A 56247-nucleotide genomic window follows, 5' to 3' on the forward strand; every position below is an offset into this window, starting at 1 on the left:
GAAAGCCTCGACACCGTGTATTGGGTCGATGGCAAGTACGTCCGCGAAGCCCTGAACGAGATCAACATCTTCATGCGCGACTGGCGCACGGGCGAGGTGATCGGGATCGACCCGCGCACCGTCGATGTCGCCGCCGCCTCGCACCGGCTGCTGCAGACGAACGAACCCTACATGATGCTGTCGGGCTACCGCTCGCCGCGCACGAACGCGATGCTGCGCCGGTCGTCCTCGGGCGTGGCGCGCAACTCGCTGCACATGGTGGGCAAGGCGGCCGACCTGCGGCTGAAGTCGCGCTCGGTCGGGCAGATGTACAATGCCGCCATGTCCTGCCGCGCCGGGGGCGTGGGCAAGTATTCGCGGTCGAACTTCGTCCACATGGACTGCGGTCCGGTTCGTACCTGGGGCGGCTGAACAGCCCCGGACACGGTTCGCTTGACCCTGCGCCGCTCGCCCTCTTGCGCGCGGCGCCTTTTGCGTGGATGACGTTGGATCCGCAAGGCGGGGTGCGTCTTGACGAACCGGGGGCGATGCGAAACCCTTTGGCGACCAGACACAAGGCAAAAGGCCGCATGATGCCGCACACGACGCGCCGTTACCGAACCGCCAAGAAGATCCAGGCGACGGCGGTCCAGCTGGCAGTGCGCGACGGCCTGGCAAACGTCACGACCGAGGCGATCGCCCGGGAAGCGGGCATCAGCACCCGGACCTTCTTCAACTATTACCCCTACAAGGAAGCGGCGATGATGGGTCCGCCGCCCGATTATCCCGCCGAGGCGTCCGAGCAGTTCGTCGCGGGCACCGGCACCCTGATCGCCGATCTGGACCGCCTGATCACCGCGCACCTGTCCCGCTTCCTGGACGAACGCGAGTTGCTGGTCCACATCCTGGCGCTGTCGGACACCGATCCCAAGCTGGACGCGCTGCGCAATTCCACCATGCTGTCGCGCCGCGCCCAGATGCGAGAGCTGCTGCGCCGCCGCTGTCCCGCGACCCCGCCCGCCCAGATCGAGATCCTGGCCGCCGCCATCGTCGCCGCGACCAATGCCGCCACCAAGGCCTGGGCGGGCGGAGAGGTCGATGACTTCATCGCCGCCGCGCGCGAGAACCTGTCGCTGATCCAGCCCGCGGCCGACATGCTGAACCAGCGGCCCGCCTAGACGGCCAGCATCCTGCGGTAAAGGTTCTCGATGAAGGGGTCGGCCTCGATGAAGGGATCGTGACCGGGGCCAAGCACCGCGCGGACCTGCACGTCGAAATCGGCGTAATGCTGCGTCAGCGCCCAGATCGAGAAGATCAGGTGATGGGGATCCACCCGCGCCAGTCGCCCCTGGTCCATCCAGCCCTGCAGGATGGCGGCGGCGGTATCGACGATCTGGCGCAGGCTGCCGCCCAGGATTTCCGTCAGGTGCGGCGCGCCTTGCAGGATCTCATAGGCGAACAGGCGGCTTTCGCGGGGAAAGCGGCGCGACATGTCAAGCTTGGCGCGGACATAGCCCATGACCTCGGCCAGCGGCTCGCCCTGGGGGTCGATGCGGATCATCGGCGCCAGCCACATGTCCAGCAGCGTGGTCAGCAGCGTCTTGTGGATGTCGTCCTTGGACGCGAAGTAGTAAAGCACGTTCGGCTTGGACAGGCCCGCGGCCCGGGCGATCTGGTCCAGCGTCGCGCCGCGAAAGCCGTTGATCGAAAAGGCGGTCAGCGCGCCTTCCAGGATCAGGTCGCGATTCTTCTGCTGGATGCGGGTCAGGGGGGCGTCGGGCTGGTCTGCCATGTCTCGGCTCCGTCTCTGCAGATGGCGCAATTTTGGGCATCGGGTGGCGCAGCGCCCTTCTGGATGCTTGACTGGACCCTGCCCCGTGCTAGCGTGTTCCTGACCATTTGGTCAATAAAGGAAGGGGCTTAGGGGCGCATCGCCATCCTGCCCCGATCAAGCCGACCCTGCGGCAGAACGGGGCGGCCAGACAGGAAGGACACACGGATGACCGACGCCAGCGGGCCGGTTCCGGCTGCAAACATGCGGGTCGATGGCGAACGGCTGTGGGACAGCCTGATGCAGATGGCCCGGATCGGTCCCGGCGTGGCGGGCGGCAACAACCGCCAGACCCTGACCGATGCCGATGCCGAGGGCCGCGCCCTGTTCCGCCGGTGGTGCGAGGATGCGGGCATGACCATGGGCCTGGACCGCATGGGCAACATGTTCATGCGGCATGAGGGGGCCGAGCCGGATCTGGATCCGGTCTATATCGGCAGCCACCTGGACACCCAGCCGACGGGTGGCAAGTACGACGGCGTGCTGGGCGTGCTGTCGGGGCTGGAGGTGATCCGGTCGATCCGCGACATGGGGATCACCACGCGCCGCCCCATCGTGGTCGTGAACTGGACGAACGAGGAAGGCACGCGCTTTGCCCCCGCCATGCTGGCCTCGGGCGTCTTCGCGGGCGTCCTGACCGAAGATTACGCCAACAGCCGCACCGATGCGGATGGCAAGCGCTTCGGCGACGAGCTGGACCGCATCGGCTGGCGCGGGGACGAGGCGCCCGGCGCGCGCCCGATCCACGCGATGTTCGAATACCATATCGAGCAAGGCCCTATCCTGGAGGCCGAAAACAAGCAGATCGGCGTCGTGACTCACGGCCAGGGCCTGTGGTGGCTGCAGGTGACGCTGACCGGCAAGGACGCGCATACCGGATCGACGCCCATGTCCATGCGCGTGAACGCGGGGCTTGGCATGGCGCGCATCATCGAGGCCGTGCACCGCATCGCCATGGAGCACCAGCCCGATGCCGTGGGCGCCGTGGGTCAGGCGAATGTCTGGCCGAACAGCCGCAACGTGATCCCCGGCCGCGCGGTCTTCACCGTCGATTTCCGCTCGCCCGATCTGGCCAAGCTGACCGCCATGCGGGCGCGGCTGGAGGACGAGGCGCCGAAGATCGCCGCCGACCTAGGCCTGGGCATCACCATCGAGCCGGTCGGCCATTTCGACCCGGTGGCCTTCGATCCGGGTCTTGTCGAGACGGTCCGGGCGGCAGCGGAACGGCTGGGATACAGCCACAGGGACATCGTCTCGGGTGCAGGGCACGATGCCTGCTGGATCGCCAAGGTCGCGCCCACCGTGATGATCATGTGTCCCTGCGTGGACGGGCTGTCTCACAACGAGGCCGAGGAGATCAGCCCCGAATGGGCCAGCGCCGGGGCGGACGTGCTGCTGCACGCGGTGCTGGATGCGGCCGAGGTGGTGAGGTGAAATCGAAGGCCAGGGGCTTCGCGCCCCCGGACCCCCGCGGGATATTTGAACGAAGATGAAAGGGACGGCGATGAGCACGGTAATTCGCGGCGGAACGGTGGTGACGGCGGATCTGACCTACAAGGCCGACGTTCTGGTCGAACATGGCCGCATTGCGGCCATCGGCCAAGGCCTGACCGGCGACCGGGTGCTGGACGCCACCGGCTGCTTCATCATGCCCGGCGGGATCGACCCGCATACGCATCTGGAGATGCCCTTCATGGGCACCTATTCCGCCGACGACTTCGACAGCGGCACGCGCGCGGCGCTGGCGGGCGGGACGACGATGGTGGTGGACTTCGCCCTGCCCTCGCCCGGCCAGGGGCTGCTGGACGCCTTGCGGATGTGGGACAACAAGTCGGGGCGGGCGCATTGCGACTACAGCTTCCACATGGCCGTGACCTGGTGGGGCGAGCAGGTGTTCGACGAGATGCAGGCGGTGGTGGATCGCGGCATCACCAGCTTCAAGCACTTCATGGCCTACAAGGGCGCGCTGATGGTGAACGACGACGAGTTGTTCAGCAGCTTCCGTCGGGTGGGCGACCTGGGCGGCGTGGCCCTGGTCCATGCCGAGAATGGCGATGTGGTGGCCGAACTGTCCGCCCGCCTGCTGGCCGAGGGCAACACCGGCCCCGAGGCCCATGCCTATTCTCGCCCCCCGCAGGTCGAGGGCGAGGCCACCAACCGCGCCATCATGATCGCCGACATGGCGGGCGTGCCGCTGTATGTGGTCCACGTGTCCTGCGAGGACAGCCACGAGGCGATCCGCCGGGCGCGCGCGCAAGGCAAGCGGGTCTGGGGGGAACCGCTGATCCAGCACCTGACGCTGGACGAGAGCGAGTACTTCAATGCCGATTGGGACCATGCCGCGCGGCGGGTGATGTCGCCCCCCTTCCGCAACAAGCTGCATCAGGACAGCCTGTGGGCGGGGCTGCAATCGGGGTCTCTGTCGGTGGTGGCGACGGATCATTGCGCCTTCACCACGGCGCAAAAGCGCACGGGGATGGGCGATTTCACCAAGATCCCGAATGGCACCGGCGGGTTAGAGGATCGGATGCCGATGCTGTGGACCCATGGCGTGGCGACCGGGCGACTGACGCCGAACGAGTTCGTGGCCGTCACCTCGACCAACATCGCGAAGATTTTGGGGATGTATCCCCGGAAGGGTGCGGTGCTGGTGGGGTCGGACGCCGATCTGGTCGTCTGGGATCCCGAGGCGGAGAAGGTGATCACCGCGGGCAGCCAGCAATCGGCCATCGACTACAACGTGTTCGAGGGGCAGCGGGTAAAAGGTCTGCCGCGTTACGTCCTGACGCGCGGGCATGTGGCGGTGAACGGCGGGACATTGGACTCACGCGAGGGTCATGGAGAATTCGTCGCCCGGGAACCGCGCGGCACCGTGAACCGCGCTCTGTCGGCTTGGAAGGAACTGACCGCGCCAAGGCCGGTAGAGCGGTCGGGCATTCCGGTGAGCGGGGTATGATAACTTCGGCGATGGAACGCTATGGGCTGGACAAGCGATTCAGCCGCTTTGTTGTCTGGACGATGTTCTGGACGGTAATTTGTGGTCTTTTCCTGATCGCCTTGCACGCGGTGTTCGCAGATCACCCCGACTCCGGCATCGGTTTGGCGATCATTTACTTGGTGTTCGGCGGCATTTATGCGGCCTCCTGCGCCCTGATCGCATTTGGAACGTGGTTCCTGCCATCGGTCATCGTCTTCGGCCGGGTCTTTCGTCGGCTGCGGCGCAGGTTCCGCGACAGAACGGCAGCGATGATCGCAGGCATCGTTACAGCCCTTGTCGGCAGCATCGCCTTTTACGTGATCGGAACCTTGATCGGGCGAGACTTCGACGGCATCCATGCCCTGATCATCCTGTTCGGGCCGGTTTCGCTTTTCGTCGCGCCTGTGGTGGCGTGGTGGGTTTATCGCCGCAATGCATCCCAACCTTTTCAAGAAACCGCATGACGCCCGTCATCACCGCCCGCGACATCTCCCTCACCTTCACCACCGCCGACGGCCCGGTCCACGCGCTCAAGGACGTGAGCCTCACCATCAACCCCGGCGATTTCGTCAGCTTCATCGGCCCCTCGGGCTGCGGCAAGACCACCTTCCTGCGCACCATCGCCGCTTTGGAGACCCCCACCGGCGGGACGCTGTCCGTCAACGGCATGACCCCCGACGCGGCGCGCAAGGCGCGGGCTTACGGCTATGTCTTCCAGGCGCCGGGCCTCTATCCCTGGCGGACGATTGCCGGGAACATCAGCCTGCCGTTGGAGATCATGGGCTTTTCCCGCGCCGACCGCGCGCAGCGGATCCGGCGGGTGCTGGACCTCGTGGACCTGACCGGCTTCGGGAGCAAGTATCCCTGGCAGCTGTCGGGCGGGATGCAGCAGCGCGCCTCCATCGCGCGCGCGCTGGCCTTTGACGCCGACATCCTGCTGATGGACGAACCCTTTGGCGCGCTGGACGAGATCGTGCGCGACCGGCTGAACGAGGCGCTGCTGGATCTGTGGAAGAAGACCGGCAAGACCATCGGTTTCGTCACGCATTCCATCCCCGAGGCGGTGTATCTGTCCACCCGGATCGTCGTCATGTCGCCGCGTCCGGGGCGGATCACGCGGGTGATCGACAGCCCCCTGCCCCGCGACCGCCCGCTAGAAATCCGCGACACGCCCGAATTCATCGCGCTGGCCCAGCAGGTGCGCGAAGGGCTGCGCGAGGGGCACGGCTATGACTGATGCGGCGGCAAATGGTGGGGTGAACCCGGCCCTGCGGGGCGGCTTGCCGATCCTGACCGTGCTGCTGGCGATTGTCGCGGTCTGGTATGGGGCGGCGGTCTGGATGAACGCCCCTTGGGTCCGCGACCAGGCGGCGCGGGCCGAGGCGACCCTGACCGCCCCCGACCTGATCCGCCAGACCCTGACGCTGGACCGCCCGGTCCTGCCCGCGCCGCATCAGGTGGCGGCGGGGCTGTGGGACGGGATCGCGGGGCAGAAGATCACCTCGAAGCGCAGCCTGGTCTGGCATGGCTGGGTCACGCTGTCGGCGACGTTGGCGGGCTTTGCCATCGGGACCATGGCGGGGATTGCCCTGGCCGTGGGGATCGTTCACAACCGCGCCATGGACCAGTCGGTCATGCCCTGGGCGGTCGCCAGCCAGACGGTTCCGATCCTGGCCATCGCGCCGATGGTGATCGTGGTCATGGCAAGCGCGGGCGTCACGGGCCTGCTGCCCAAGGCGATCATCGCGGCCTGGCTGTCGTTCTTTCCGGTCCTCGTCGGCATGGTCAAGGGGCTGCGCACGCCCGACGCGATGCAGCTGGACCTGATGCGCAGTTGGAATTCCAGCCCCGCGCAGGTCTTCTGGCGGCTGCGGCTGCCAAGCTCGCTGCCCTATCTGTTCGCCAGCCTCAAGGTCGCCATCGCCGCAGCCCTGGTCGGCACCATCGTGGGAGAGCTTCCGGCGGGCGCCACGGCGGGGCTTGGCGCGCGGCTGCTGTCGGGCAGCTATTACGGGCAGACGGTACAGATCTGGTCGGCGCTGTTCGCGGCCGCGATCCTCGCCGCCCTGCTGGTGATGCTGATCGGCGCGCTGGAACGGCTGACCCTGCGCCGCATGGGGTTGGCATGACCGGCGCGCTGCCCATCATCGCGGTCTGGCTGGGGGCCTTGGCGCTGAACACCTGGCTGGCGCGCTTCGACACGCGCGCGACCCGGCTGGCGGTGGCGCTGATCTTCGGCGCGACGATCCTGGCGCTGTGGGAAATGGCGGTGCGGATCTATGCCGTCCCTTCGGTGATCCTGCCCGCGCCCAGCCGGATCGGCGTCAGCTTCATGCAGAACACCGCGATCCTGTGGACCGATTTCGTCCAGACGATCCTGAAGGGCGCGCTGACCGGTTGGCTGATCGGCGCGGGTGCCGCCGTGCTGACCGCCATCGCCATCGACCGCAGCCCCTTTCTGCAACGCGGCCTGCTGCCCATCGGCAATTTCGTGGCCGCCCTGCCCATCGTCGGCATCGCGCCGATCCTGGTGATGTGGTTCGGCTTCGACTGGCAGTCCAAGGCCGCGGTGGTCGTGGTCATGGTGTTCTTTCCGATCTTGGTGAACATGGTGGCGGGACTTGCCGCGACCGATCCCATGCAGCGCGACCTGATGGCGACCTGGGCCGCGCCCTATGGCGCCAGCCTGTGGAAGATGCGCCTGCCCGCCGCCATGCCGTTCCTGTTCAACGGGCTGAAGATCACCACCACGCTGGCCCTGATCGGCGCCATCGTGGCCGAATTCTTCGGCAGTCCGACCAAGGGCATGGGGTTCCGGATCTCGACCGCCGTGGGGCGGCTGGATCTGCCGCTGGTCTGGGCGGAAATCCTTGTGGCGGCGATCGCGGGATCGCTGTTCTATGGCATCGTGGCGCTGATCGAAAAGAAGGTGACGTTCTGGCACCCGTCGCAGCGCCGTCAACGGGGCTGACGCCCCAAACGCAGGAGAGGTAAGAATGAAGACACTGATGCTGGGCACCGCCATCGCCTTGGCCGCAGGCACCGCAGGCGCGCAGGAACTGACCCTGCAACTGAAATGGGTCACGCAGGCCCAGTTCGCGGGATATTATGTCGCCAAGGACAAGGGTTTTTATCAGGAGGAAGGCCTGGACGTGACCATCCTGCCCGGCGGCCCGGACATCGCGCCGACGCAGGTGCTGGCGGGCGGCGGGGCGGACGTGATCGTCGAATGGATGCCCGCGGCACTCGCCGCGCGCGAAAAGGGCCTGCCGCTGGTCAACATCGCGCAGCCCTTCAAGGCGTCGGGGATGATGCTGACCTGCCTCAAGGAAAGCGGCATCACGGACCCCAAGACCGACTTCAAGGGCAAGACCCTGGGCGTCTGGTTTTCCGGCAACGAATACCCCTTCCTGTCCTGGATGAGCCAGCTTGGCCTGTCCACCGAGGGTGGCCCGGAGGGCGTCACGGTCCTGAAGCAGGGCTTCAACGTCGATCCCCTGCTGCAAAAGCAGGCGGCCTGCATCAGCACCATGACCTATAACGAATACGGCCAGGTCCTGGACGCCGGCATCGCGCCCGAGGATCTGGTGACGTTCAAGTACGAGGACCAGGGCGTCGCCACGCTGGAGGACGGCCTTTACGTCCTGGAAAGCACGTTGCAGGACGACGCCAAGGTCACCGACCTGGTCAAGTTCGTCCGCGCCAGCATGAAGGGCTGGAAATACGCCGAGGAAAACCCCCAGGAAGCGGCCGAGATCGTGCTGGAGAATGACGAGACCGGCGCCCAGACCCTGGACCACCAGGTCCGCATGGTCACGGAAATCGGCAAGCTGACCGCGGGCAGCGACGGCACCCTGGACGAGGCCGATTATCAGCGCACCGTGGACACGCTGATGGCGGGCGGGTCCGCGCCGGTGATCTCGAAAGCGCCGGAAGGGGCCTTCACCCACACCATCACCGACCGCGCCTTCGACTAGAGCTTCTTCTTCATGCAAATATCCTCGGGGGGAATCCCCGCAGGGGATGGGGGGCAGACAGCCCCCCTTCTTTCCCTTGCAAGGCCACGCGCCACCCGCCATAGCAGCGCCCATGAGCCTGCCGCCACCCAGACACAGCCTGACCGACGACGCCCAGGGCATCGCCTTCGGCAGCTTCATGGCCGCCGTCAGCGTGGTGCTGCTGACGCATCTGGGCTTTGTCACGGGCCAGACGGCGGGGTTGGCGATCCTGATCGGCTACGGCACCGGCTGGGCCTTCGGGCCGGTTTTCTTCGTGATCAACCTGCCGTTCTATTGGCTGGGCTGGAAACGCTTCGGGCCGACGTTCGTCGCGAAAAGCTTCCTGGCCGTCGCCCTCCTTTCGGCGCTGACGATGATCCTGCCCGATTACCTGCACTTCGGCCGGATCCACCCGGCCGTCGGCGCCGTGCTGGCGGGCTGCCTGACAGGGGCGGGGATGCTTGCGCTGTTCCGGCATGGATCGTCGCTGGGCGGGATCGGGATCGTCGGGCTTTACATCCAGGATGCCACGGGCTTCCGGGCCGGATGGGTGCAACTGGGCTTCGATGCCGTCCTGTTCGGGGTCGCGCTGACGCTGCGCGATCCCGTGACGGTGGGGTGGAGCTTTCTGGGCGCGCTGATCCTGAACCTGACCATCGCGGTGAACCACCGCAAGGACCGCTATATCGCCTGACGGCGCGGGGGCGGTCGCCCGCCCCCGGCCTGCTTACCGTGCGGTCTCGCGGATCACCTCGCCCCGCGGGTCCAGTTCCAGCGTCACCGGTTCGCCCTGCGGGTTGGTCGCCTCCAGCATCAGGCGCGGGCCTTCCGCCCGCAGGAAGCCGAAGTCCTTGTAGCCCGCCTGCGTCAGCGCCTGGTTGACCGCCACGGCGTCGAAATCCGCCGGGACCGGCACGGGGCCGCGCGCATCCGCGCCGCGCGGACCTTCGCCGCGCGGGCCGTGGTCTCCGGGACCATGCCCGGCCGACCGCGGACCGTGTTCGTGATGCTTGCCGGGGCCGCGGTCGCCGCGGCGTTCCTCGCCCGGGCGATCCCGTTCAGGACCCCTGCCCTCCTCGCGGCCAAAGCGCAGCACGCGGCCGTCCTGGTCGAACTCGGCGCGCATGTCCTCGCCGTTCGCATCCTCGCCCTCGACCATCACGCGGCCGTCGCGGGCCATGATCTGCTCGATGCGGTCGAACTGGCCGATCACCTCGTTGCCCTGGACGGCCTGGGGCAGCAGCGTGGCGACCAGATCGGCGGGGATGGCGGCATCGTCCACCTCGACCCCGACCAGGGTGTTCTGCCGGTCGAACAGCGCCTCGATCTCGGCGCCGGTGGGCTGGCGGCCGGTGATCTCGACATGTTCGGGGCGCTGATTGATCTCGGTGATGGATCCGAACAGCGTCATCACCGGCTGCCCGCGCAGATCCGCCGGGACCATGGCATCGACCAGCGTTTGCGGCAGGACGCCGCCGTCCGCCTCGACCTCGACCAGGTTGCCAGCCATGTCGATCCTGGCCTCGATATCGACGCCCTCGGTGGTGCGGCCATCGACCTCGCGGATGCCGTCGCGCTTGGTTTCCATCCGCAGGTTGTTCAGGTTCAGCCCCGCCAGCGGCGCGGGCAGGTCCGTCGCGGCAGGGGCGGTTTGCGCCATGGCGGTGGTGCCAAGCCCGGCAATCAATGCCAGCATGGCGGCCGAAGTGGTGAATTTGCGCATGACCATGATCGTTGTCCTTTCGATTTTCCGGGCGACAAGGCGCCCTGACGAATCAGGTTTTACCAACCTGTCACCGAATGAATCGCCAATGGTCCGTTTGGTTTCCATTTGGGTTCAAACCGCTAGACTGGCGCCATGAGGATGATCCGCGCCCTTGCCCTGTGCCTTCTGACCTGCGCCCCCGCGCAGGCCCAGGATGTCGCGCCCGAGGGGATCGAGCAGTTCCGCCCCCTGCCCCTGCACCAGGTCGCGGCTGCGGTGTCGGAACGCTATGCCGGGCGGCTGCTGGCCGCCGATACCCGCGCGCCGCGCCCCGAGGAACGCGAGCTGGGCGCGGAACTGGTTTATCAGTTCCGGCTTGTGACCCCGCAGCGGAACCTGCTGGACATCCGCATCGACGCGCGGACCGGGCGGTTCCTGTCGGTGTCGGGCCGGGGCCAGCTTGCCGCACGCCAGGCGGCGCAGGATTGAAGGAAACAGAATGCGCGCCTTGATCGTCGAGGATGACCCGGCCCTGTCGGGCCAGCTTGCCGCCGCCCTGGGGGACGCGGGCTTCGTCACCGACTGCGCGGCGGACGGCACGCAGGGCGAATACCTGGGCGCGACCGAATCCTATGACGTGGCGGTCCTGGATCTGGGCCTGCCCGGGATGCCGGGGATCGAAGTGCTGACCCGGTGGCGGGACGCGGGGCTGACCCTGCCCGTGCTGATCCTGACCGCGCGCGGCGACTGGACCGACAAGGTCGCGGGCTTCCGCGCCGGGGCCGATGATTACGCCGTCAAGCCCTTCCGCCTGGACGAGGTCGTGCTGCGCTGCCAGACCCTGATCCGCCGCGCCGCAGGCCATGCCCGTCCGGTGATCCGCGCCGGCACCCTGGCGCTCGACAGCCAACTGGGCGTCATCACCCGCGACGGCATCGCATTGAAGCTGACCGCGTTCGAGCAGCGCATCCTGGCCTATCTGATCCACCACCAGAACCGCATCGTGTCGCGCACGGAACTGTCCGACCACCTGTATGACACGGACACCGACCGCGACTTCAAGTCCATCGAGGTCGTGATCGGCCGCCTGCGCCGCAAGGTCGGGGACGGCGTGATCGAGACCCGCCGGGGCGAGGGGTATCTGCTGCGGGCGCCCGCATGATCCGGTCCATCCGGGGGCGGCTGCTGCTGCTGGCCGCCGTCTGGCTGGGCGCGGCGCTGCTGGCGGCGTTCCTGTTCATCTCGGCCCTGCTGGAGGATTTCGTCACCGACCGCTTCGATGCCGAGGCGGCGGCCTTTGCCGATGCGCTGCTGGCCGAGATCCAGGTCGAGGATGGCCAGGTCGAACTGGACGATCCCCCCGCCGATCCGCGCTTCGACCTGCCCCTGACCGGCTGGTATTGGCAGATCCAGACGGGGGACGCGGTGATCGCCCGGTCGGGATCGCTGCTGGACGGGCGCTTGCAGGCCCCCCCGGGCGATTTCGCGGGCGGCAGGGGCGTGGGGGCGGACGGCGCGGCCCTGCGCGTGCTGCGGCGGCAGGTCAGCTTGCCCGACAGCGATGCGCCGGTCGCGGCGGTCGTGACCGCGCCGCAAGGCCAGATCGACGACAGCCTGCGCCAGATCAGCCGCCCCCTGGGGATCGCGCTGGCCGTCTTGGGCGTGGTCACGGCGCTGGCCAGCGTCGTCCAGGTCACCGCCGGGTTGCAGAGCCTGGACCAGGTGCGCCGCGACCTGGGCCGCGTCCGCGCGGGGACCAAGGATCGCCTGACCCCGCCCCCCGTCAGCGAGTTGCGCCCTCTGGTGGCCGAGATCAACGCGGCGCTGGACGGGAACGCCGCCCTGCTGGCCCGGTCGCGGCAGCACCTGGGCAACCTCGCCCATTCGCTGAAGACGCCGCTGGCCGCGCTGGCGAACGAACTGCCTTCGGGTCACAAGGGCCAGGCGCTGATCGCCCGCATGGACCGGCTGATCGGCTGGCACCTGCGCCGCGCCCGATCCGCCGGGCCGAAGGTTCTGGGCCAGCGGACCCCGGTGCGCCCGGTGATCGACGACATCCTGATGGTGCTGCGCTGGCCCATGCGGGACAAGGGCATCGCCGCGGCCATCGACTGCCCCCCGGACGCCGCCTTCGCCGGAGAGCGTCAGGATCTGGAGGAGATGATCGGCAACCTGTGCGACAACGCCGTGAAATGGGGCCGGACGCGCCTGGCGATCACGGTCGCGCAGACCGACCGCCTGACCATTCTGATCGAGGATGACGGCCCCGGCATGGCCGACACCGACGCCCCCCGCGCACTGATCCGGGGCGGGCGGCTGGACGAACACGGCGCCTCGGGGTCAGGACTGGGGCTTGCCATCGTGGCCGATCTGGCGGCGCTGCATGGCGGCGGGCTGCGGCTGGAACGGTCGCCCTTGGGCGGCCTGGCGGCTGTTCTGGACCTGCCTGCCTGAAATTTTCGCAAATTGCCTTGGGCCAAAGTTTTACCATTTGATAAAAAATCTGACCTGTGCCAGCCTGATCCTTGCCAACAGGTGAGCCAGGAGACGCAAATGTCCCAAGCACGACTGGCGCCGGGCGTCGTTCCCGGCCGCCTTGCCCCCCATGAACTCGCGGCGAATTTCGCCGATGTCGCCCCGCCGCTGGACGATCACGAGGCCCGCATCGCCGCCGACCGCTGCTATTTCTGCCACGATGCGCCCTGCATCACGGCTTGTCCCACCAGCATCGACATCCCGCTGTTCATCCGCCAGATCGCCACGGGCACGCCGGACGCGGCGGCGATGACCATCTTCCACGCCAATATCCTGGGCGGCATGTGCGGCCGCGTCTGCCCGACCGAAACCCTGTGCGAGGGCGCCTGCGTCCGCATGGAAGCCGAGGGCAGGCCGGTCGAAATCGGCGCCCTGCAACGCTATGCCACCGACGGGCTGATGGCGCAGGCCACGCACCCGTTCCGCCGCGCCGCGCCCACCGGCAAGCGCATCGCTGTCGTGGGCGCGGGACCAGCGGGCCTGTCCGCCGCACATCGGCTGGCCGCCAAGGGCCACGATGTCACGATCTTCGAGGCGCGGCCCAAGCCCGGCGGGCTGAACGAATACGGCATCGCCAGCTACAAGGCGGTGGACGGCTTTGCCCAGGCCGAGGTGAACTGGCTTCTGGGCATCGGCGGCATCACCCTGCGCCACGACCAGCGCCTTGGCCGCGACATCACCTTGGAATCGCTGCGGGCGGAATACGACGCCGTGTTTCTGGGCATGGGCCTTGGCGGCGTCAACGCCCTGCGGGCCGAGGGAGAGGAGCGGCGCAACGTGCTGGATGCCGTCAGCTTCATCCGCGACCTGCGGCAAGTGTCCGACCTGACCACCCTGCCCGTGGGCCGCGACGTGGTGGTGATCGGCGGCGGCATGACGGCGGTGGACGCCGCCGTGCAGGCGAAACTGCTGGGCGCGGAAAACGTCACCATCGTTTATCGCCGCGACCAGTCGCAGATGGGCGCCAGCCGCCACGAACAGGACCACGCCACCCGGGCCGGGGTGCGCATCATCTGCAACGCCGCGCCCGTGAAGGTCCATGGCAACGGCGCCGTCGTCGAGGTCGAATTCGCCTATACCGCCATCGACCCCGACGGCGGCTTGCGCCTGACCGACGACCGCTTCCGCCTGAAGGCCGACCAGGTCTTCCGCGCGATCGGCCAGCGGCTGGACGGCGTGCCCGAAGACCTGGCGCTGGACGGGGGCAAGATCGGCATCGCTGGTCCCGGCCGCACCAGCATCCCCGGGGTCTGGGCGGGCGGCGACTGCGCGGCGGGCGGCGACGACCTGACCGTCACCGCCGTGGCCCAGGGCCGCGACGCCGCCGAGGACATCGACGCCCATCTGACCGGCCGTCCGGTCGAGCTTCCCGGCTGAGGAGACATCATCATGGCCGACCTGCGCAGCGATTTCGTCGGGATCAAGTCCCCCAACCCGTTCTGGCTGGCATCCGCCCCGCCTACGGACAAGGAATACAACGTCCGCCGCGCCTTCCAGGCCGGTTGGGGCGGCGTGGTGTGGAAGACGCTGGGATCCGAAGGCCCGCCCGTGGTCAACGTGAACGGCCCCCGATACGGCGTGATCCACGGCCCCGACCGGCGCGTCCTGGGGATCAACAACATCGAACTGATCACCGACCGCCCGCTCGAGGTGAACCTGCGCGAGATCAAGTCGGTCAAGCGCGACTATCCCGACCGGGCCATGGTCATCAGCCTGATGGTGCCCTGCGACGAACAATCCTGGCGCGACATCCTGTCCCGGATCGAGGACACCGGCGCCGACGGGGTGGAACTGAACTTCGGCTGCCCGCACGGCATGTCCGAACGCGGCATGGGGTCCGCCGTGGGCCAGGTGCCGGAATACATCGAGATGGTGACGCGGTGGGTCAAGCAATACAGCCGGATGCCCTGCATCGTGAAGCTGACCCCCAACATCACCGATGTCCGCAAACCCGCCGAGGCCGCGATGCGCGGCGGGGCCGACGCGGTCAGCCTGATCAACACCATCAACTCGATCACCTCGGTCGATCTGGACCTGTTCGCGCCCCAACCCACCATCGACGGCAAGGGCGCGCATGGCGGTTACTGCGGGCCTGCGGTGAAACCCATCGCGCTGAACATGGTGGCGGAAATCGCCCGCAACCCCGCCACCTACGGGCTGCCCATCAGCGGCATTGGCGGCGTCACAACCTGGCGCGACGCGGCCGAGTTCATGGCGCTTGGCGCAGGCACGGTGCAGGTCTGCACGGCGGCGATGACATACGGCTTCAAGATCGTGCAGGAAATGATCTCGGGCCTGCGCGATTACCTGGACAGCCGCGACATGGCGATGTCGGACCTGATCGGGCGCGCGGTGCCCAACGTCACCGACTGGAACCAGCTGAACCTCAACTACGTCACCAAGGCCCGCATCGACCCCGACCTGTGCATCAAGTGCGGCCGCTGCTATGCCGCTTGCGAGGACACGTCCCACCAGGCCATCGCCATGAAGCCCGGCCGCGTCTTCGAGGTGATCGAGGAGGAATGCGTCGCCTGCAACCTGTGCCTGGATGTCTGCCCGGTCGAGAACTGCATCGACATGCGCGAACTCGCGGTGGGCGAAATGGACCTGCGCACCGGCATCCGCCGCGGCCCCTATGCCAACTGGACGACCCATCCGAACAACCCGATGGCGGTCAAGGCGGCAGAATAAGCCGCCGAGCCAGGGGCCGGATTTCCCGGCCCCGGCAGAGGCAAACAAATTATACAAAAGGCTGGAACAAAAGCCATTGCAACGGGTTGACCGATGCTGCTTGCCATCAAGGAGGCGGAGGCATGTGGTCCAAGACAGTGCATTTCGTCCACGAAATAGACGGACTGGTCGAGATCGACAGTACGCTCGACGCCCTGGTGGTGCTGGACAAGTGGTGGCAGAAATTCGACGGCCCGGCCTACAGGGAGGCGATCAATGCCTGCATCGGCGCCCTTCAGGGCAAACTGCCCGATGACGCGGCCCGCATTGCCTTTGTCATGGCGCTGACCGAAGGCGGTGTCGAAAGCGTCTGACGGTCAGACCCGGGGGGCCTTGGCAAGGGTGCCGCCTTGCCCTTCGACCATGAAGATCATCGGCTGATGCGAAAGCGGCCCCTGGGGGCCGCTTCCCGTTGCTGGTGCCGGTTCCTACTGGACCAGCATCTTGTCATGTTGCGTGTGGCGCATGGCAAGCTTCCTGCCCATGCGGCCCGACACGAGCGTGCGCGCGGCAGGCGCCACGTAGTCACGATCCCCGAGTTCCGGGAACAGCGTGAAGATTTCCTCCTGCGCCGCCTTGCCCACGGACTTGAGCGCCTCGGGTCCGGTGTAAAGGGACTCGGTTTCGGCACCGTTCGAGATCACGACCTCGTGCCGGTCGAACAGAAGGTGGAAGTACTCGACCGCGTCTAGGTCGTCGGCGATGTCGATGCCGTCCAGCAGGACCAGTTGCTTGGCGGCCACAAGAACCTCGGCGGCGCCGAACAGGCGCTGCGCGATCTTCGAGCGCACCAGGATGCGGTGCTGCGGCGAGACGACCAGGTCCCGTGCAGGCACACCCTGCCCCAAGGCCCCGGCCTTGATGCGGATCGGCCGCAGCCGGGGCAAGGCCGCCAGGGTTCCCGCGTTCACGCTGGTTTGGCCGATCCAGCGCAAGGGCTGCGCCCCGTGGTCGCGCGTCAGGACCAGATCGCCCGCCTTCAGATCCTCGATCACGACCGGACCGCGCGGTGTCTCGATCATCGTGCCGCCCGCGAAGCAGACGACCTCGACCGTGACGAAGCCGATGTCGGTCGTGCCGGTGCCATCGCCGATCTGATAGGTGATCGTCTCGGTGCCAAGGTTGCCCGAGGTGTCGAAGGTCAGCGTGCCGTCGGCATTGAGCGTCACCACGGTGCCCGACACCAGTGTCACGCTGTCGCCTGCCAACACGTCCTGCCCGTTGATCTGGGTGATCTTCAGCGTCACCCCCGCCGCTGCCGTGTCGTTGGCCAGAGCGTCAACGACGACCGAACTGTTGCGGCCGGCCTCTGCCGTGTCGGCATTGGCCACAACGGCCGTCTGGAGGCTGTCCGCCACGATCATTAGGTTGGAATCGTAGGCTGCGTCGCCCGCATCGGCGATGCCGATCCAGATGGTGTTCGCCACTCCGGGATTGACGGGCGCCTTCAGGGTCAGCGTGACGGTGAACCCGTCCATTTCCGTGTTGTACTGGCTGGCGGTGTTATCGACGTAAAGGTTTTCGTTGCGGGGCGTGCCGCCGTTGCTGCCCCCGTCGGTGATGTTGTCGATCGAGATGTCGCCGCTGCCGATGGTCAGTTCCGCGCGTTGTCCGTTGACGAACACGCCCACGGCATCGTTGAAGCCTCCATTCACGTATTCGGGATATTCCTCGGACGAGAACACGAGCTGCATCGTCAGGACCGGACCCTGGGGAATGAAGGTCGCTTCGAGGATCGACGCGTCCCGGGTCGGCACACCGGCGATCGCATCCAGCAAGGGGTTGCCATTGGCACCGGACGTGTCCGTGGTGGTGCCCCCGGTCTGGTTCGCATTTCCAGAGCCGGTCGCACTCGTGAAGCTGTCCGCCCGTCCGGTGGACAGGATGATCCCCCTGTCAGAGGGTACGGCGCCGGGCGAGACCGTCTCGCCGTTGGTGTAGATCCCCTTGGAAAGGGCATCCCCGGAGTAGGTTGCCGAGACGAGCTGGACGCCATCTCCGAACATGGTTTCAGCGAGTTGTGTCGCGTTGGCAGACGTGTCCACCGGAAGCTTGGTTGCCAGGACCATCGATGTTTCCTTAAGAAAGGTTAACGGAATTCGCGCCCTCTCCCTAAGGGGGAAGAATCGTTAAAAGGTCAACTGTTGATTGTGTTCAGCGCACAAATACATTTCCAGGCGTCCCGGATAAGCAGCAAATTGCTTGCGACAAGGAATACTGTTGCCATGATCAACCGCAGGCAGCGGCTTGGCGGGGACCATCAGGAACAGGGTGGCCGGGGCTGCTCTGCGACTTCATGACGCACAGGCAGGGTCGTCGAAATGCGCTGTGAAACGACAGGGACCGGGGCGATGGTCGGGGCGAGAAGATTCGAACTTCCGGCCTACGGTACCCAAAACCGTCGCGCTACCAGGCTGCGCTACGCCCCGACGGGTTACGCTTAGCGTAACATGCGGGCGGGGAAAAGCCCTAGCCGCAGGGCAGCGCGGCCAAATCCTGGGGCAGACGGGGATGGGCCATCGGCTGGCCGACGGACAGGCCAAGCCGGTCCGCCTCGCCCCCGCCGATCTCCAGGATCATCTGGCGTTCGGGCCGGGGATCGCCCGGCGCGGCGCCCGGGATGGGGGTTTCGTCCAGCGGCACGGCGTTGCGGTGGATGTGGCGGATGGTTCCGGTCCGGTCCAGGAAGACCAGGTCCAGCGGAACGAAGGTGTTGCGCATCCAGAAGCTGACGGGGCGCGGGCTGTCATAGATGAACAGCATCCCGGTTCCCGGATCCAGCTTGCGCCGGAACATCAGCCCGCGGGCACGCTCGGCCTCGTCATCGGCAACCTCGACCCGGACCGCCACGGGATCGCCGCCGGCCTGGAAGACGACGCTGTCCGGCGAACAGGCCAGCGAACCGGCCGATGCGCCGGAAGCGCCCAACCACAAGAGCAAGGCGGCAAGCGCCGCCCTATTCGGCGACATGCGTGATGAAATCCTTGACCTCTTGCGCCTGATCGCCAAGGCCGGGGGCGTCCAGCGACCGGGTGCCCTGCTCGGTTCCCCGGTCCCAGCTGGTGACCTGCGCCGCCATCAACCCGCGCGGACCTTCCACGACGCGGATGCCGATCGCCTCGCCGATGGTCAGGTCGGCAAAGGCGGAATGACGCAGCACCTCGACATGCAGGAAGACATCGTCGGGATGGCCGAAGATATTGGCGAAACCGAATCCCTTGGACTTGTCGAACCACTTGACGCGTGCGGGGCGCAGGGGAAGCGTTTCCAGCTGCTCGATCACGCCGTTGTCCAGGTCGGCAATGGGCGCGCCTTGGGACAACGGAGGCTCGATCGACACGACCTCGGTCGCTTGCAGGCCACGCTGCGTCGGCTGAATCCAGACGGTCACGCGGGACTGGTCGGCCACCGAACTGCGTCCGAAATTCCGCAGGACATTGGCGTGCAGCAGGATGTCCGTGCCGCCTTCCTCGTTCAGGATGAAGCCATAGCCCTTGGTCGGGTCAAACCACTTGACCAGCCCGCATACCAGCTTCGATCCCTTCTCTTCCGTCATCTCACCACCACATGCGCACTGCGCGTCTTTGTTGTACCCTCAAATAAACCACAAAACCGTTAAAAAGCGCCCGACTGGCGGCGGTCAATCACGGAAAACAATGGCGAGCAAAACAAACTCGACGCCATTTGTCATGGTCAGCCACCAGGAACTTCTCGTCAAGCCCTAGGGTGACAGCCTTTGAATAAACCACCTGCCATTCGCCTCTTTGTCCCACCGGAAACGGTCATGCAACCGGAAAGCGCCGTCGGCCCAAAACTCGATCTGGATTGGGGCTATTCGGAACCCACCCCAGAACGTCGGGCGCGGAGGGCGGGTTCCGTAGTGTAAGCCCAATTTCGCGACCTCGGCCACAAGCGCGGCACGGCTTTCCAGCGGCTGCGACTGGCGCGAGGCCCAGGCCCCCAGCCGGCTTTGCAGCGCGCGGCTGTCGTAATAGGCATCGGCCTGCGGCCCTTCGACGCGGGTGACATCGCCGCGCACGCGGATTTGGCGGCGCAGGGACTTCCAGTGCATCACGAAGGCGGCCTTGCCGGTCGCGGTGATCTGCCGGCCCTTGGCGCTGTCGTAGTTGGTGTAGAAGACAAAGCCGCCCTCCGTGCCCTGCCCTTCGATTTCCTTCAGCAGGACCATGCGCGCATCAGGCATCCCGTCCGCATCGACGGTGGCCAGCGCGATGGCGTTCGGGTCGTTCGGCTCGGTCTCCTCGGCCTCGGCCAGCCAGCGGCGGGCGATGTCGAAGGGGTCGTCGCCCGCAAACAGTCCGTCTCGATCAGCCATGGTGCTTGTCCTTGCGCTTGATGCTTGCAACCCTTTGTCCTAAGCACCTTTACAAAGGGTTGAAAGCGCGGAAGGCGGCACATGTCAAGCGAGCAGAAGCAGGGCCTGATGGCCGGAAAACGCGGTCTCGTCATGGGACTGGCGAACGACAAGTCGATTGCCTGGGGGATCGCCCGCGCCGTCGCCGCCGAAGGGGCCGAGCTTGCCTTTTCCTATCAGGGCGAGGCGCTGAAGAAGCGCGTCGATCCGCTGGCCGCGCAGCTTGGATCGTCGCTGGTGCTGCCCTGCGATGTCAGCGACGAGTCCTCGATTGACGCGCTGTTCCAGACCCTGCGGGGGGAATGGGACAGCCTGGACTTCGTGGTCCACGCCATCGGCTTTTCCGACAAGGACCAGTTGCGCGGCCGTTACGCCGACACGACCCGCAGCAACTTCCTGATGACGATGGACATCTCGGTCTATTCCTTCACCGCCGTGGCGCGGCACGCGTCGGCGATGATGCCCGACGGGGGCAGCCTGCTGACGCTGACCTATTACGGGGCCGAGCGCGTCATGCCGCATTACAACGTCATGGGCGTCGCCAAGGCCGCGCTGGAGGCCTCGGTCCGCTATCTGGCCGAGGATCTGGGCAAGGACGGCATCCGCGTGAACGCGATCAGCGCCGGGCCGATCAAGACGCTGGCCGCCAGCGGCATCGGCGATTTCCGCTATATCATGAAGTGGAACGAGTTGAACTCTCCCCTGCGGCGCAATGTCACGCAGGAAGACGTGGGCAATTCCGCCCTGTACCTGCTGTCGCGGCTTGGCGCGGGCGTGACGGGCGAGACGCATCATGTGGACGCGGGCTATCACGTGGTCGGCATGAAGGCGGTCGATGCGCCGGACATCGCGACCGTCAAGAAGGACTGACCGGCGGCCATGACCATCACCGCCGACCAGCTTGTGCTGTTCGTGGGCACGCTGGCCGTGGCGATCCTGTCGCCCGGTCCCGGCGTGATCGCGGTCAGCCAGGGCGCATTCGCCCTGGGGCGCAGGCGCGCGCTGCCCTATGCCTGGGGGCTGGCGCTCGGCGCCTCGGTCTGGTGCCTGTTCGCGCTGCTGGGGCTGACGGTGGTCTTTCGCCTGCTGCCCTGGACCTATGTCGCGCTGAAGGTGCTGGGCGGGACCTATCTGGTCTGGATCGCCTGGAAGATGTGGCGCCACGCCCCCGACCCCCTGCCCGATCCGGGGACGGACAGCCGGGGCATGGGATTCACGGGCGGCATGATGCTGAACCTGTCGAACCCCAAGCCCGCGCTGTTCTATTCGGCGGTGCTGCTGTCGGTCTTTCCCGTCCTGCTGACGGCAGGCGACAAGCTGGCGATTTACGCCACGGCAGCCGGGGTGGAACTGGCATTTTATACCGCGCTGGCATCCTTGATGGCTTTGCCTTGGCTGCGGCGCAGGTATTATGCCGCGAAATTCTGGATCGACCGCGCGGCGGGGCTGGCCATCGGGTTGCTGGGCCTGTCGCTGATCCTGCGCCACTGAAAGGGACTTCGATGATCGACCGCTTGCCCCACGAAAAGGGTTTCCACGTCAGCTGGGACCAGTTGCACCGCGACGCCCGCGCCCTGGCCTGGCGGCTGGACGGGACCGACTGGCGCGCGGTGGTGGCCGTCACGCGCGGCGGGCTGGTGCCCGCGATGATCGTGGCGCGCGAGCTGGACATCCGCGTGATCGACACGATCTCGATCCGGTCCTACAAGGGCGTCGGATCTGATGCGGGCCAGGGCCAGCTCGAGGTGCTGAACCGGCCTGACCCCGCGCTGATGGGCGATGGCGAGGGGATCCTGGTCATCGACGACCTGGTCGATTCGGGCCGCACGCTGGAGCTGATCCGCGAGATGTATCCCCGGGCGCATTTCGGCACCGTCTATGCCAAGCCCAAGGGCAAGCCGATGGTCCAGACCTATGTGACCGAGGTCAGCCAGGACACCTGGATCTTCTTTCCCTGGGACATGGCGCTGCAATACGTCCAGCCTTATCGCGGCGAGGACTGATCCCCGGATTCGGGACTGCCTGCGGAACCGGCAGGCAGGTCAGGCATTGTTTCCTCAATCGCGCATCGCACGCCATGCGCGCCATCTTAGGAGGAAAGACATGCGCCAGTTGATGTTGAGCACCGCCCTGGTCCTGCCGTTGGTGATGGGACCGGCGATGGCCCAGGACACTGCCACCACGCCTGCCCCCGCCGACCCCGCGACCAATACAACTATGGGTGCCGACACCGCGCCCGCCGCCGAGGTTCCGGCCTCCGAGAACGCCGAAGCCGCGGCGGATGCCGCCGACGCGGCCCAGGTCGCGGCCAGCGGCAAGGTGGAACAGCAGCAGGCCGAGAACGAATTGCGCATCGACTGGATCACCGATGCGACCGTCAATTCCCCCGACGGCAATGCCATCGGCGAGATCAACGACGTGATCGTCGATGCCGAGGCGGGCACGATGAAGGCCGCCGTGATCGGCGTGGGCGGTTTCCTGGGGATCGGCGAAAAGCAGATCGCGGTTCCGTGGGACCAGCTGACGATCAACTATGACGCCCAGCAGATCACCAGCGACCTGACCCAGGAGGAAGCCGAGGCCGCGCCGGAATACGTCTTCCGCGAACAGGAACAGGCCCCGGATGCGGCAGGCGCCACGGGCGCGGACAACAGCGGCATGACCGCGGGCGGCACAGCGTCAGAGGGCACCATGACCACGGCGCCCATGCCCGGCGCGCCGGTCGCAACCCCTGATTCGGCGGCGGCCACGACGACCGATCCGGCAATGCCGGCTGATGCCGCCGCGACGGGCGCCCCTGCCCCGGCGGACACGGCCGAAACGCCCGCGACCCCGCCGATGGGATCCGACGCGGCCGCCCCGGCGGCGGGTGGCACGACGGCCCCGGCCAACTGATCCCTTGTCGCACCACGGCACGGACGGTCCCCGGAAACGGGGCCGTTTGCCGTTCAGTTGCCGCGCACGAAGCGCGCCGCGCCTTCGGCGGCCCGTTGCAGCGCGCGGCTCTTGTTCACGGTTTCCATGAATTCGGATTCCGGGTCGCTGTCATAGACGATCCCGCCCCCCGCCTGGATATACAGCGCGCCGTCCTTCAGAACGCCCGTGCGCAGGGCGATGCACATGTCCATCTCGCCATTGGCGGCAAAATAACCCACCGCCCCGCCATAGACGCCGCGCTTCTCGGGTTCCAGCTCGTCAATGATTTCCATCGCGCGGACCTTCGGCGCGCCCGAGACCGTGCCCGCGGGCAGGCCCGCCAGCAGCGCGGACAAGGCATCCTCGCCGTCGCGCAACTCGCCCACGACGTTTGAAACGATATGCATGACGTGGCTATAGCGTTCGATCACGAACTGCTCGGTCGGGTGGACAGTGCCGGGCTTCGCCACGCGGCCCACGTCGTTGCGGCCCAGATCCAGCAGCATCAGGTGTTCGGCCAGCTCCTTCTGGTCGGCCAACAGGTCGGCTTCCAGCGCGCGGTCCTGGGCCTCGTCCGCGCCGCGAGGGCGGGTGCCGGCGATGGGGCGGATCGTCACCTCGCCGTCGCGCAGGCGCACCAGGATCTCGGGCGAGGCGCCGACGATCTGGAAGCCGCCCAGGTTCAGGAAGAACATGAAGGGCGACGGATTGGTGCGGCGCAGGCTGCGATAAAGCGCGAACGGCGGCAGCGGGAAATCCATCCGCCAGCGTTGGCTGGGCACCACCTGGAAGATGTCGCCCGCGCGGATATAGTCCTTGGCCTTTTCCACCGCCGCCAGATAGGCATCCTTGGAAAAGTTCGACACGGGTTCCCCGATGCGCGCTTCATGGCCCAGGGCGCGGGGTTCCGAGGGCTGGCGGTCCAGCGACCGCAGCGCGTCCATCACCCGTTCGGCGGCCTGGGCATAGGCCGCGCGCGCGTTGTCCGACCCGTCGTGCCAGGCCGGCGCGCAGAGCGTGACCTCTCCCTTCACGCCGTCCAGCACCGCCACGACCGAAGGGCGCATCAGCATCGCGTCGGGCAGGCCCAGCGGGTCGGGGTTCACATGCGGCAGGCGCTCGACCAGGCGGATCATGTCGTAGCCCAGATAGCCGAACAGGCCCGCCGCGACGGGGGGCACGCCGTCCGGCATGGCCTCGATGCGGCTTTCCGCGATCAGGGCGCGCAGGCTGTCCAGGGCGGGGCGGTCGTCTGGCTGGAAATCGTCGGAAAACCGCGCCTGACGGTTGATGCGGGCCTTGCCGTCGCGGCAATCCCAGATCAGGTCGGGCTTCATGCCGACGATGGAATAGCGGCCCCGCACCTCTCCGCCGGTCACGGATTCCAGCATGAAGGACATGGGGGCGGCTTCCGCCAGCTTCAGCATCAGGCTGACGGGCGTGTCCAGGTCGGCGGCCAGGCGGATGGTGACAAGCTGGTTCTGGCCAGCCTTCCACGCGGCCTCGAAGGCGGCGAAATCGGGCGTCAATTCCATCACTGGACCTGCGCGTTAATGGCGTTGATGGCCGACTGGTCCAACTGGATGCCCGCATCGCGTTGCACCGCGCGGGCGTAGTAATCGAAGATGTCCGATTGCAGCGACTGGCCCAGACGGTCGCGCACGGCCTCGTTGATGCGCAGCGCCTCCTCGGAGGCCAGATCGGCCTCGTCGATGGCGTCAAGGCGCAGCAGGATCACCCGGTTCTCGGCATCGACGACCTCGACCTCGCCAGGCTCGGCCATGGCGAAGGCGCGGGTGACGGCTTCCGCCGGGGCGCCCTCGATCCAGCCGTCGCGGGTGATGTCCTTGACTTCGGTCCATTGCGGCGCGGGCTGGCCCTCGGGCGCGGCGGGGGACAGGCGCTGTTCCTCGGCCAGGGCCAGAAGCTGCCGGTGCGCCTCGGCCCGGCGCCAGTCGGCCTCGACTTCCTCGCGCACGTCCTCGAAGGGCTTCAGCGTCGGCGGCACGACCTGGTCCAGCCGCAGGGCAAAGACGCCGCCGTCGTCCAGGTTGGCCAGTTCCGGGAAATCGGCTTCCGAGATTTCGGCCGCCCGGTCGCGGAACGCCTGGTAACCGGCGATGCTGCCTTCGGCGGGCGCGGCATCCGCCGACCAGTCGATGGTGCCAAGCTCCAGCTCGGTTTCCTCTGCCACCTGCTCCAGCGAGGCGCCGCCGGCCAGCAGATCCTCGTACTCGGCCGAGCGTTCCTCGATGGTGCGGGCGGCGCGGTCCACGGCGGCTTCGGCGCGCAGATCCTCGCGCGCCTGCTCGAAGGGGATGTTCACCGGCTCCAGGATGGCATGGACGGAAAACAGCGCGGGTCCCAGGTCGGTCTGGACAGGACCGACGGTGCCGGGCTGCTCCAGGGCAAAGACCGCCTCGCCCGCCGCGCCCAGGTCAGCCTGCGACACCTCGCCCAGTTCGGCATCCTCGGGCTGCAAGCCGCGCTGGATCACGAAGGTCTCGAACGGGGCCGTGCCCGCGTCGATCTGCGCCTTGGCGGCCCCGGCCTCCTCGGCCGTGGGGAAGACCAGGCGGCTGACCATGCGGCGTTCGGGGCGCTGGTATTCGTCGATGTTGGCGTCATAGGCGGCGCGAAGCGCGGCCTCGTCCAGCTGGACCGAGGGGGCCAGCATCTCTGGCGTCAGCCAGGCATAGGTGATCTTGCGCAACTCGGGCGCGGTGAAGCGGTCGGCATTGGCACTGTGCCAGGCTTTCAGCGTTTCCTCGTCCGGTTGGGCGATCGGCGCGGGCAGCATGTCGGCGGTCAGTTCGCGCCAGGACACGTCGCGGCGTTCCAGGATCCACTTGGCGGTCGTCTCGACCACGGGCGCGGGCGCATTGACGCCGCCCGCCACGGCGCGCTGGATCAGCAGGCGGGCCTCGTCGGTGCGGACCTCGCGCTCGAACTCGGCTTCGGACAGGTTCTCGCGGCGCAGCACGTCGGCATAGGCCGTGCGGTCGAAGCTGCCGGTCGGGCCTTGGAAGGCGGGCGCCTCGGCGATGGTCTGGCGCACCCGGTCGTCGCCCACCGACACGCCGATGCGACGGGCCTGCTCCTCCAGCGCGGCGGCGGTGATCAGTTGCGACTGCACCGCCTGCGGCAACCCGATGGCCTGGGCCTGCGCCATGGTCAGCGCCTGGCCGGTCTGCTGCCCATAGGCGTTCATCTGCTGGCGCAGCGCGCGGGAATAATCCTCGGCGGTGATAGTGGTGCCGCCGACCGAGCCGATGGCGGTGGATCCGCCCGAGAAGCTGGTCACGCCGAAGCCGCCCAGGCCCAGGATCATCAGGCCCAGCAGCAGCCAGACGATGGTGGATTTCCCGTGTGTCCGCAGGTTCTTCATGGCCCGCCCTTCCCTCGTGGTCGTGTGGGGTTTCTTTAGGGCGCGCGCGGCCCCGCCACAAGCCTGTCAGCCAGCAAAGCCGCGCAGCCGCCGGGCGGGGCGGCAATTCGGGACACGTCGATGCCGGTGAGGGAGGATGGCGGACAGTGAGGGATTCGAACCCTCGAGACGGTTCCCCGCCTACACACTTTCCAGGCGTGCGCCTTCGACCACTCGGCCAACTGTCCGTGGGCGCGGTCTAGCTTGTGTCCGCGGCGGGTGCAAGTCAGAGCTTCGAGATACGCTGCTGAAGTTCGGCCAGCTGGCGACGGATTTCGGCCATGTCCTCGCCCCCCTCGCCTTCAGGGGCGGGCCGCTGCCTGGACTTGCGGGCGGGCGCGGCCTCGCCCGCCTGTTCCGGCGTTTCCAGTTCGCCCGGCTCGGGTCCCGAGGCTCCGGTCCAGCCGCCCATCAGCGCCTTCAGGAAGGCCCGCTGCTGGCGCTGCATCGCGTCAAACCCGGGCACGCGGACCATGGGGTTGGGAATGACGGCCATGTTCTCCATCAGCTTCGACTGGCTTTCGCGCAGCATCTCGAAACTGGCGGCCAGGAATTGCGGCACGACCGAATGGGCGCTTGTCGCGTAACTGCGCACCAGGTCGGTCAACACGTCGATGGGCAGGACGTTTTCGCCGCGCCCTTCGTGTTCGGCGATGATCTGCAGAAGATATTGCCGCGTCAGGTCGTCGCCCGACTTCAGGTCCACGATCTTGACCTCTCGCCCCGCGCGGATGAAGGCGGCGATGTCTTCCAGGGTCACGTAGTCGCTGGTTTCGGTGTTGTAAAGCCGCCGGCTGGCATAGCGCTTGATCAGCAGCGGCGTGGATGTTCCGGCCATGTCGGACCTCGGGCAAGCGGTTTCCGACATGATGGGTGCTGCACCCGCAAAAGGCAAAGAAAATCCTGCGCCCGCCAAGGGCCGCCCCTTGGGCATGAAAAAAGGGGCGCACAGGCCCCTTTCTTCAAATCACCTGTTCCGCGCGGGATTATTTCGCGGCGACGGTGTTCGCGGCGGCTGCGGCCTTCTTCACGGCCATCTGGTTGTCGCGCACGACGCTTTCGGTGACGGTGCGGGCTTCCGTGGCAACGTCCTTGCCGGCGGTCAGCATCAGATCGACGGTGTCCATCTGGACCTTTTTCGCCACTTCGGCAAAGGCGGCCATATGCTCGGCCGCGACTTCGGCGGAAGCCGAGGCGAAATCGCTCAGCGACTTGGCGTAATCGGACGGCTCGCTCTTGACGACGGCCAGTTCACCCATGCGGGCGATGGTGTCCTTGGCCCAGCGGGCCGAGATGTCGGTCGAACGTTCGGCGGCGCTCAGCGCGACGCGGGTCAGTTTCTCACCCAGGGCGCCCTGCGATTTGAAGGCTTCCTGGAACGACGAGGTGTCGATCGGGAAATTGGCCATCATGTCCTGGAAGGTCTTCGCGAAATCGGGGGTCTTTGCCATGTCAGTCACTCCTATCAGCGCAGCGGAAGGAAGAGATTCGATGAGAGAGGTTTCCGCAGCTAAAGCCATTCTCGTGACTGCAATATGAATGCTGCAGCGCAGCATTGCAAGTTTTTTGCTGCTGCGCCGCAGAAAAAAGTTCCCTCTTTGCTAGCCTGGAACCTTGCGTTTCCTGGCAAGTCCTTGCCTCGCCCCGGATTATTTCTTCGATCAGGCGGCCCGTTCGTGGACATAGGTTCCGGGCGCAGGGGCAAGGCCTTGGCCCGGATCGCGCGCGGGCACCATCGGCCCGGCCCGTTCCGCCAGCCATTCGCCCCATCGCGGCCACCAGCTTCCCTCGGCGAACGAGGATGATTCCCTCCAGGCCTGGTGGTCCTTGCTGAAATCGCGGCTGCCCATGTAGTGGCCGTATTTCTTCTTGGACGGCGGATTGACGATGCCCGCGATATGCCCCGATTCCGACAGGATGAAGGTCTTGTCGGCGGACCCCATCAGCGCGACGCCCCGCCAGCTGTCCTTCCAGGGCGCGATGTGATCGGTTTCGCAGGTGATCGCGCACAAGGGCACCGTCACGTCCGAGATGTGCAGCTTGTGGCCCATCATCTCGAACCCGCCCTTGGCAAAGGCGTTCTGCTGGCAAAGCCTGCGCAGGTATTGCATCGTCATCTTGCCGGGCAGGTTCGTGCTGTCGCCGTTCCAGAACAGCAGGTCGAAGGCGGGCGGCGTCTCGCCCATCATGTAGCTGCGGATGGCCGGTCCCCAGACCAGATCGTTGGGACGCAGGAAGCTCATGGTGCGCGACATCAGGCGGGCGCGCAGCATCCCGTGGCGGCTGACCTCGTCGGAGATGCCGCTGACGATGTCGTCTTGCAGAAAGCTGACGAATTCGCCCTGGTCCGAGAAATCGGTCAGCGTCGTGAACAGCGTGGCCGAATTCACGCGGTCGTCGTTGCGCTGCTTGAGCAGGGCCAGCGTCAGCGACAGCACGGTCCCGCCGATGCAATAGCCCACGGCGTTCAGCCTGGGCTGCCCGGTCAGGTCGCGCACCTTGTCCATCGCGTCCAGATAGGCCGAGACATAGTCTTCCAGCCCGACATCGGCATAGCTGGCATCGGGGTTCTTCCAGCTGACGACGAACAGGGTATGGCCCTGCTCGGTCAGCCATTTTATCAAGCTGTTCTGGGGCTTGAGGTCCAGGATGTAGAACTTGTTGATCCAGGGCGGGAAGATCAGCAAGGGCATCTGGTGCACCTGGTCGGTCGCGGGCTTGTACTGGATCAGCTCGTACAAGGGGGTGCGGTGGACAACCATGCCCTCGCTGGTGCCGACGTTCTCGCCCACGGAAAAGGCGTCGCGGTCGGCCAGCGACACGACGATGTCGCCGCCGTTCATCTCGACATCGCGGACCAGGTTCTCCAATCCCTTGACCAGGCTTTCGCCCTCGGTCTCGATGGCGCGTTCCAGCGCGTCGGGATTGGTCGCCAGGAAGTTCGTGGGCGCCATCATGTCCACGATCTGGTTGGTCAGCCAGGTGATGCGCCGCCGCGCGGTGTCGTCGGGCAGTTGCAGGTTCTGCGTGGCGTCCTTCAGCGCCTTGGCATTGGTCAGGTATTGCCGCTTGACGAAGTTGAAATACGGATGGCTCTGCCACAGCGGATTGGCGAAACGCTTGTCGGCGGGGGCTTCGTCCTCGGGGATGCCGGCTTGCCGGCGCGCCAGCATCATCTGCGCGTTGGCATAGTTCTTCAGCGTCTCGCCCCAGTAGTTGACCTGGTTTTCCAGGATGCGGCCCGGCTGTTCCGACAGGGTCTTCATCCAGCCGTTGGCGGCGGCCATGAACAGTTCGGGACCCGGCGACTCGATGCCCGGATTGGGCAGGGGCCGCGACGACAGGGCGGCCATCAGGCGCTGGCCCAGGGCCTCGATGCGCTCGATGTTCTCGGCCAGCTTCTTCGCGGTCAAGGGAGACGAGCCGCGGGCCATCGCCTCGGCCATGGCGCCGGGCGCGCGGCCCGCGTCGGCCACGGGTTCGGATCGGGCGGACGCCGCCTGGTCCAACCGGACCTGCGGCGCGGCAGGGGGCGCGGGATCGGCCGTCGATTGTGCCGACTGGACTGATTCTGCCGGCGCGGCGTCCCCGCTGCGGGGCTTCGTTCGCTTGCTGCCTGAACGTTGGGCAGGACGTGTTCCAGGCTTTTCAGAAGCTTCCGCCTTGCCCGATGCCGAAATGTCCTTGCCGCCGTCCAATTCCGTGCGCCTTGCCATGATCCCGGTTCCCCCCTTATACCTGATCGGATGATATGCGCAGGGCAGGCATTGCGCAAACGCGGTCGGAACCCGATCTGCCGCCGTTTGCTTCCTTGTCATGCCGCAGCCGCGAAAGGACAGCCCACGTGACGATCAAGGGTATCAAGGGCATCGTGTCCTATGACGCGATGGAAACCATTCGGAACACGAACGAATGGATGGGCGCCTCGGCCCGCGCCATCGCGTCCTATCCGATCTTCGCGCTGAACCCCCATCCGATCTTCAAGATGATGAGCGCGTGGGGCCGCGTCACCGAACGCAGCTTCGCCCGGATGGTGATCAAGCCCGACTGGGAAATCCCGCCGATCGCGGGCAACGAGGGCCAGGACCACATCGTCTATGTCGAACCCGTGCTGAAGCGTCCCTTCGGCGACCTGGTCCATTTCCGCGTCGCGCGGCGGGAACCGCAGCCCCGCAAGGTCCTGCTGATCGCGCCGATGTCGGGCCATTACGCCACGCTGATGCGGTCCACCGTCACCTCGCTGCTGCCCGATTGCGAGGTTTACGTCACCGACTGGCACAATGCCCGCGACATTCCCGTCAGCGAGGGCAAGTTCGACATCGAGGATTACACCCAGTACCTGGTCGATTTCATGCGCCATCTGGGACCGGACACCAACGTGATCGCCGTCTGCCAGCCCGCGCCCCTGGCCCTGGCCGCGACCGCCATCCTGGCCGAGGACGATCCCGCCTCGCAGCCGCGCACCCTGACGCTGATCGGCGGTCCGGTCGATCCCGACGCCGCCGCGACCGAGGTGACGGATTTCGGCAACCGCATGACCATGGGCGAACTGGAACACACCGTGATCCAGTCCGTCGGCTTCAAGTATCGCGGCGCCGGGCGGATGGTCTATCCGGGGCTGGCGCAGCTGTCCTCGTTCATCGCCATGAACGCGGAAACCCATGCCCGCGCCTTCATCGACAAGATCTGGGCCGAGGCGCGCGGCACCGCGTCCGAGGGCGACAAGCACTACAAGTTCTATGACGAATACCTGGCCGTCATGGACATGACGGCGGAATTCTATCTTTCCACGGTCGAGCGGATCTTCAAGAAGCTGGAAATCGCCCGCAACGAATTCGTCGTGAACGGCCGCCGTGTCGATATCGGCAAGATCACCAAGGTCGCCATCATGACGGTGGAGGGGGCGAACGACGACATCTCGGCCCCGGGGCAATGCGTGGCGGCGCTGGATCTGTGCACGGGCGTTCCCGCCGAACGCAAGCGGCAGCACCTGGAACCGGGCGCGGGCCATTACGGCATCTTCGCCGGCAAGTCCTGGCGGCTGAACATCCGCCCGCTGGTGCTGGACTTCTTCGACGAGAACGGCTCGGTCCCGGATTCCGGCAAGCCGAGAAAGCCCCGCGTGCGCGGCGGCGAGGCTGCGGATTGCGGCGTGACCGATCCGTTCATCGACAGCAGCAAGATCGCCGTCTAGGAACCCGGCCCCAGGTCCCTGATCCAACCGGCGATCGCCGGCACAAGGTCGCGGGTCAGGCCGGGCGACAGCGCCTCGCCCGCGATCACGTGGCCGTCGGGATCGTCGTTCGGACCGGGCGTCACCTTCAGGACGGTCGCGCCGCCGCCCCATCCGGCGGCGACCCGGGCGCTGGCGCGGTGGTCGATGATCCGGTCCGCATCCGACCACACGAACAGCGCAGGCACCCGCGCCGCGCGGTAATCCCCCCGGCGCGCCTGCCGCACCAGCGCCCCGACCGGCAGCACCGCCCGGGCCGGATAGCAGCTTGTCCAGCGCGCCCGGTGCAGGGCGTTGCGGGTGACGAAGCACCTCTCGGGATCACCCGTCAGCCGCAGGATGGTCCGGGCAAAGGGCAGATCCAGCCGCCACGCACCCCGCCCCCGCAGCGTGAAGTTGGGCGAGATCAGGACCACCCCGTCCATCGCCCTGCCCGTCTGCGGGTCGCGCGCGGCCAGGGCGGTCAGGGTCGCGCCCGTGGACATCCCCAGCACGACCACGCGCCGGCCCAACTGCCGTGCAGCCGCCAGTCCCTCGGCCAGGTCGCGCCACCAGTCCTGCGCCCTGGCAGAGGCCAAGTCCGCACCCCCCTGCCCGTGCCCGGTCAACCGGATCGCCAGCAGGTTCGCGCCCAGCTGCCGCGCCAGATCCTCGGGCAAGGGGCGCAGTTCGGCCGGACTGGCGGAAAAGCCGTGGACATAAAGGATCGCCAGATCGGTGGCCTGCCCCGGCTGCCCCGCCCATTGCAGATAGGATGCGACCTCGGGGCGGATCCCCGCCTCTCTCGCGGCCAGCCAAGCTTGGGGATCGGCAGGCAGACCCACCGTCACCGGATCGGGCCGCAGCCTGTCGCGCGGGCCGAAGATCCACACCAGCGCCAGCCCGGCGGCCAGCGCAAGCGCCAGCCTAAGCCAGAACATCGTCGATGGACCGCGCGATCAGCGCCAGGCATTCCGACGTGGAAAAGCGGTGGTCCGCGCCCTTGAGCAGCGTCAGGCGGACATCGTCCCCGCCCGCATGATCCAGCAGCCGCACCGCCCAATCGACCGGCACATCCGTGTCCGCCGTGCCCTGCAACATGCGCACCGGAAAGGGCAGCGGCAAGGGCTGGTTCATCACCAGATGGTCGCGCCCGTCCTCGATCAGGCGGCGGGTGATGACATAGGGCTGGTCGGCATAATCGCTGGGCAGCGCCACCCGGCCCTTTGTCATCACCGCCTGCCGCTGCGCCTCGCTGAACCCCGCCCAGAACCCCTGTTCCGTGAAATCCGGCGCGGCGGCGACCGTGACAAGCCCCGCCACCCGCTGCGGCATCGCCCGCGCCACCAGCAGGCTGATCCAGCCGCCCATCGACGATCCGACCAGCACCTGCGGCCCGTCCGTCAGCGCCTCGATCACGTGGCGGGCGTCCGCGAACCAATCACCGATGCAGCCCTCCTCGAACACGCCGCTGCTGTCGCCGTGGCCGGAATAGTCGAAGCGCAGGAAGGCGCGGTTCTGCCCCCGCGCCCAGTCGTGCAGCCAGGCGGCCTTGGTGCCCGTCATGTCGGACTTGAACCCGCCCAGGAACACCACGCCCGGCCCGCGCCCGTTGCTGCGCTGAAAGGCGATGCGCCGCCCGGCGGGGGTTTCCAGATACTCGCTCATCTCGGGCCTTTCGCTCAGGGGTCCGGCTTATCTTGACAGTTTTCCCGGCCCGGTCCAAGGACAGGCGCAGACAACCCGCAACCGGGCGTTCCGTGGGCGCCAAACCGACGAGGAGGACGTTATGTCCCAGATTTCGCTAACCTTTCCCGATGGCAATGCGCGCGACTATCCCGCCGGCATCACCGCCGCCCAGGTCGCCGAAAGCATCGCGCCCAGCCTGGCCAAGCGCGCGATCTCGGCCACCCTGGACGGGCGGCACATCGACCTGGCCTGGCCCATCGACGCCTCGGGCGCGATCAGCATCAACACGATCAAGGACGACGCCCCCGCGCTGGAACTGATCCGCCACGACTTCGCCCATGTCATGGCCCGCGCCGTGCAGGAGATCTGGCCCGACGTGAAGGTCACCATCGGACCTGTCAGGGACTACGGCTGGTTCTATGATTTCGACCGCGCGGAACCCTTCACCCCCGAGGATCTGGGCCGGATTGAGGCGAAGATGAAGGACATCATTGCCGCCCGCGACCCCGTCCGCACCGAGGTCTGGGACCGTGACCGCGCCATCGCCCATTACAAGGCCGCGAACGAGCCGTTCAAGCTGGAACTGATCGACCGCATCCCCGAGGGCGAGCCGCTGCGGATGTATTGGCACGGCCCCTGGCAGGATCTGTGCCGCGGCCCGCATCTGCAGAACACCGGCCAACTGCCCGCCGACGCCTTCAAGCTGACCCATATCGCCGGGGCCTATTGGCTGGGCGACAGCACCCGCCCCATGCTGCAGCGCATCTATGGCGTGGCCTTCCGCAACCGCGACGAACTCAAGGCCCACATGACCATGCTGGAGGAGGCCGCCAAGCGCGACCACCGCAAGCTGGGCCGCGAGATGGACCTGTTCCACATGCAGGAGGAAGCGCCGGGCCAGATCTTCTGGCATCCGAACGGCTGGACCATCTATACGGCGTTGCAGGACTACATGCGCCGCAAGCAGCGCACTGATGGCTATGTCGAGGTGAACACCCCCCAGGTCGTCAGCCGCAAGCTGTGGGAGGCCTCGGGCCACTGGGAAAACTACCAGGAAAACATGTTCATCGTCGAGGTGGACGAGGATCATGCGCGGGCCAAGACCGTCAACGCGCTGAAGCCGATGAACTGCCCTTGCCACGTGCAAATCTTCAACCACGGCCTGAAATCCTATCGCGACCTGCCGCTGCGCATGGCGGAATTCGGGTCGTGCAACCGCTATGAGCCATCCGGCGCGCTGCACGGGATCATGCGGGTGCGCGGCTTTACCCAGGACGACGCGCATATCTTCTGCACCGAGGATCAGATCGAGGCGGAAACCCGGAAATTCATCGAATTCCTGGCAGGCATCTATGCCGACCTGGGCTTCACCGAATGGCGCATCAAGCTGTCCACCCGACCCGACAAGCGCATCGGTTCCGACGAAAGCTGGGACCGGGTCGAGGCGGCGTTGGGCAACGCCTGCAAGGCCGCCGGTTACGACTATGAACTGTTCCCCGGCGAGGGCGCGTTCTACGGTCCCAAGCTGGAATTCGTGCTGCGCGACGCCATCGGGCGCGACTGGCAATGCGGCACGTTGCAGGTGGATCCGAACCTGCCCGAACGGCTGGACGCGGAATATGTGGGCGCGGACGGCGCGAAACACCGCCCGATCATGCTGCACCGCGCGGTCCTGGGGTCGTTCGAGCGTTTTATCGGCATCCTGATCGAGAACAGCGCGGGCAAGCTGCCCTTCTGGCTGGCGCCCCGGCAGGTGGTCGTGGCCTCGATCGTGTCGGACGCCGATCCTTACGTGGCCGAGGTGGTGGACAGCCTGCGCGCGGCGGGCATCCGGGCCGAGGCGGATACCCGCAACGAAAAGATCAACTACAAGGTCCGCGAACATTCCGTGGCGAAAGTGCCGGCGATTCTTGCCATCGGCATGAAAGAGGTAGAGGATGGGACCGTATCGCTTCGGCGCCTGGACCAGCAAGGGTCGCGTTCGTTACCGTTAACCGAAGCCGTCGAGATGCTGAAAGACGAAGCCACCCCGCCGGACCTGCGCTGAATCGCGTTCCATCGGCGGGTTTATACGTGCGGATCGCCGTCCGCGCGTCTTTCCGTCTTGCCTTTTTTAACGATTCGTCCATCCTCTCACCTGCGTGAGCGAAGCCTTTCTACCGCCTCCCTTTTACGGGCAGCCGGAATACCGAAAGCGGGCTGCACGGCCTGGCGCAATCCTGCGTCGGGATGACTTGAAGGAGAGAACGGTTATGGCGACCGGAACGGTTAAATGGTTCAACGCCACCAAAGGCTATGGCTTCATCGCCCCCGATGACGGCGGCAAGGACATCTTCGTCCACATCTCGGCCGTGGAGCGCGCCGGGCTGACGGGCCTGAAGGACAACCAGAAGATCGCATACGAATTGCAGTCGGGCCGCGATGGCCGCGCCTCGGCCAGCGATCTGAAGCTGCTCTGATCCAGCTCTCGAACGGTTGCGGAACGGCCCGCTTGCGGGCCGTTTCCTATTTGCGGCCGCCTTGCCTGAAAGAACCCGCCATGATCCCGCTCGACATCTTCGCGGATCCCGTCTGCCCCTGGTGCCTGATCGGCAAGGCCGAACTGGACCGCGCCCTGGAAAGCCGCCCGTCCCATCCCTTCCAGGTCGCCTGGCATCCCTTCCGGCTGAACCCGCAGGTGCCCCCGGGCGGCATCGACCGGATCGCCCATCTGCACGCCAAGCTGGGCGACCGGGCCGAGGACGCCTTCCGCGCCGTGGCGCAGCGGGCAGCAGCACTTGGCCTGGTCCTGAACCCCTCGCCCATCGAGCCGGACACGACCGACGCCCACCGGCTGATGCACTGGGCCGGGCTGGAAGGTGCGCAGACGCGGGTCATGTCGGTCCTGCTGCGCGCCCATTGGCAGGAAGCCCGCGACATCGGCGACGCCGCCGAACTGGCGCGCATCGCGGGTGCTGCCGGAATGGACGCGGATCTGGTGGCCCGCCTGCTGGCCAGCGACGCCGACCGGGCCGAGGTCGCATCGCGCGAACGGCACGCCCGGGAACGCGGCATCGCTTCGGTCCCGACCTTCATCGTGGCCAACAGCCACGCGGTCAGCGGCGCGCAACCCGCAAGCCTGTGGCAGCAGGTGATCGACGAGCTGGCGGGCGGACCTTCAAACTAACTTGCACACTGTGCAATCTTCGGCTATAGGCCAGCCCTGACCGAAAGGCCTCCTCATGTCCGTGACCGTTCCCCCCGCAAGCGCATCGCAGCGTCGCTTGCCCCTGCCCGAATTCGTGGCGATGCTGGCCTTCCTGTTCGCCACCGTCGCCTTTTCCATCGACGCGATGCTGCCCGCCCTGCCCGACATCGCGGCCCAGCTGACGCCCGACAACGTCAACCGCGCGCAACTGATCCTGACCGCCTTCATGGCGGGCATGGGGCTTGGCACGCTGTTCGCCGGGCCGATTTCCGACGCCATCGGCCGCAAGCCCGCGATCTTCCTGGGCACCGCGATCTATATCGCCGCGACCATCGCCGCGATCTTCTCGCAATCCATCGAGTTCCTGCTGGCCGCCCGCTTCGTCCAGGGCCTTGGCGCATCCGCCCCGCGCATCGTCGGCATGGCGCTGATCCGCGACCTGTATGCGGGGCGCGAGATGGCACGGATTTCCAGCTTCGTGATGATGGTCTTCATCATGATCCCGGCGCTGGCGCCCTCGATCGGCGCGGGCATCATCGTGTTTTCGGGCTGGCACGGCGTGTTCGTGGCCTTTGTCCTGTTCGCGCTGGTCGGGGCAAGCTGGCTGGGCTTCCGCCAGGCCGAAACGCTGCCGCCGTCGGAACGCAGGCCGCTGCGCCTTGCCACCCTCAGCGCCGCCGCGCGCGAGGTGCTGTCGAACGGTCAGGTGATGCTCTGCACGCTGGTGCTGACGCTGGGCTTCGGACAGATGTTCGCGCTGCTGTCCTCGGCCCAGCAACTGTTCGGCGAAACCTACGGCAAGGGCGACAACTTCCCCGCCTGGTTCGCGCTGATGGCGATCCTGTCAGGGGCGGGCACGCTGCTAAACGCGACCTTCGTGATGCGCTTCGGGATGCGGCGGATCGCGAAATGGGCCTATGTCATGCAGACGGTCGTGTCCGCCGTCATGCTGTCGCTGGTGCTGACGGATGTCCTGCCCATGGGCCTGCGCTTCCCGGCCTTCTTCTTCTGGGCAGTCAGCGTGTTCTTCATGGCAGGCGTGACCTTCGGCAACCTGAACGCGCTGGCGCTGCAACGCATGGGCCATATCGCGGGCATGGCGGCGTCGATCATCGCGGCGCTGTCCACCATCGCGGCCACGCTGATCGCGGCGCCGGTGGGTCTGCTTTACGACGGCACCCCCGTTCCGGCGATGACGGCCACGCTGATCTGCTCAGCCCTGGCCTGGGCCTTGATGGGCCGGCTGCGCGATTGACAAATCGGCCCGTTCGGACCGGCGGGCAATGAGGCGCGCATTGGCAAGGTCGTTTTCCAGATGCGCGGCAACCTGGCCCGCGTCCTTGCCATGGCCCTGCCAGCGCGCGGTCAGGCGGCGTTCCAGTTCCGCCTCGGGCACGTCCAGCCAGATCCTCAGGTCATAGCGCAGGCGGTTCCAGGGCGCGGCATCCAGCAGCAGATAGTTGCCCTCGATCACGACGATCCGGTGGCCCGGGCTGACGACCCCCGCCCCGGCCACGGCCAGTTCGCGGCTGCGGTCGAAGACGGGAAAGATCACCTCGGTCCCCGGCACTGCCAGCCGCTGAACCAAGGCGGCAAACCCTTCGGCGTCGAAGGTTTCCACCGCCCCCTTCCTGGCCCGCAACCCGCGCGCCTCCAGCACGCGGTCGTCCAGATGGAACCCGTCCATCGGCACCAGCACGGCATCAGGCAGCCGCGCGACCAACACCTCGGCCAGCGTGGACTTCCCCGACCCCGGCGCGCCAGCCACGGCAACCAGAACCCGCGCCCCTTCCAGCGCGCGGATCCGGGCCAGCAGCCCTTGCCCCTCTTCTTCATCCAAATATCCTGGGGGGAGTCCGAAGGACGGGGGGCAAGGCCCCCCGTCCATGCCTGTCATGCAGCGATCCCCTCGGGCAGGCGCGCCCCGGTCATGTAGGCCACCGCATCTGACATCGTGTGGTCCTTGGGGTTGATGACGCACAAGCGCCGCCCCAGGCGGTGGATGTGGATCCGGTCCGCCACCTCGAACACGTGGGGCATGTTGTGGCTGATCAGCACGATGGGGATCCCGCGCGACCGCACGTCCAGGATCAGGTCCAGCACCCGGCGGCTTTCCTTGACGCCAAGCGCGGCGGTCGGCTCGTCCAGGATGATGACCCGGCTGCCGAATGCCGCCGCACGCGCCACCGCGACCCCCTGGCGCTGGCCGCCCGACAGGGTCTCGACCGGCTGGGCGATGTTCTGGATCGTCATCAGCCCCAGTTCCGACAGCTTCTGGCGGGCAAAGGCGTCCATGGCGGGCTTGTCCAGCATCCCGAACCACTTGCCCAGGACGCCCGGACGGCGGATCTCGCGTCCCATGAACATGTTGTCCGAAATCGACAGGGCGGGCGACAGGGCCAAGGTCTGATACACCGTCTCGATCCCGGCGCGGCGCGCTTCCAGGGGGCTGGCAAAGCTGACAGGCTTGCCGTCCAGCCGGATCTCGCCCTCGTCGGGCTGCACCGCGCCCGAGATGGCCTTGATCAGGCTGGACTTGCCCGCCCCGTTGTCGCCGATCACGGCCAGGATCTCGCCGGGGTACAGGTCGAAGTCCGCGTGGTCCAGCGCGGTCACGCGGCCGTAACGCTTGACCAGGTTGCGGGCATACAGAAGCGGCTCAGTCATGACGAAATCTTCCTGATCCATTGGTCGATGGCGACAGCGACGATGATCAGCCAGCCGGTCGCGAACAGCTGCCACAGCACGTCCACCCCGGCGAGCCTCAGGCCCGAGTTGAAGACGCCCACGATCAAGGCGCCTATCAGCGGTCCCATGATGGATCCGCGCCCCCCGAACAGAGAGATCCCTCCGATCACCACGGCGGTGATGGATTCCAGGTTCGCCTCGAAGAACGAGGTCGGGCTGACCGATCCCACGCGCCCGATGGACGACCAGGCCGCCAGGGCGCAGATCACGCCCGAGACGACATAAACCGACATCAGCACGCGCTTGGTCTGGATGCCTGCCAGCGCCGCCGATTCCGGGTCGTCGCCCACGGCATAGACGCGGCGTCCCCAGGCGGTCTGGTTCAGCGCATACCACAGCACCGCAAAGACGATCAGCATCAGCACGACACCATAGGTCAGCACCGCGCCGCCCAGGGTGAAGCGTTCGCCGAAGAATTTCAGCAGCGGCGCCTCGGTGTCGAGCGTCTGGCTGCGGATGGTCTCGCGGTTGGACAGGTAATAATTCAACGCCAGGAAGATATTCCACGTCCCCAGCGTCGTGATGAAGGGCGGCAGCTTCAGCCGCGTCACCAGCGTGCCGTTCAGCGCGCCCGTCGCGGCCCCGACGGCCACCCCCACCAGGATCGAGATCGGCACCGGAATGCCGAACTCCACCGACAGCCGGCCCATGATGACCGACACCATGACCATGACCGCGCCGACCGACAGGTCGATGCCCGCCGTCAGCACCACCAGCGACTGCGCGGCGGCCAGGGTGCCGACCACGGCGACCTGTTGCAGGATCAGGGACAGGTTGAAGGCCGAAAAGAAGTTCGGCGCGATCAGCCCGAAGGCTGCCACCGACAGCACCAGCACGATGACCGGGACCATGGTCGGATAACGGTGCAGGAAATGCTGCACCCGGTCCAGCAGGCCGCGCGAATGATGATCGAAGCTCGCAACCGCCTCGGACGGGTTGCGCGCGACCACGGGGTCGGGGGTGTCGGACATCAGGCCCTCCGCTGTTCGGGAAAGGGCGGCGGCAGGGCCACCGCCCAGGGGATCAGGTCAGCCCCAGCACTGGGCCAGGCCATCTGCGACGCTGATCGACGGCACGCCCTCGACCGGCTGGTCCGTGACCAAGTTCACGCCGGTGTCGGTGAAATCCAGCCCCTCGGTCGTTTGCGGCTTGGTGCCGTCCTTGGCGAAGGCGGCGATCGCCTCGATCCCCATGGAGGCCATCTTCAGCGGATACTGCTGCGAGGTTGCGCCGATCACGCCCGCCTTGACGTTTTCCACGCCCGGGCAGCCGCCATCGACCGACACGATGGTCACGTTGCCTTCCATGCCGAAGGATTTCAGCGCCTCATAGGCCCCGGCGGCGGCGGGTTCGTTGATGGTATAGACCAGGTTGATGCCCGGTTCCTTCTGCATCAAGGCCTCCATCGCCTGCCGGCCGCCTTCCTCGTTGCCCGAGGTCACGTCATGGCCCACGATGCGGGGGTCTTCCTCGTCCCCGATGACGTTGTTGTCCTTCACATCGACGCCGAAGCCTTCCAGGAACCCTTGGTCGCGCAGTACATCGACGGATGGCGCGCTGGCCGACAGATCCAGCATGGCGATCTTGGCGTCCTTTGCCGCGTCGCCCATCTTGCCCGCGGCCCATGCGCCGATCAGGCGCCCCGCTTCGCGGTTGTCGGTGGCGAAGGTCGCGTCGGCGGCGTCGATCGGGTCAAGCGGCGTGTCCAGCGCGATGACCAGGATGCCCGCGTCGCGCGCCTGCTTGACCGATTCCGTGATGGCCTTGGTGTCGGACGCGGTGATCAGGATGCCCTTGACCCCCGCCGCGATGCAGCTTTCCATTGCCTGCTGCTGGGTCTCGTGGTCGCCGTCGATCTTGCCGGCAAAGCTCATCAGCTGGATGCCCAATTCCTCGGCCTTGGCGGTCGCGCCTTCCTTCATCTTCACGAAGAACGGGTTGATGTCGGTCTTGGTGATGATGCAGGCCTTGACCGGATCCTGGGCGCTGGCGACGCCCGCCGACAGCGCCAGAACCGATGCGGCCAGCGACAGGCGCAATGAAGACGTGATGAACATTCCTGAAACTCCTCCGAATGGCGGCACCTCCTCCGCCTTGCCGCCTCAGAAAGCATGAAGCGTTTCCGCTTGTCAATAAATCAATCCTGTTGACTAATGCGGGCAGGAAGGATGAAGCCCATGCTGCATGATGCCAGAAACCGGCTTGACCTCAGCCAGAACGAACGGCAGATCCTGTCGCTGGTCCGCAGGCGCGGCCCCCTTCCCCGTGCCGCCCTGGCGCAGGCGACCGGGTTGTCGCCGCAAGCGATCACCAACCTGACCAGAAAGCTGATCGAGAACGGTTTTCTTGATTCGGGCGCCGTGGTGCGGGGCAAGGTGGGCCAACCCTCGACCCCCCTGTCCCTGGCCCCCGAAGGCGCCCTGTTCCTGGGGCTGAAGCTGGGCCGCCGGCTGGTCGAGCTGGCGCTTGTCGATTTCGTCGGCCGGATAAAGGTCCACCGGCAGGAACTATACGGCCACCCTACCCCTGACGGCGTGATGACCTTTGCCCGCCACGGCATCGCGACGATCCTCGATTCGCTTTCCCCTTCGGCCCGAATCGCCGGACTTGGCATCGCCACCCCGTTCCGCCTGTGGGACTGGGGGTCCGAGATGGCGGGCTGGCACGACTTCGACCTGGCCGCCCGCCTGGCCGAGGGGCTGCCTTTCCCCGTCTTCCTGGAAAACGACGCCAGCACCGCCTGCGCGGCGGAGCTGATCTTCGGGCGGTCGGTCCTGCCGCGCGATTTCGTGCACCTGTATATCGCGCATTTCGCGGGCGGCGGCGTGGTGCTGGATGGCCGGTTGCGCATCGGTCCCCGCCGCAATGCCGGGGCGCTCGGGTCGATGCCGATCCCGGGCGGGCGGCAGTTGCTGGACGTGGCCTCGGTCTCGACGCTCGAGGAGCGGTTGGGCCGGTCCCTGCCCCCAGACGATTCGGGCTGGCAGGGACCGGCAGAGATCGAGGCGCAGTGGATCGCCGAATCGGCGGACGCCCTGGCTTTTGTCGCGCTGTCGGCGACCGCGCTGCTGGACATTCCCGCCGTGGTCATCGACGGCGCCATTCCGCCCGCCACCCGCCGCGCCCTGGCCGATGCCACCCGAACCGCCATGGCCCGCCTGCCCGCCGCGGGGATCGACCGCCCCCAGGTCACCGAGGGCAGCCTGGCCCGCAGCGCGCGCATCCTGGGCGCCGCCGCCCTGCCCTTGGCGCATTTCTTCGAACCGGGCGGCGCGCTGGCTTGACACTGGCGCGCCTATCCTTATAAGCGCGCACTTCATTGGTGTTGGTGGACCCCGCAAGGGGAAGCCTGTCGGGTCGTCAGGCCAAAGGACAACGCCCTTCGATCATGCAAAGAAGGAGATCAGCGGTGACGAAACGCACCTCTGCCAAATACAAGCTTGACCGCCGCATGGGCGAAAACATCTGGGGCCGCGCCAAGTCCCCGGTGAACAAACGTGAATACGGTCCCGGCCAGCACGGCCAGCGCCGCAAGAACAAGCTGTCCGACTTCGGCACCCAGCTGCGCGCCAAGCAGAAGCTGAAAGGCTATTACGGCGACCTGACCGAAAAGCAGTTCCGCCGCATCTATGCCGAGGCCGAGCGCGTCAAGGGCGACACCGGCGAGAACCTGATCGGCCTGCTGGAGCGCCGCCTGGACGCCGTCGTCTATCGCGCCAAGTTCGTGGCGACCATCTGGGCCGCCCGCCAGTTCGTCAACCACGGCCACATCACCGTGAACGGCCAGCGCGTCAACATCGCGTCCTATCGCGTCAAGGAAGGCGACGTGATCGCCATCCGCGAACGCTCGCGCCAGCTGGCCATCGTGCTGGAAGCCGTGGGCCTGACCGAACGCGACGTGCCCGATTACCTGGAAGTCGATCACAACAAGATGACCGCGACCTTCGTGCGCCAGCCGGCCCTGGGCGACGTGCCCTATGCCGTGGTGATGGAGCCGAACCTGGTGGTCGAATACTACGCCAAGAACTGATCCTTCGGTTCCTGCACCAAAAGGCTGGCTTGCGCCGGCATCAAGAGCCTGGCCGGGGATCCCTCGGCCAGGCTTTTTCCGTCTTCACGCCCGCGATGGTCCGCAGGTTCGGGCGCGGACGCTTGCAGAACCGGAGCCGCTTGCCTAGAACGCCCGTGACTTGAGCAAAAGGGGCGCGTCATGGGCTTTCGCATGGGAATTGTCGGCTTGCCGAACGTGGGCAAATCGACGCTGTTCAACGCGCTGACGAAAACCGCCGCCGCGCAGGCCGCGAACTTTCCGTTCTGCACCATCGAACCCAACGTGGGCGACGTGGCCGTTCCCGATCCGCGCCTGGACACGCTGGCCGCCATCGCGGGCAGCAAGCAGATCATCCCCACGCGCATCACCTTCGTGGACATCGCGGGCCTGGTGAAGGGCGCCAGCAAGGGCGAAGGCCTGGGCAACCAGTTCCTGGCCAACATCCGCGAGGTGGACGCCATCGCCCATGTCCTGCGCTGCTTCGAGGATGGCGATGTCACCCATGTCGAGGGCCGCGTCGATCCCATCGCGGACGCCGAGACCATCGAGACCGAGCTGATGATCGCCGACCTGGAATCGGTCGAACGCCGCCTGGCCAACATTGCCCGCAAGCTGAAGGGCGGCGACAAGGACGCCGTGGCCCAGGAAAAGCTGCTGAAGGCCGCGCAGGCCGCGCTGGAATCCGGCAAGCCCGCCCGCACCGTCCCCGTCGCCGACGAGGACCGGAAGGCCTGGGCCATGCTGCAATTGCTGACCGCCAAGCCCGTCCTGTTCGTCTGCAACGTCGAGGAGGACCGCGCCGCCACCGGCAACGCCCAGTCCGACCGCGTGGCCGAAATGGCCCGCGCCCAAGGGGCGGGGCATGTGGTGATTTCCGCCCGGATCGAGGAGGAGATCAGCCAGCTTCCAGCAGACGAAGCCGCGATGTTCCTGGAGGAGATGGGCCTGCACGAGGCGGGCCTGGATCGCCTGATCCGCGAGGGCTACAAGCTCTTGGGCCTGGACACCTATTTCACGGTCGGCCCCAAGGAAGCCCGCGCCTGGACCATCCACCGCGGCACGCTGGCCCCCCAGGCGGCGGGCGTGATCCACGGCGATTTCGAGCGCGGCTTCATCCGGGCCGAGACCATCGCCTATGACGACTACGTCGCCTGCAAGGGCGAGGCGGGCGCGCGCGAGGCGGGCAAGTTCCGCGTCGAGGGCAAGACCTATCCCGTCAAGGACGGCGACGTGCTGCATTTCCTGTTCAACGGCTGAGAGGCCTCACCGCCCCCAGACATACCACGCCACCGCCGCGACCAGCAGGATCGCGACGATCCCGGCCGGTCCGCGCCACCAGGGCTTGCGTTCCAGCGGATCGACCGACAGGGGCGCAAGCCCGTGGCCCAGGTGTTCCCGGATCCGCTGGCGGGCGCGGGCCGGGGCCATGACCGGGGTCAGGTCGCCCGCGAAACGCGCCAGCCGTTCCTGCCAGTCGGCAAGCCGGGCCTTGTCCAGGGGTTCGCCCCCTCGCAGCCCGAGCGCCTGTTCGGCCGCGGCAAGGCTGTCGCCCTCGTCCGCGGCATGTCCGGCGAGCCGTTCCAGCCCCTCGTGCAGGGCGTGGCGGGCTTCATCGGCGGAAATGCCCTGGCGTCCGGCCAGGCGGGAATAGTCCAGCCCTTCCAGATAGGCGATGCGCACCAGTTCGACGGGATCGGCGTTGTTCCGGCCCCTCGCCTCGGCCATGGCGGGCATCGCGCCATGCGACCGGTCCATGGCCCTGTCGCGGGTTTGCGTCACCATCCAGGCCATGGACGACAAGCCGCTGCCGGGAACGCGCGCCGCCTCTTTCCAGACGGAGATATAGACCTGTTCCAGCGTTTCCTCGGCCTCTCGCCGGTCCTTCAGGATCGACAGGCACAGCGCGTTCAGCCGCGCCGAGGTGGTTTCATACAACGTGTCGAAAGCATGACGGTCACCCTTCGCGATGCGCGCGATCAGGCTGTCCAGGGTCGTCTGGCGGGCATCCGGCAAGGGGGTTCCTCTCGTGATTGCGCAGTCAACTTAGCAGCCGTCCCGCCCCCGTCAACGCAGCCCCGGCTTGCACGTGGCGGACTTATGCGCAATCAAGGCAGGCGATGTGATGAAAGGGCCTTGCGATGCTGGACATGAACGCCAAACCGACTGAGGAGATCGACCTGCGCGAGGCGTTCGGTCTGGACAGCGACATGAAGGTCAAGGGCTTTGCCGAACGCACCGACCGCGTGCCGGAGGTGGACAGCACCTACAAGTTCGATCCCGACACCACCATGGCGATTCTGGCGGGATTCGCCTATAACCGCCGGGTGATGATCCAGGGCTATCACGGCACGGGCAAATCGACGCATATCGAACAGGTGGCGGCCCGCCTGAACTGGCCCTGCGTGCGGGTGAACCTGGACAGCCATGTCAGCCGCATCGACCTGATCGGCAAGGACGCGATCAAGCTGGTGGACGGCAAGCAGGTCACGGTGTTCCACGAAGGCATCCTGCCCTGGGCCTTGCGCAACCCGACCGCCATCGTCTTTGACGAATACGACGCGGGCCGCGCCGACGTGATGTTCGTGATCCAGCGGGTGCTGGAAACCGACGGCAAGCTGACGCTTCTGGACCAGAACGAGGTGATCACGCCCAACCCCTATTTCCGGCTGTTCGCGACGGCCAACACCGTCGGCCTGGGTGACACGACGGGGCTTTACCACGGCACCCAGCAGATCAACCAGGGCCAGATGGACCGCTGGTCGCTGGTCAGCACCCTGAACTATCTGTCCCACGATGCCGAGGCCGCGATCGTGCTGGCCAAGAACCCCACCTACAACACCGAAAAGGGCCGCAAGATCATCGGCCAGATGGTGACGCTGGCCGACCTGACGCGCACGGCCTTCATGCAGGGCGACCTGTCCACCGTCATGTCGCCGCGCACGGTGATCACCTGGGCGCAGAACGCGCGCATCTTCGGCAACAACATCGGCTATGCCTTCCGGCTGACCTTCCTGAACAAGTGCGACGAGCTGGAACGCCAGACCGTGGCCGAATTCTATCAGCGCCTGTTCGACGAGGAACTGCCGGAAAGCGCCGCGGCGCGGGCGAAGTGATGAGCGGCAAACTAGGGTTCAGTGAGGAGTTCACAGAAGCTGAATATGCGTCCATTGGACGACTCGTTCGCGCATTTACCGAGTTGGAGCATGTTCTTGCTTCCACAGTCATTTCTTTGTCTGGTGGAGGAGATGCGGCCGAAACTGATTTAGATCTGGAAAAAAAATTCAAAGATGTCGTTAGCGGAACAATGGAACGCCGTCTTGAGGTCTTTCTAAAGTTCTATCGTGAAAAATATGGAGAAAACGTAGAAGTTAACAGTTTTGAGGATACTGCAAGAGCATTGCTCGAATGGAGGAATGCAGTTTTTCATGGCAGATGGCTCCGAGCAGACACCGGATTGATGCAGAACATATTTTATCAGCGAAATTATGTCCGTAACAAGAAAGATCCACCTGCACCAAATTTATCAATCAAGGACTTAAATAGCCTCAAACAACAGACTCTTTCTTGCGTAAAATCTTTAAGAGACCTTACAGCCGATTTGAAATAATGGCTTAGGCAAGTCTGCGTTAATCTCCTTCAAAGATTGTATTAAGTTACTTGATTGACGTAATGGGCGGGCCTGACGGCCCGCCACACCGATCAGACTTCTTCCGCCACCGGATAATCCACATAGCCCTTCGGCCCGCTGCCATAGAAGGTCTCGGGATCCTGCTGGTTCAGCGACAGGTTCTGGGCAAACCGGCGGGGCAGGTCGGGCGTGGCGATGAAATCCTTGCCGAAGGCCGCCGCGTCGGCCCGGCCCGTGCGGATCAGGTCGGCGGCGCTGTCGCGGGTCAGGCCTTCGTTGGCGATGACCACGCCGCCGAAGGCCGCCTTGATGTCGTCCAGCAGGCTGTCGGGACCGAGGTGTTCGCGCAGGCACAGGAAGGCCAGGCCCCGGTCGCGCATCTGCCGTGCGACATGCGTGAACAGCGCGCGGGGGTCGCTGTCGCCCATGTCGTGACTGTCGCCGCGCGGGGCCAGGTGCAGGCCCACGCGGTCCGCGCCCCACACGCCGATGACGGCATCGGTGACTTCCAGCAGGAACCGGACGCGGTTCTCGATGGAGCCGCCGTATCGGTCGGTGCGGCGGTTGGACTTGTCCTGCAGGAACTGGTCGATCAGATAGCCGTTGGCCGCGTGGATCTCGACCCCGTCAAAGCCCGCGCGCCTGGCGTTCTCGGCCCCCTGGCGATAGGCCTCGACGATGCCGGGGATCTCGGCCGTGTCCAGGGCGCGGGGGGTTTCGTATTCCTTCTTGGGACGCACAAGGCTGACGGTGCCTGCGGGCTTGATGGCGCTTGGCGCGACGGGCAGTTGGCCGTCCAGGAATTGGGGGTCGGAAATGCGCCCGACATGCCACAGTTGCAGGAAGATCAGCCCGCCCGCGTCATGAACGGCCTTGGTGACCTGCTTCCAGCCCTGAACCTGCGCCTCGTTCCAGATGCCCGGCGTGTCGGCATAGCCCACGCCCATGGGCATCACGCTGGTGGCTTCCGACAGGATCAGCCCGGCGCCGGCACGCTGTGCGTAATATTCGGCCATCATCGCGTTCGGGACGCGCTCGGCACCCGCACGGGCGCGGGTCAGCGGCGCCATCACGATGCGGTTCTTCAGGGTCAGGGGTCCAAGGGGAAGGGGGTCGAAAAGGGTAGGCATCAATCGTCCTTTCGTTTTGGCATTCCCTGCACCTGTGCATGTCGGCAGGCGGTGTCAACCTGCGCCTTGTGCATGACGGCCTTGGCCTGCGCGCCGTGCCCGGTTAGAACCATTGTCCCGACCGGAGGAACCCATGGACACAGCCGCCCGCATCGCCCGCACCATTGCCGCCGAGATCGGCGCCTCTCCGTCGCAGGTCACGGCGGCCGCGGGCCTGCTGGACGGCGGCGCGACCGTGCCCTTTGTCGCGCGCTATCGGAAAGAGGCGACGGGGGGCCTGGACGACACGCAGCTGCGGACCCTGGCCGACCGGCTGGCCTATCTGCGCGACATGGAGGCGCGGCGGGCGGCGATCCTGTCCTCGATCAAGGACCAGGGCAAGCTGACCGACGACCTGGCCCGCGCCATCGCCGGGGCGGAAACCAAGGCCGCGCTGGAGGACATCTATCTGCCCTTCAAGCCCAAGCGCCGCACCAAGGCGATGATCGCCCGCGAGAACGGGCTGGAGCCGCTGCTGCGCGCGATCCAGGGCAACCGGGGGGCCGATCCGGCGGTGCTGGCGGGGGGATATGTGTCCGAGGCGGTGGCGGACACCAAGGCCGCGCTTGACGGGGCGCGCGACATCCTGGCCGAGGAACTGTCCGAAAACGCCGCCCTGCTGGGCAATCTGCGCGACTTCATGCGGGCCGAGGCCTTCATCGCCGCCCGTCTGATCGCGGGCAAGGAACAGGCGGGCGCCAAGTTCAGCGATTACTTCGACCATCGGGAAAAATGGTCGGCCATTCCGGGCCATCGCGCGCTTGCCATCCTGCGCGCGGCCAAGGAGGAGATCGTCACCATCGACATCTCGCCCGACCCCGACACCGGGGCGCAGCGGGCCGAGGGGATCGTGGCGCAGGCGCTCGGGCCTCTGGGCCAGGGTCCGGGCGACCAGTGGCTGCGGCAGGTGGCGGGATGGACCTGGCGCGTCAGGCTGTCGAACACGATGTATATCGACCTGCTGACGGACCTGCGCAAACGGGCGCATGACGAGGCGATCCGTGTCTTTGGCCGCAACCTGCGCGACCTGCTGCTGGCCGCCCCCGCCGGGGCGCGGGTGACGCTGGGCATCGACCCCGGGATCCGCACCGGCTGCAAGATCGCGGTGGTGGACGCCACCGGCAAGCTGCTGGACACGGCGACGATCTATCCGTTTCAACCCAAGAACGACCTGCGCGGGGCCGAGGCCACGCTGCTGGCGCTGATTGCTAGGCACGGCGTGGACCTGATCGCCATCGGCAACGGCACCGCCAGCCGGGAAACCGAACGGCTGGTGGCCGAGGTTCTGAAGCGCCTGCCCAAGGGCGCGAAACTGCCCACCAAGGTGATCGTCAGCGAGGCCGGGGCCTCGGTCTATTCCGCATCCGAACTGGCCGCCAAGGAGTTTCCGCAGCTTGACGTGTCCCTGCGCGGCGCGGTGTCCATCGCCCGGCGCTTGCAGGATCCGCTGGCCGAACTGGTCAAGGTGCCGCCCGAATCCATCGGCGTCGGCCAATACCAGCACGACGTGGACCAGCGGCAGCTTGCGAAAACGCTGGAAGCCGTGGTCGAGGATGCGGTGAATGCCGTGGGCGTGGACCTGAACACCGCATCCGCCCCGCTGCTGGCCCATGTCGCGGGGCTTGGGCCGTCGCTGGCGCAGAACATCGTGGCGTGGCGGGATGAAAACGGCGCCTTCCCGTCGCGCGCGGCGCTGAAGAAGGTCGCGGGCCTCGGTCCCCGCGCGTTCGAGCAATGCGCGGGCTTCCTGCGCATTCCGGGCAGCAAGGAGCCGCTGGACGCATCCGCCGTCCACCCCGAGGCTTACGGCGTCGCGCGCAGGATCGTTGCCGCCTGCGGGCGCGACATCCGCGCGATCATGGGCGACGGGGCGGCCCTGAAGGGCATCCGCGCGGAACAGTTCGTGGACGACCATTTCGGCCTGCCCACGGTGCGCGACATCCTGTCCGAACTGGAAAAGCCCGGCCGCGACCCGCGCCCCGGCTTCGTCACCGCCAGCTTTGCCGAAGGGGTCGAGGCGATCACCGACCTCAAGCCCGGCATGACCCTGGAGGGCACCGTCACCAATGTCGCGGCCTTCGGGGCCTTTGTGGACATCGGCGTCCATCAGGACGGGCTTGTCCATGTCAGCCAGTTGGCCAACCGCTTCGTCAAGGACCCGAACGAGGTCGTGAAGGTCGGCGACGTGGTCCGCGTCCGCGTGACCGAGGTGGACGTGCCCCGCAAGCGCATCGGCCTGACGATGCGCAGCGACACTGACGCCGCCAGGCCCGCGTCGAAAGCGCCGGACAAGGCCGGGCCTCGGTCAGCCAGCGCCGCCCCGAAAACGGGCGGGCCGGGCGGCTTCGGCGCGGCATTGGCCAAGGCGATGCGCAAGAAGTAGCGTTTTCCCGTTCGGCCTTCGCGGCGCTGGCAGGCGGCGCGTCACGCCCTGGGGCAGGGCAACAGCCTGCCAGGGTCGCGCGGGGCCAAGCCGCCTTTCGTGGCGATGCGGCACGCGGGAAAGGACACGCGATGCGCTTGCCATTCTGGCCGAGCCATGGCGGCTAGCGGAACAGCACCAGCGACCCGGGCGACCAGGCAAGCCGGGTCCGCGTGCCGACCTCCTGCACGTCGCGGCCGAAGACGTTGCGCATGGAAATCCGCACCGGTCGCGCCTTGCCGTCCATCGCCGCAGCCCCGTCCAGCCGCAGGTCGTAATAGGTCATGTCGCCGTAATAGACGACCTCGTCGATGGTAGCGTTCGTTTCGCGCGGCTGGCTGTGGGTCTGGGTGGGACCGACCAGCGTCATGGTTTCCGGGCGAAAGCCGATGGTCGGGCCGTCGTCGTCCGGGTTCGCGCGGCTGACCTGGCGGGCGGGCAGTTCGACCGGGCCCAGGCCTGGAACCTCGGCCGTCACGGTGCCGTCGGTTTCCCCCAGGATCCGCGCGGGCAGGAAGTTCATCACCCCGATGAAGTCCGCGACCCGGCGGCTGGCGGGGCGGGCATACAGCGCCTCGGGTCCGTCAAGCTGGGCGATCTCGCCCTCGAACATGACGGCGATGCGGTCGGACATGACCAGGGCTTCCTCCTGATCGTGCGTGACCAGCACGAAGGTGATGCCGACCTGGCGTTGCAGCTTGATCAGTTCGACCTGCATCTGCTCGCGCATCTTGCGGTCAAGCGCCGACAGCGGCTCGTCCAGCAGCAGCACCTTGGGTTTCAGGATCAGCGCGCGGGCCAGGGCGACCCGTTGGCGCTGACCGCCCGACAGCGCGTGCGCGGCGCGGTTGCCGAAGCCGCGCAGGCCGACCATGGCCAGGGCGTCATCCACCAAGGCCGCCTTTTCCGCCTTGCCGCGCGGATCGCGGCGCAATCCGAAGGCCACGTTCTGGGCCACCGTCAGGTGCGGAAAGATCGCATAGGACTGGAACACCATGTTGGTGGGCCGCTTGTTCGCCGGCACCTCCTCCATGCGCCTTTCGTCGATCAGGATGGCGCCGTCGGAAATATCCTCGAACCCCGCGATCGTGCGCAGCAGCGTGGTCTTGCCGCAGCCGGACGGGCCGAGAAGCGAGAAGAACTCTCCGGCCCGGATCGTCAGGTCGATGCCGCGCAGCGCGTGGTAATCGCCGTAATGCTTGTGGACGCCGCGACACTCGATCATCGGCTTGCGGTCGTCGGTCACAGGAACCCTCCGGTCGGATTGCCGCCCATGCGGGCATTGCCGCGGCGGCGGAAGTATTCGCCCAGCGTCAGCAGCACGACGGACAGCGCCACCAGCACGGTGCCAAGAGCCATGACCATCGGGATCTGCTTGGGGAACCGCAACTGGCTGAAGATATAGGTGGGCAGCGTCGGCTGGTTGCCCGCGAGGAAGAAGGCGATGATGAATTCGTCCAGGCTGATGGTGAAGGAAATCAGCAGCGAACTGACGATGCCCGGCATGACCAGCGGCAGCGTCACCAGGCGAAACGCGCTCCACTTCGTTTCGCCCAGGTCGTAGGCGGCTTCCTCCAGCGACTTGTCCAAGGATGAAAACGCCGTGGACAGGATGGCGATGGCATAGGGCATGCAGATCAGGACATGGCCCATGATCACCGTCAGGATCGACAGCTGCACGCCCGCGCCCAGCAGCACGACCAGCAGCGACATCGCCACGATGATCTCGGGCAGCACCATCGGCAGCAGGATGAAGCCCATCATGCCGCCCTTGCCCGGAAACTCGAACCGGGTAGACGCGCGGGCGGCGAAGATGCCCAGGCAGGTCGCCAGGATCGAGGCGCTGACCGCGATGATCAGCGAATTCGTCAGCGCCGTGCGCAGCGTGGTATTGGCCCACATCTGCGCGAACCAGTTGGTGGTGAAGCCTTGCAGGGGGAATGCGATGATCGTGCCGGAGTTGAAGGCGAACAACGGCAGCAGGATGATCGGCGCATACAGGAACAGCAGATAGAGAGCCGCATAGGCCTGCAAGCCGCGCCCCTGCCCCTTCACGACCGCACCTTCAGGAAGCGGCGGTTGATGAGCAGGAAGACGATGCTGACAAGCGCGACGATGGCCATGGCCGTCACCGCAAGCGCCGCTCCCAGCGGGCGGTTGTCCAGCGCCAGCATCTGCACCTGGATCAGGTTGGCAATCATCGGGATCTTGCCGCCGCCGATCAGTTCGGGCGTGACGTAATCGCCGATGGTCGGGATGAACACGATCAGCACCGCCGCCAGCACGCCGGGCATGGCAAGCGGCAGCGTCACCCGCCAGAAGGTCATGGCGCGGCTTTCGCCCAGGTCGCGGCCTGCTTCCAGCAGCGCGCGGTCGATCTTTTCCAGGGCCACGAAGATCGGCAGGATCGCGAAGGGCGCATAGGCATGGGCCAGCGTGATCACGATGGAATTCACGTTGTACAGGATGAAGGTCAACGGCTCGTCGATGATGCCAAGACCGGTCAGGGTGGAGTTGATGACGCCGTTATAGCCCAGGATCACCTTCCACAGGAACACCCGGATCAGGTAGCTGGTCCAGAAGGGAATGGTGATCAGGAACAGCCACAGGGACTTCCTTTCGGGCCGGACCAGGAAGCTGACGTAATAGGCGACCGGAAAGGCCAGCAGGACCGTGACCAGCGTCACCAGGGCCGACACCATCAGCGAGCGCAGCATGACCGTGCGCACGATGGGATCGGTCCAGACCTGGACATAGTTCGTCAGGGTGAAATCGCGCACGACCTCCAGATAGCCGTCGGTCATGAAGCTGTAGGCCAGGATGGTCAGCAAGGGCGCCGCCAGGATCAGCAGGGCATACAGGAACGGCGGCGCGATCAGGGCATAGCCCTGCCTTGCCTGTGCATCCAGTCCCTTGGCCATCCGATCCTTCCCGCCGCGTTCGTTTCAATTCCTTTCATATCAGGGAAAGGGTGAAAAGAGGGTTTATGCGGCTGTCACTCCCCTGACCCTATCGCCACCACCGCCCCGTCAGCGCCAGACGCGCCAGCGAGGCACGGCGCTGGAACGGCGTCACTTCAAGGGTTTCCACGAAACAATTGATGTTTCCCTGCAAGACTGCGGCCAGGAACTGCAACACGCGCGGACCCGGATAAAGGGCCGCGGCTGCCTGCTTGGGCAGCAGCCGACGCGACCGGGCCGCGCGGTGCAGCGCATCCCGCGCGATCCGGGCTAGGGCAACGGCATCCTCGGGGTGCTGGCGGTCCAGTCCAAGGCGCAGGGGTTGCAGGCGGGGAAGCGCGCGCAGCCAAGCGGTCAGGCCTGCCCCAAGCGCCTGGTCCGCCACAACGCCCTGTGCCTCGGCTGGCACGCCAAGGCGTTCCGCCGCCAGTCCCATCAGCCGACCTGCGGTGTCGTTCACATAGGCCACGACCTCCTCGGGCGCGGCGAAAGGCTGGCGCGCGCAGTCGTGGCGGCGCGCCTCGGCCAAGGGGGCGATACGGCCTGCGTCCTCGCCCCATGCCTCCCACAGGGGGGTCAGCACGTCATGCAGCGGGGGCGCCTTGCCTGTCCCCATCTCGGCCAGCCGGTCGATCCACCATTGCAGCCGCATCTCGGCCAAGATCGGTTCATTGGACTGGAACGGTGCCCGCGCGATTTCGAGGTTCAGCGCGTAAAACGTTAGCAGCGCAGGACGATCTTGCGGCCGTGCCACCAGGACGGTGCCGAAGCGGTCGGGATCCTGGGTCCGCACCAGGTCGGTGCAGGCTTCAAGAGTCATGGAGATGCGCTGGATTGGATTAGGGCAGCTATGGCATCGACAGACGGCGAGCCTTTCAGCGAAACCTGTCCACCATTGACACCATTTTCGCTTCTGAACGACCGCAACTCAATCCCGAGTTCCAAAGCCTTCCTCCTAAGGTCATCAGCTGCACTGTAATTACTTTCGCTCCGCAACTTCATCCAGTGCCTCGCTAATTTTCCCCCAGCGTTGAATAGATCATCATCAATAGGACCATATCCCATCACCGATATTGTAGGCTGAAAATCAACACCTTGAGTCAGATCTTTGCCTTCATACGGGAGTTTATAAGGCTCACCCCAAGTTTCACGAATCTTTTTGAGGTCGAACCCCAAAAACGCACATGCCGCATGAAGACCTCTGATATTACGACTCTTAAACAGTTCGCGGCATACCTCCAGCGCTGCCCACGTATTAAGATCGTCGCTCAATTCTTGAATAAGTTCTGCTGGAATACCGTTTACAGGGTCGGCTTCGTCGACTATTTCCTCAGCCCATTCGATTAAGGTATTACGTGCTTCCTTGGCCTTTGCCTCTGTCCAGTCCATCGGCTTGCGATAATGCGTGGACAGCATGACAAACCGGATCACCTCGCCCGGGACACCCTGATCCAGCAAATCCCGCACGGTGAAGAAGTTGCCCAGGGACTTGGACATCTTCTTGCCCTCGACCTGCAACATCTCGTTGTGCAGCCAGACATTGGCGAAACCCGCGCCGGGATGGGCGCAGCAGCTTTGCGCGACCTCGTTTTCATGGTGCGGGAATTGCAGGTCGATGCCGCCGCCATGGAGGTCGAAGCTTGGCCCCAGCAAAGCGTCGGACATGGCGGAACATTCGATGTGCCAGCCAGGGCGGCCCCGGCCCCAGGGGCTGTCCCAACCGGGCTGGTCGGCCTCGGACGGTTTCCACAGGACGAAATCCATGGGATCGCGCTTGAAAGGGGCGACCTCGACCCGGGCGCCAGCGATCATGTCATCGACGGACCGCCCCGAGAGCCGCCCGTAGTCGGGAAAGGACCGCACGTCGAACAGGACATGGCCCTCGGCCTCGTAGGCGTTGCCGCGCGCGATCAGGGTTTCGATCATCGCGACCATGGGGACGATGTATTCGGTCGCGCGGGGTTCATGGTCGGGGCGGGCGGCACCAAGCGCGTCCATGTCGTCGTGATACCAGGCGACGGTTTCCTCGGTGATCTCGCGGATGGTGCGGCCGGTGGCGGCGGCGCGGGCGTTGATCTTGTCGTCAACATCCGTGAAGTTGCGCACGTAAGTCACGTGACTGTCGCCATAAACGTGGCGCAGCAGGCGCACCAGCACGTCGAAGACCAGCACGGGCCGCGCGTTACCCAGATGCGCGCGGTCATAGACGGTCGGGCCGCACAGATACAGGCGCACGTTCCGGGGGTCCAGCGGCTCGAAAGCCTCTTTCCTGCGGGTGCGGGTGTTCGTCAGCCGGATCTGGACCATGATGCGCCTTTCCTTGTCGCCGCGGATCTAGCCCATTGGGGCAAAGCTTTCCACCCATGCGATCTGGCGCGGCAGGCTGTGGCGGTGCAGGTCGTATCCGTCCAGGATCGCCTGCCGCGCCGCCGCCCGCAGCCGGTCGGCGTCAGGGTCGCCCGACAGCCCCCGGATCAGCGCGGCGGACAGGGCGGGCACGTCGAAGAAGGGCACCAGCCGCCCGTTCTGCCCGTCGCGGATCAGTTCGCGCACGGGTTCGGTGTCGGACGCGACGATGTAACCGCCCGCCGCCATCGCCTCGGTCAGCGACCAGGACAGCACGAAGGGATAGGTCAGGTAGCAGTGGACCTTGGCCAGCCGGATCAGCGACAGGTAATCGTCATAGGGCACGCGGCCCAGGAAATGGA

The 56247-nt window shown here is 66.4% G+C and carries 56 protein-coding genes and 2 tRNA genes (2 of these 58 cut by a window edge); 31 read left to right on the forward strand and 27 right to left on the reverse strand.

Annotation, left to right across the window (positions count from 1 at the left end; genetic code table 11):
• Positions 1 to 411, forward strand: partial view of a YcbK family protein gene (locus GIY56_RS04280; protein WP_154763577.1) — the 3' portion only. The gene continues 150 nt to the left of window position 1, outside the view; 411 of the gene's 561 nt are visible here — the last part of the coding sequence; its start codon lies beyond the left edge, outside the window; the stop codon is at positions 409 to 411.
• Between the two features lie 161 nt (positions 412 to 572).
• Complete coding sequence (locus GIY56_RS04285) at positions 573 to 1157, forward strand: TetR/AcrR family transcriptional regulator (RefSeq protein ID WP_196053542.1); 585 nt, start codon at positions 573 to 575, stop codon at positions 1155 to 1157.
• Here GIY56_RS04285 and GIY56_RS04290 read toward each other — a convergent pair.
• Positions 1154 to 1771, reverse strand: coding sequence for a TetR family transcriptional regulator C-terminal domain-containing protein (locus GIY56_RS04290; RefSeq protein WP_154763579.1), 618 nt, complete (start codon positions 1769 to 1771; stop codon positions 1154 to 1156). The two genes, GIY56_RS04285 and GIY56_RS04290, sit on opposite strands and share 4 nt — an antisense overlap.
• Before the next feature lie 207 nt (positions 1772 to 1978).
• Here GIY56_RS04290 and GIY56_RS04295 point away from each other — a divergent pair, with 207 nt between their 5' ends.
• From GIY56_RS04295 to GIY56_RS04330, 8 genes are all read left to right on the forward strand, one after another.
• Complete coding sequence (locus GIY56_RS04295) at positions 1979 to 3244, forward strand: Zn-dependent hydrolase (protein ID WP_196053543.1); 1266 nt, start codon at positions 1979 to 1981, stop codon at positions 3242 to 3244.
• Between the two features lie 70 nt (positions 3245 to 3314).
• The gene (gene hydA / locus GIY56_RS04300; protein WP_154763580.1) at positions 3315 to 4766 is read left to right on the forward strand and encodes a dihydropyrimidinase; all 1452 of its coding nucleotides are present in this window, start codon (positions 3315 to 3317) and stop codon (positions 4764 to 4766) included.
• Positions 4767 to 4777: 11 nt separating this feature from the next.
• On the forward strand, positions 4778 to 5251 hold the full coding sequence (locus GIY56_RS04305; protein WP_154763581.1) for a hypothetical protein: 474 nt from the start codon (positions 4778 to 4780) through the stop codon (positions 5249 to 5251).
• Complete coding sequence (locus GIY56_RS04310) at positions 5248 to 6024, forward strand: ABC transporter ATP-binding protein (protein WP_154763582.1); 777 nt, start codon at positions 5248 to 5250, stop codon at positions 6022 to 6024. The genes GIY56_RS04305 and GIY56_RS04310 overlap by 4 nt, the downstream gene beginning before the upstream one ends.
• Positions 6025 to 6055: 31 nt before the next feature.
• Entirely contained in the window at positions 6056 to 6916 is an 861-nt protein-coding gene (locus GIY56_RS04315; protein ID WP_154763901.1) for an ABC transporter permease, read from the forward strand.
• Positions 6913 to 7758, forward strand: a complete 846-nt coding sequence (locus GIY56_RS04320; RefSeq protein WP_154763583.1) for an ABC transporter permease — start codon at positions 6913 to 6915, stop codon at positions 7756 to 7758. The genes GIY56_RS04315 and GIY56_RS04320 overlap by 4 nt, the downstream gene beginning before the upstream one ends.
• A 25-nt stretch (positions 7759 to 7783) precedes the next feature.
• A complete protein-coding gene (locus tag GIY56_RS04325) occupies positions 7784 to 8764 on the forward strand; it encodes an ABC transporter substrate-binding protein (protein WP_154763584.1) in 981 nt (326 codons plus the stop codon).
• 112 nt (positions 8765 to 8876) lie between these two features.
• Positions 8877 to 9479 (forward strand): YitT family protein, encoded by a 603-nt coding sequence (locus GIY56_RS04330; protein ID WP_154763585.1) that lies wholly within the window; start codon positions 8877 to 8879, stop codon positions 9477 to 9479.
• A 33-nt stretch (positions 9480 to 9512) separates the two neighbouring features.
• Here the strand turns inward: GIY56_RS04330 and GIY56_RS04335 are convergent, their stop codons facing one another.
• A complete protein-coding gene (locus GIY56_RS04335) occupies positions 9513 to 10514 on the reverse strand; it encodes a hypothetical protein (RefSeq protein ID WP_154763586.1) in 1002 nt (333 codons plus the stop codon).
• 129 nt (positions 10515 to 10643) lie between these two features.
• On the opposite strand from GIY56_RS04335, the gene GIY56_RS04340 reads away from it, so the two are divergent.
• The 6 genes from GIY56_RS04340 (at position 10644) to GIY56_RS04365 (ending at position 16069) form a co-directional block, all read left to right on the forward strand.
• Positions 10644 to 10979 (forward strand): PepSY domain-containing protein, encoded by a 336-nt coding sequence (locus tag GIY56_RS04340; protein WP_154763587.1) that lies wholly within the window; start codon positions 10644 to 10646, stop codon positions 10977 to 10979.
• Positions 10980 to 10989: 10 nt separating this feature from the next.
• Positions 10990 to 11652 (forward strand): response regulator transcription factor, encoded by a 663-nt coding sequence (locus GIY56_RS04345; RefSeq protein WP_154763588.1) that lies wholly within the window; start codon positions 10990 to 10992, stop codon positions 11650 to 11652.
• Positions 11649 to 12944, forward strand: coding sequence for an ATP-binding protein (locus tag GIY56_RS04350; RefSeq protein WP_154763589.1), 1296 nt, complete (start codon positions 11649 to 11651; stop codon positions 12942 to 12944). The genes GIY56_RS04345 and GIY56_RS04350 overlap by 4 nt, the downstream gene beginning before the upstream one ends.
• Before the next feature lie 99 nt (positions 12945 to 13043).
• A complete protein-coding gene (locus tag GIY56_RS04355; protein WP_154763590.1) occupies positions 13044 to 14402 on the forward strand; it encodes an NAD(P)-dependent oxidoreductase in 1359 nt (452 codons plus the stop codon).
• Between the two features lie 12 nt (positions 14403 to 14414).
• Positions 14415 to 15716, forward strand: a complete 1302-nt coding sequence (gene preA, locus GIY56_RS04360; RefSeq protein WP_154763591.1) for an NAD-dependent dihydropyrimidine dehydrogenase subunit PreA — start codon at positions 14415 to 14417, stop codon at positions 15714 to 15716.
• A gap of 122 nt (positions 15717 to 15838) precedes the next feature.
• Positions 15839 to 16069 carry a DUF982 domain-containing protein gene (locus GIY56_RS04365; protein ID WP_154763592.1) on the forward strand — a complete coding sequence of 77 codons (231 nt, stop codon included), beginning with the start codon at positions 15839 to 15841 and terminating at the stop codon, positions 16067 to 16069.
• Positions 16070 to 16183: 114 nt separating this feature from the next.
• Here the strand turns inward: GIY56_RS04365 and GIY56_RS18335 are convergent, their stop codons facing one another.
• The 5 genes from GIY56_RS18335 to pdxH all read right to left on the reverse strand — a co-directional run bounded on the left by GIY56_RS18335 (position 16184) and on the right by pdxH (position 20091).
• Positions 16184 to 17824: a Hint domain-containing protein gene (locus GIY56_RS18335; protein ID WP_196053544.1), complete on the reverse strand. Its 1641-nt coding sequence runs from the start codon at positions 17822 to 17824 to the stop codon at positions 16184 to 16186.
• A gap of 283 nt (positions 17825 to 18107) precedes the next feature.
• Positions 18108 to 18184 (reverse strand) — tRNA-Pro (locus GIY56_RS04375).
• A gap of 40 nt (positions 18185 to 18224) precedes the next feature.
• The gene (locus GIY56_RS04380; protein ID WP_154763593.1) at positions 18225 to 18725 is read right to left on the reverse strand and encodes a DUF192 domain-containing protein; all 501 of its coding nucleotides are present in this window, start codon (positions 18723 to 18725) and stop codon (positions 18225 to 18227) included.
• Positions 18712 to 19311, reverse strand: coding sequence for a cold-shock protein (locus GIY56_RS04385; protein ID WP_154763594.1), 600 nt, complete (start codon positions 19309 to 19311; stop codon positions 18712 to 18714). The genes GIY56_RS04380 and GIY56_RS04385 overlap by 14 nt, the downstream gene beginning before the upstream one ends.
• Positions 19312 to 19476: 165 nt before the next feature.
• Positions 19477 to 20091, reverse strand: a complete 615-nt coding sequence (gene pdxH / locus GIY56_RS04390; protein WP_154763595.1) for a pyridoxamine 5'-phosphate oxidase — start codon at positions 20089 to 20091, stop codon at positions 19477 to 19479.
• Positions 20092 to 20172: 81 nt separating this feature from the next.
• Between pdxH and fabI the strand changes: the two genes are divergently transcribed.
• The 4 genes from fabI to GIY56_RS04410 all read left to right on the forward strand — a co-directional run bounded on the left by fabI (position 20173) and on the right by GIY56_RS04410 (position 23025).
• Complete coding sequence (gene fabI, locus GIY56_RS04395; protein WP_154763596.1) at positions 20173 to 21000, forward strand: enoyl-ACP reductase FabI; 828 nt, start codon at positions 20173 to 20175, stop codon at positions 20998 to 21000.
• A gap of 9 nt (positions 21001 to 21009) precedes the next feature.
• Positions 21010 to 21621, forward strand: a complete 612-nt coding sequence (locus GIY56_RS04400) for a LysE family translocator (protein WP_154763597.1) — start codon at positions 21010 to 21012, stop codon at positions 21619 to 21621.
• Positions 21622 to 21632: 11 nt separating this feature from the next.
• Positions 21633 to 22133 (forward strand): xanthine phosphoribosyltransferase, encoded by a 501-nt coding sequence (gpt, locus tag GIY56_RS04405; RefSeq protein ID WP_154763598.1) that lies wholly within the window; start codon positions 21633 to 21635, stop codon positions 22131 to 22133.
• A 100-nt stretch (positions 22134 to 22233) separates the two neighbouring features.
• Positions 22234 to 23025: a PRC-barrel domain-containing protein gene (locus tag GIY56_RS04410; protein WP_154763599.1), complete on the forward strand. Its 792-nt coding sequence runs from the start codon at positions 22234 to 22236 to the stop codon at positions 23023 to 23025.
• Positions 23026 to 23078: 53 nt separating this feature from the next.
• Here the strand turns inward: GIY56_RS04410 and trpE are convergent, their stop codons facing one another.
• The 6 genes from trpE to phaC all read right to left on the reverse strand — a co-directional run bounded on the left by trpE (position 23079) and on the right by phaC (position 29907).
• Entirely contained in the window at positions 23079 to 24581 is a 1503-nt protein-coding gene (trpE, locus tag GIY56_RS04415; RefSeq protein ID WP_154763600.1) for an anthranilate synthase component I, read from the reverse strand.
• Positions 24581 to 26434 (reverse strand): peptidylprolyl isomerase, encoded by a 1854-nt coding sequence (locus GIY56_RS04420; protein ID WP_230312275.1) that lies wholly within the window; start codon positions 26432 to 26434, stop codon positions 24581 to 24583. Before GIY56_RS04420 ends, trpE begins: the two co-directional genes overlap by 1 nt.
• A 137-nt stretch (positions 26435 to 26571) precedes the next feature.
• Positions 26572 to 26661 (reverse strand) — tRNA-Ser (locus GIY56_RS04425).
• A 38-nt stretch (positions 26662 to 26699) separates the two neighbouring features.
• Complete coding sequence (gene phaR, locus GIY56_RS04430; protein WP_154763601.1) at positions 26700 to 27311, reverse strand: polyhydroxyalkanoate synthesis repressor PhaR; 612 nt, start codon at positions 27309 to 27311, stop codon at positions 26700 to 26702.
• A 148-nt stretch (positions 27312 to 27459) separates the two neighbouring features.
• Entirely contained in the window at positions 27460 to 27924 is a 465-nt protein-coding gene (locus tag GIY56_RS04435) for a Phasin (RefSeq protein WP_154763602.1), read from the reverse strand.
• Between the two features lie 210 nt (positions 27925 to 28134).
• Positions 28135 to 29907 carry a class I poly(R)-hydroxyalkanoic acid synthase gene (gene phaC, locus GIY56_RS04440; RefSeq protein WP_230312312.1) on the reverse strand — a complete coding sequence of 591 codons (1773 nt, stop codon included), beginning with the start codon at positions 29905 to 29907 and terminating at the stop codon, positions 28135 to 28137.
• A 425-nt stretch (positions 29908 to 30332) separates the two neighbouring features.
• On the opposite strand from phaC, the gene phaZ reads away from it, so the two are divergent.
• On the forward strand, positions 30333 to 31667 hold the full coding sequence (gene phaZ / locus GIY56_RS04445; protein ID WP_328288458.1) for a polyhydroxyalkanoate depolymerase: 1335 nt from the start codon (positions 30333 to 30335) through the stop codon (positions 31665 to 31667).
• Here phaZ and GIY56_RS04450 read toward each other — a convergent pair.
• On the reverse strand, positions 31664 to 32626 hold the full coding sequence (locus tag GIY56_RS04450; protein ID WP_154763604.1) for an alpha/beta hydrolase: 963 nt from the start codon (positions 32624 to 32626) through the stop codon (positions 31664 to 31666). The two genes, phaZ and GIY56_RS04450, sit on opposite strands and share 4 nt — an antisense overlap.
• The gene (locus GIY56_RS04455; protein WP_154763605.1) at positions 32613 to 33353 is read right to left on the reverse strand and encodes an alpha/beta hydrolase; all 741 of its coding nucleotides are present in this window, start codon (positions 33351 to 33353) and stop codon (positions 32613 to 32615) included. Before GIY56_RS04455 ends, GIY56_RS04450 begins: the two co-directional genes overlap by 14 nt.
• 121 nt (positions 33354 to 33474) lie before the next feature.
• On the opposite strand from GIY56_RS04455, the gene thrS reads away from it, so the two are divergent.
• The 4 genes from thrS to GIY56_RS04475 all read left to right on the forward strand — a co-directional run bounded on the left by thrS (position 33475) and on the right by GIY56_RS04475 (position 37816).
• Entirely contained in the window at positions 33475 to 35421 is a 1947-nt protein-coding gene (gene thrS, locus GIY56_RS04460; RefSeq protein WP_154763606.1) for a threonine--tRNA ligase, read from the forward strand.
• 205 nt (positions 35422 to 35626) lie between these two features.
• Positions 35627 to 35833: a cold-shock protein gene (locus GIY56_RS04465; protein ID WP_089388183.1), complete on the forward strand. Its 207-nt coding sequence runs from the start codon at positions 35627 to 35629 to the stop codon at positions 35831 to 35833.
• A gap of 80 nt (positions 35834 to 35913) precedes the next feature.
• Positions 35914 to 36540, forward strand: a complete 627-nt coding sequence (locus GIY56_RS04470) for a DsbA family oxidoreductase (RefSeq protein WP_154763607.1) — start codon at positions 35914 to 35916, stop codon at positions 36538 to 36540.
• A 55-nt stretch (positions 36541 to 36595) separates the two neighbouring features.
• Positions 36596 to 37816: a multidrug effflux MFS transporter gene (locus GIY56_RS04475; protein ID WP_230312276.1), complete on the forward strand. Its 1221-nt coding sequence runs from the start codon at positions 36596 to 36598 to the stop codon at positions 37814 to 37816.
• Here the strand turns inward: GIY56_RS04475 and GIY56_RS04480 are convergent.
• The 4 genes from GIY56_RS04480 to GIY56_RS04495 are packed head-to-tail and all read right to left on the reverse strand — an operon-like array spanning position 37775 to position 41366.
• Complete coding sequence (locus tag GIY56_RS04480; RefSeq protein WP_230312278.1) at positions 37775 to 38401, reverse strand: nucleoside/nucleotide kinase family protein; 627 nt, start codon at positions 38399 to 38401, stop codon at positions 37775 to 37777. The two genes, GIY56_RS04475 and GIY56_RS04480, sit on opposite strands and share 42 nt — an antisense overlap.
• Before the next feature lie 53 nt (positions 38402 to 38454).
• Positions 38455 to 39228, reverse strand: coding sequence for an ATP-binding cassette domain-containing protein (locus GIY56_RS04485; RefSeq protein WP_230312280.1), 774 nt, complete (start codon positions 39226 to 39228; stop codon positions 38455 to 38457).
• Positions 39225 to 40280, reverse strand: a complete 1056-nt coding sequence (locus GIY56_RS04490) for an ABC transporter permease (RefSeq protein ID WP_154763609.1) — start codon at positions 40278 to 40280, stop codon at positions 39225 to 39227. Before GIY56_RS04490 ends, GIY56_RS04485 begins: the two co-directional genes overlap by 4 nt.
• 57 nt (positions 40281 to 40337) lie before the next feature.
• The gene (locus GIY56_RS04495; protein ID WP_154763610.1) at positions 40338 to 41366 is read right to left on the reverse strand and encodes a sugar ABC transporter substrate-binding protein; all 1029 of its coding nucleotides are present in this window, start codon (positions 41364 to 41366) and stop codon (positions 40338 to 40340) included.
• Between the two features lie 120 nt (positions 41367 to 41486).
• On the opposite strand from GIY56_RS04495, the gene GIY56_RS04500 reads away from it, so the two are divergent.
• From GIY56_RS04500 to ychF, 3 genes are all read left to right on the forward strand, one after another.
• A complete protein-coding gene (locus GIY56_RS04500; RefSeq protein ID WP_196053545.1) occupies positions 41487 to 42593 on the forward strand; it encodes an ROK family transcriptional regulator in 1107 nt (368 codons plus the stop codon).
• Between the two features lie 125 nt (positions 42594 to 42718).
• Complete coding sequence (rpsD, locus tag GIY56_RS04505) at positions 42719 to 43339, forward strand: 30S ribosomal protein S4 (protein WP_328288439.1); 621 nt, start codon at positions 42719 to 42721, stop codon at positions 43337 to 43339.
• A gap of 180 nt (positions 43340 to 43519) precedes the next feature.
• Positions 43520 to 44617 carry a redox-regulated ATPase YchF gene (gene ychF, locus GIY56_RS04510; RefSeq protein ID WP_154763613.1) on the forward strand — a complete coding sequence of 366 codons (1098 nt, stop codon included), beginning with the start codon at positions 43520 to 43522 and terminating at the stop codon, positions 44615 to 44617.
• Between the two features lie 6 nt (positions 44618 to 44623).
• On the opposite strand, the gene GIY56_RS04515 is transcribed toward ychF, so the two are convergent.
• Entirely contained in the window at positions 44624 to 45373 is a 750-nt protein-coding gene (locus GIY56_RS04515) for a hypothetical protein (RefSeq protein ID WP_154763614.1), read from the reverse strand.
• 125 nt (positions 45374 to 45498) lie between these two features.
• Between GIY56_RS04515 and cobS the strand changes: the two genes are divergently transcribed.
• Together cobS and GIY56_RS04525 are read left to right on the forward strand one after the other, a co-directional pair.
• On the forward strand, positions 45499 to 46473 hold the full coding sequence (cobS, locus tag GIY56_RS04520) for a cobaltochelatase subunit CobS (RefSeq protein WP_154763615.1): 975 nt from the start codon (positions 45499 to 45501) through the stop codon (positions 46471 to 46473).
• Entirely contained in the window at positions 46473 to 46967 is a 495-nt protein-coding gene (locus GIY56_RS04525; protein WP_154763616.1) for a hypothetical protein, read from the forward strand. The genes cobS and GIY56_RS04525 overlap by 1 nt, the downstream gene beginning before the upstream one ends.
• A 92-nt stretch (positions 46968 to 47059) precedes the next feature.
• On the opposite strand, the gene GIY56_RS04530 is transcribed toward GIY56_RS04525, so the two are convergent.
• Positions 47060 to 48121, reverse strand: coding sequence for an alkene reductase (locus tag GIY56_RS04530; RefSeq protein ID WP_407946942.1), 1062 nt, complete (start codon positions 48119 to 48121; stop codon positions 47060 to 47062).
• 130 nt (positions 48122 to 48251) lie between these two features.
• Here GIY56_RS04530 and GIY56_RS04535 point away from each other — a divergent pair, with 130 nt between their 5' ends.
• On the forward strand, positions 48252 to 50540 hold the full coding sequence (locus tag GIY56_RS04535) for a Tex family protein (protein WP_154763618.1): 2289 nt from the start codon (positions 48252 to 48254) through the stop codon (positions 50538 to 50540).
• A gap of 163 nt (positions 50541 to 50703) precedes the next feature.
• Here the strand turns inward: GIY56_RS04535 and GIY56_RS04540 are convergent, their stop codons facing one another.
• The 6 genes from GIY56_RS04540 to GIY56_RS04565 all read right to left on the reverse strand — a co-directional run.
• Entirely contained in the window at positions 50704 to 51825 is a 1122-nt protein-coding gene (locus tag GIY56_RS04540; protein ID WP_328288440.1) for an ABC transporter ATP-binding protein, read from the reverse strand.
• Positions 51822 to 52634, reverse strand: a complete 813-nt coding sequence (locus GIY56_RS04545; RefSeq protein ID WP_328288441.1) for an ABC transporter permease — start codon at positions 52632 to 52634, stop codon at positions 51822 to 51824. Before GIY56_RS04545 ends, GIY56_RS04540 begins: the two co-directional genes overlap by 4 nt.
• On the reverse strand, positions 52631 to 53500 hold the full coding sequence (locus GIY56_RS04550; protein WP_154763619.1) for an ABC transporter permease: 870 nt from the start codon (positions 53498 to 53500) through the stop codon (positions 52631 to 52633). Before GIY56_RS04550 ends, GIY56_RS04545 begins: the two co-directional genes overlap by 4 nt.
• An 88-nt stretch (positions 53501 to 53588) precedes the next feature.
• Positions 53589 to 54359 (reverse strand): squalene/phytoene synthase family protein, encoded by a 771-nt coding sequence (locus tag GIY56_RS04555; protein WP_154763620.1) that lies wholly within the window; start codon positions 54357 to 54359, stop codon positions 53589 to 53591.
• Positions 54356 to 55846: a cysteine--tRNA ligase gene (gene cysS / locus GIY56_RS04560; protein ID WP_154763621.1), complete on the reverse strand. Its 1491-nt coding sequence runs from the start codon at positions 55844 to 55846 to the stop codon at positions 54356 to 54358. Before cysS ends, GIY56_RS04555 begins: the two co-directional genes overlap by 4 nt.
• Before the next feature lie 27 nt (positions 55847 to 55873).
• Positions 55874 to 56247 carry the 3' portion of a glycosyltransferase gene (locus GIY56_RS04565; RefSeq protein ID WP_154763622.1) on the reverse strand. Its footprint extends 850 nt past the window's final position, so only the last 374 of its 1224 coding nucleotides appear in the window; its start codon lies beyond the right edge, outside the window; the stop codon is at positions 55874 to 55876.

This window comes from Paracoccus lichenicola (assembly GCF_009708075.1).
GTDB classification, from domain to species: Bacteria; Pseudomonadota; Alphaproteobacteria; order Rhodobacterales; family Rhodobacteraceae; genus Paracoccus; species Paracoccus lichenicola.

Coding starts and splice junctions, on each gene's coding strand:
- GIY56_RS04335 (WP_154763586.1), bottom strand. CDS start 10,514: ATGGTCATGCGCAAATTCACCACTTCGGCCGCCATGCTGGCATTGATT.
- GIY56_RS04400 (WP_154763597.1), top strand. CDS start 21,010: ATGACCATCACCGCCGACCAGCTTGTGCTGTTCGTGGGCACGCTGGCC.
- GIY56_RS04485 (WP_230312280.1), bottom strand. CDS start 39,228: ATGACTGAGCCGCTTCTGTATGCCCGCAACCTGGTCAAGCGTTACGGC.
- GIY56_RS04290 (WP_154763579.1), bottom strand. CDS start 1,771: ATGGCAGACCAGCCCGACGCCCCCCTGACCCGCATCCAGCAGAAGAAT.
- GIY56_RS04450 (WP_154763604.1), bottom strand. CDS start 32,626: ATGTTCTGGCTTAGGCTGGCGCTTGCGCTGGCCGCCGGGCTGGCGCTG.
- GIY56_RS04295 (WP_196053543.1), top strand. CDS start 1,979: ATGACCGACGCCAGCGGGCCGGTTCCGGCTGCAAACATGCGGGTCGAT.
- GIY56_RS04465 (WP_089388183.1), top strand. CDS start 35,627: ATGGCGACCGGAACGGTTAAATGGTTCAACGCCACCAAAGGCTATGGC.
- GIY56_RS04470 (WP_154763607.1), top strand. CDS start 35,914: ATGATCCCGCTCGACATCTTCGCGGATCCCGTCTGCCCCTGGTGCCTG.
- thrS (WP_154763606.1), top strand. CDS start 33,475: ATGTCCCAGATTTCGCTAACCTTTCCCGATGGCAATGCGCGCGACTAT.
- GIY56_RS04355 (WP_154763590.1), top strand. CDS start 13,044: ATGTCCCAAGCACGACTGGCGCCGGGCGTCGTTCCCGGCCGCCTTGCC.
- GIY56_RS04305 (WP_154763581.1), top strand. CDS start 4,778: ATGGAACGCTATGGGCTGGACAAGCGATTCAGCCGCTTTGTTGTCTGG.
- ychF (WP_154763613.1), top strand. CDS start 43,520: ATGGGCTTTCGCATGGGAATTGTCGGCTTGCCGAACGTGGGCAAATCG.
- GIY56_RS04495 (WP_154763610.1), bottom strand. CDS start 41,366: ATGTTCATCACGTCTTCATTGCGCCTGTCGCTGGCCGCATCGGTTCTG.
- pdxH (WP_154763595.1), bottom strand. CDS start 20,091: ATGGCTGATCGAGACGGACTGTTTGCGGGCGACGACCCCTTCGACATC.
- GIY56_RS04435 (WP_154763602.1), bottom strand. CDS start 27,924: ATGGCAAAGACCCCCGATTTCGCGAAGACCTTCCAGGACATGATGGCC.
- trpE (WP_154763600.1), bottom strand. CDS start 24,581: ATGGAATTGACGCCCGATTTCGCCGCCTTCGAGGCCGCGTGGAAGGCT.
- GIY56_RS04380 (WP_154763593.1), bottom strand. CDS start 18,725: ATGTCGCCGAATAGGGCGGCGCTTGCCGCCTTGCTCTTGTGGTTGGGC.
- GIY56_RS04340 (WP_154763587.1), top strand. CDS start 10,644: ATGAGGATGATCCGCGCCCTTGCCCTGTGCCTTCTGACCTGCGCCCCC.
- GIY56_RS04325 (WP_154763584.1), top strand. CDS start 7,784: ATGAAGACACTGATGCTGGGCACCGCCATCGCCTTGGCCGCAGGCACC.
- GIY56_RS04455 (WP_154763605.1), bottom strand. CDS start 33,353: ATGAGCGAGTATCTGGAAACCCCCGCCGGGCGGCGCATCGCCTTTCAG.
- GIY56_RS04310 (WP_154763582.1), top strand. CDS start 5,248: ATGACGCCCGTCATCACCGCCCGCGACATCTCCCTCACCTTCACCACC.
- hydA (WP_154763580.1), top strand. CDS start 3,315: ATGAGCACGGTAATTCGCGGCGGAACGGTGGTGACGGCGGATCTGACC.
- gpt (WP_154763598.1), top strand. CDS start 21,633: ATGATCGACCGCTTGCCCCACGAAAAGGGTTTCCACGTCAGCTGGGAC.
- GIY56_RS18335 (WP_196053544.1), bottom strand. CDS start 17,824: ATGGTCCTGGCAACCAAGCTTCCGGTGGACACGTCTGCCAACGCGACA.
- GIY56_RS04285 (WP_196053542.1), top strand. CDS start 573: ATGCCGCACACGACGCGCCGTTACCGAACCGCCAAGAAGATCCAGGCG.
- GIY56_RS04490 (WP_154763609.1), bottom strand. CDS start 40,280: ATGTCCGACACCCCCGACCCCGTGGTCGCGCGCAACCCGTCCGAGGCG.
- GIY56_RS04385 (WP_154763594.1), bottom strand. CDS start 19,311: ATGACGGAAGAGAAGGGATCGAAGCTGGTATGCGGGCTGGTCAAGTGG.
- GIY56_RS04320 (WP_154763583.1), top strand. CDS start 6,913: ATGACCGGCGCGCTGCCCATCATCGCGGTCTGGCTGGGGGCCTTGGCG.
- GIY56_RS04475 (WP_230312276.1), top strand. CDS start 36,596: ATGTCCGTGACCGTTCCCCCCGCAAGCGCATCGCAGCGTCGCTTGCCC.
- GIY56_RS04555 (WP_154763620.1), bottom strand. CDS start 54,359: ATGACTCTTGAAGCCTGCACCGACCTGGTGCGGACCCAGGATCCCGAC.
- GIY56_RS04350 (WP_154763589.1), top strand. CDS start 11,649: ATGATCCGGTCCATCCGGGGGCGGCTGCTGCTGCTGGCCGCCGTCTGG.
- GIY56_RS04525 (WP_154763616.1), top strand. CDS start 46,473: ATGAGCGGCAAACTAGGGTTCAGTGAGGAGTTCACAGAAGCTGAATAT.
- cobS (WP_154763615.1), top strand. CDS start 45,499: ATGCTGGACATGAACGCCAAACCGACTGAGGAGATCGACCTGCGCGAG.
- cysS (WP_154763621.1), bottom strand. CDS start 55,846: ATGGTCCAGATCCGGCTGACGAACACCCGCACCCGCAGGAAAGAGGCT.
- GIY56_RS04410 (WP_154763599.1), top strand. CDS start 22,234: ATGCGCCAGTTGATGTTGAGCACCGCCCTGGTCCTGCCGTTGGTGATG.
- GIY56_RS04500 (WP_196053545.1), top strand. CDS start 41,487: ATGCTGCATGATGCCAGAAACCGGCTTGACCTCAGCCAGAACGAACGG.
- phaC (WP_230312312.1), bottom strand. CDS start 29,907: ATGGCCCGCGGCTCGTCTCCCTTGACCGCGAAGAAGCTGGCCGAGAAC.
- GIY56_RS04550 (WP_154763619.1), bottom strand. CDS start 53,500: ATGGCCAAGGGACTGGATGCACAGGCAAGGCAGGGCTATGCCCTGATC.
- GIY56_RS04365 (WP_154763592.1), top strand. CDS start 15,839: ATGTGGTCCAAGACAGTGCATTTCGTCCACGAAATAGACGGACTGGTC.
- GIY56_RS04345 (WP_154763588.1), top strand. CDS start 10,990: ATGCGCGCCTTGATCGTCGAGGATGACCCGGCCCTGTCGGGCCAGCTT.
- fabI (WP_154763596.1), top strand. CDS start 20,173: ATGTCAAGCGAGCAGAAGCAGGGCCTGATGGCCGGAAAACGCGGTCTC.
- GIY56_RS04420 (WP_230312275.1), bottom strand. CDS start 26,434: ATGAAGAACCTGCGGACACACGGGAAATCCACCATCGTCTGGCTGCTG.
- preA (WP_154763591.1), top strand. CDS start 14,415: ATGGCCGACCTGCGCAGCGATTTCGTCGGGATCAAGTCCCCCAACCCG.
- GIY56_RS04535 (WP_154763618.1), top strand. CDS start 48,252: ATGGACACAGCCGCCCGCATCGCCCGCACCATTGCCGCCGAGATCGGC.
- phaR (WP_154763601.1), bottom strand. CDS start 27,311: ATGGCCGGAACATCCACGCCGCTGCTGATCAAGCGCTATGCCAGCCGG.
- GIY56_RS04330 (WP_154763585.1), top strand. CDS start 8,877: ATGAGCCTGCCGCCACCCAGACACAGCCTGACCGACGACGCCCAGGGC.